54 protein-coding genes and 3 pseudogenes (1 of these 57 running past the window's edge) are annotated in these 55,354 nt (G+C 69.4%); 28 read left to right on the plus strand and 29 right to left on the minus strand.

Going from position 1 to position 55,354, the window contains the following annotated elements; all coding sequences use genetic code 11:
- The first annotated feature begins 323 nt into the window (after positions 1–323).
- Positions 324–3,104 (plus strand): ATP-binding protein, encoded by a 2,781-nt coding sequence (locus QTI68_RS36990; RefSeq protein ID WP_286529207.1) that lies wholly within the window; start codon positions 324–326, stop codon positions 3,102–3,104.
- Positions 3,105–3,235: 131 nt separating this feature from the next.
- Here the strand turns inward: QTI68_RS36990 and QTI68_RS40270 are convergent.
- Positions 3,236–3,589 (minus strand): annotated as a pseudogene (locus QTI68_RS40270) (methyltransferase family protein); the annotation flags it as partial.
- Here QTI68_RS40270 and QTI68_RS37000 point away from each other — a divergent pair.
- Complete coding sequence (locus QTI68_RS37000; protein WP_286529208.1) at positions 3,580–4,611, plus strand: aldo/keto reductase; 1,032 nt, start codon at positions 3,580–3,582, stop codon at positions 4,609–4,611. The pseudogene QTI68_RS40270 and the gene QTI68_RS37000 overlap by 10 nt on opposite strands.
- Positions 4,612–4,641: 30 nt before the next feature.
- On the opposite strand, the gene QTI68_RS37005 is transcribed toward QTI68_RS37000, so the two are convergent.
- The 4 genes from QTI68_RS37005 to QTI68_RS37020 all read right to left on the minus strand — a co-directional run bounded on the left by QTI68_RS37005 (position 4,642) and on the right by QTI68_RS37020 (position 7,818).
- Positions 4,642–5,667, minus strand: a complete 1,026-nt coding sequence (locus QTI68_RS37005) for an ABC transporter permease (RefSeq protein ID WP_286529209.1) — start codon at positions 5,665–5,667, stop codon at positions 4,642–4,644.
- Positions 5,668–5,699: 32 nt separating this feature from the next.
- A complete protein-coding gene (locus tag QTI68_RS37010; protein ID WP_286529210.1) occupies positions 5,700–6,440 on the minus strand; it encodes an ATP-binding cassette domain-containing protein in 741 nt (246 codons plus the stop codon).
- A 4-nt stretch (positions 6,441–6,444) separates the two neighbouring features.
- Positions 6,445–7,437 (minus strand): substrate-binding domain-containing protein, encoded by a 993-nt coding sequence (locus QTI68_RS37015; protein WP_286529211.1) that lies wholly within the window; start codon positions 7,435–7,437, stop codon positions 6,445–6,447.
- 174 nt (positions 7,438–7,611) lie between these two features.
- Complete coding sequence (locus QTI68_RS37020; protein ID WP_286529212.1) at positions 7,612–7,818, minus strand: hypothetical protein; 207 nt, start codon at positions 7,816–7,818, stop codon at positions 7,612–7,614.
- Between the two features lie 256 nt (positions 7,819–8,074).
- On the opposite strand from QTI68_RS37020, the gene QTI68_RS37025 reads away from it, so the two are divergent.
- The 3 genes from QTI68_RS37025 to QTI68_RS37035 all read left to right on the plus strand — a co-directional run bounded on the left by QTI68_RS37025 (position 8,075) and on the right by QTI68_RS37035 (position 9,428).
- Positions 8,075–8,482, plus strand: a complete 408-nt coding sequence (locus QTI68_RS37025; protein ID WP_286529213.1) for a hypothetical protein — start codon at positions 8,075–8,077, stop codon at positions 8,480–8,482.
- A 137-nt stretch (positions 8,483–8,619) separates the two neighbouring features.
- Positions 8,620–9,150: an adenylate/guanylate cyclase domain-containing protein gene (locus QTI68_RS37030; protein ID WP_286529214.1), complete on the plus strand. Its 531-nt coding sequence runs from the start codon at positions 8,620–8,622 to the stop codon at positions 9,148–9,150.
- 20 nt (positions 9,151–9,170) lie between these two features.
- Positions 9,171–9,428 (plus strand): hypothetical protein, encoded by a 258-nt coding sequence (locus QTI68_RS37035; RefSeq protein ID WP_286529215.1) that lies wholly within the window; start codon positions 9,171–9,173, stop codon positions 9,426–9,428.
- Positions 9,429–9,434: 6 nt separating this feature from the next.
- Here the strand turns inward: QTI68_RS37035 and QTI68_RS37040 are convergent, their stop codons facing one another.
- Entirely contained in the window at positions 9,435–9,974 is a 540-nt protein-coding gene (locus QTI68_RS37040) for a hypothetical protein (RefSeq protein WP_286529216.1), read from the minus strand.
- 1,389 nt (positions 9,975–11,363) lie between these two features.
- Here QTI68_RS37040 and QTI68_RS37045 point away from each other — a divergent pair.
- The 3 genes from QTI68_RS37045 to QTI68_RS37055 are packed head-to-tail and all read left to right on the plus strand — an operon-like array spanning position 11,364 to position 13,894.
- Entirely contained in the window at positions 11,364–11,897 is a 534-nt protein-coding gene (locus QTI68_RS37045) for a hypothetical protein (protein ID WP_286529217.1), read from the plus strand.
- Entirely contained in the window at positions 11,894–13,186 is a 1,293-nt protein-coding gene (locus QTI68_RS37050; RefSeq protein ID WP_286529218.1) for an aromatic ring-hydroxylating oxygenase subunit alpha, read from the plus strand. The genes QTI68_RS37045 and QTI68_RS37050 overlap by 4 nt, the downstream gene beginning before the upstream one ends.
- 15 nt (positions 13,187–13,201) lie before the next feature.
- A complete protein-coding gene (locus tag QTI68_RS37055; RefSeq protein ID WP_286529219.1) occupies positions 13,202–13,894 on the plus strand; it encodes an aromatic-ring-hydroxylating dioxygenase subunit beta in 693 nt (230 codons plus the stop codon).
- A gap of 81 nt (positions 13,895–13,975) precedes the next feature.
- On the opposite strand, the gene aptA is transcribed toward QTI68_RS37055, so the two are convergent.
- On the minus strand, positions 13,976–15,334 hold the full coding sequence (aptA, locus tag QTI68_RS37060; protein WP_286529220.1) for an omega-aminotransferase AptA: 1,359 nt from the start codon (positions 15,332–15,334) through the stop codon (positions 13,976–13,978).
- A gap of 104 nt (positions 15,335–15,438) precedes the next feature.
- On the opposite strand from aptA, the gene QTI68_RS37065 reads away from it, so the two are divergent.
- The gene (locus QTI68_RS37065) at positions 15,439–16,395 is read left to right on the plus strand and encodes a LysR family transcriptional regulator (protein ID WP_286529221.1); all 957 of its coding nucleotides are present in this window, start codon (positions 15,439–15,441) and stop codon (positions 16,393–16,395) included.
- 25 nt (positions 16,396–16,420) lie between these two features.
- Here the strand turns inward: QTI68_RS37065 and QTI68_RS37070 are convergent, their stop codons facing one another.
- Positions 16,421–16,819, minus strand: a complete 399-nt coding sequence (locus tag QTI68_RS37070) for a VOC family protein (protein ID WP_286529222.1) — start codon at positions 16,817–16,819, stop codon at positions 16,421–16,423.
- Between the two features lie 277 nt (positions 16,820–17,096).
- Here QTI68_RS37070 and QTI68_RS37075 point away from each other — a divergent pair, with 277 nt between their 5' ends.
- The 9 genes and pseudogenes from QTI68_RS37075 (at position 17,097) to QTI68_RS37115 (ending at position 27,717) form a co-directional block, all read left to right on the plus strand.
- Positions 17,097–18,086 (plus strand): LysR family transcriptional regulator, encoded by a 990-nt coding sequence (locus tag QTI68_RS37075; RefSeq protein WP_286529223.1) that lies wholly within the window; start codon positions 17,097–17,099, stop codon positions 18,084–18,086.
- 11 nt (positions 18,087–18,097) lie between these two features.
- Positions 18,098–19,603 carry a flavin-containing monooxygenase gene (locus QTI68_RS37080; protein ID WP_286529224.1) on the plus strand — a complete coding sequence of 502 codons (1,506 nt, stop codon included), beginning with the start codon at positions 18,098–18,100 and terminating at the stop codon, positions 19,601–19,603.
- Between the two features lie 82 nt (positions 19,604–19,685).
- On the plus strand, positions 19,686–20,660 hold the full coding sequence (locus tag QTI68_RS37085) for an ABC transporter permease (RefSeq protein WP_286529266.1): 975 nt from the start codon (positions 19,686–19,688) through the stop codon (positions 20,658–20,660).
- Positions 20,657–21,565, plus strand: coding sequence for an ABC transporter permease (locus QTI68_RS37090; RefSeq protein ID WP_286529225.1), 909 nt, complete (start codon positions 20,657–20,659; stop codon positions 21,563–21,565). Before QTI68_RS37085 ends, QTI68_RS37090 begins: the two co-directional genes overlap by 4 nt.
- Positions 21,562–22,557 (plus strand): annotated as a pseudogene (locus QTI68_RS37095) (ABC transporter ATP-binding protein); the annotation flags it as partial. The gene QTI68_RS37090 and the pseudogene QTI68_RS37095, both read left to right, overlap by 4 nt.
- Positions 22,558–22,587: 30 nt before the next feature.
- A complete protein-coding gene (locus tag QTI68_RS37100; protein ID WP_286529267.1) occupies positions 22,588–23,628 on the plus strand; it encodes an ABC transporter ATP-binding protein in 1,041 nt (346 codons plus the stop codon).
- Between the two features lie 36 nt (positions 23,629–23,664).
- Positions 23,665–25,230, plus strand: coding sequence for an ABC transporter substrate-binding protein (locus QTI68_RS37105; RefSeq protein WP_286529226.1), 1,566 nt, complete (start codon positions 23,665–23,667; stop codon positions 25,228–25,230).
- A 10-nt stretch (positions 25,231–25,240) separates the two neighbouring features.
- Positions 25,241–26,557, plus strand: a complete 1,317-nt coding sequence (locus QTI68_RS37110; RefSeq protein ID WP_286529227.1) for an acyl-CoA thioesterase/bile acid-CoA:amino acid N-acyltransferase family protein — start codon at positions 25,241–25,243, stop codon at positions 26,555–26,557.
- The gene (locus tag QTI68_RS37115) at positions 26,554–27,717 is read left to right on the plus strand and encodes a CMD domain protein (RefSeq protein WP_286529228.1); all 1,164 of its coding nucleotides are present in this window, start codon (positions 26,554–26,556) and stop codon (positions 27,715–27,717) included. The genes QTI68_RS37110 and QTI68_RS37115 overlap by 4 nt, the downstream gene beginning before the upstream one ends.
- 15 nt (positions 27,718–27,732) lie before the next feature.
- Here the strand turns inward: QTI68_RS37115 and QTI68_RS37120 are convergent, their stop codons facing one another.
- Positions 27,733–28,260, minus strand: a complete 528-nt coding sequence (locus QTI68_RS37120; protein ID WP_286529229.1) for a septal ring lytic transglycosylase RlpA family protein — start codon at positions 28,258–28,260, stop codon at positions 27,733–27,735.
- A 23-nt stretch (positions 28,261–28,283) separates the two neighbouring features.
- The gene (locus QTI68_RS37125) at positions 28,284–28,565 is read right to left on the minus strand and encodes a hypothetical protein (protein ID WP_286529230.1); all 282 of its coding nucleotides are present in this window, start codon (positions 28,563–28,565) and stop codon (positions 28,284–28,286) included.
- A gap of 220 nt (positions 28,566–28,785) precedes the next feature.
- On the opposite strand from QTI68_RS37125, the gene QTI68_RS37130 reads away from it, so the two are divergent.
- On the plus strand, positions 28,786–30,129 hold the full coding sequence (locus QTI68_RS37130; RefSeq protein ID WP_286529231.1) for a CHASE2 domain-containing protein: 1,344 nt from the start codon (positions 28,786–28,788) through the stop codon (positions 30,127–30,129).
- Positions 30,119–30,472, plus strand: coding sequence for a hypothetical protein (locus QTI68_RS37135; protein WP_286529232.1), 354 nt, complete (start codon positions 30,119–30,121; stop codon positions 30,470–30,472). Before QTI68_RS37130 ends, QTI68_RS37135 begins: the two co-directional genes overlap by 11 nt.
- Positions 30,473–30,659: 187 nt before the next feature.
- Here QTI68_RS37135 and QTI68_RS37140 read toward each other — a convergent pair whose 3' ends face one another.
- From QTI68_RS37140 to kdpF, 7 genes are all read right to left on the minus strand, one after another.
- On the minus strand, positions 30,660–31,763 hold the full coding sequence (locus QTI68_RS37140; protein ID WP_286529233.1) for a site-specific integrase: 1,104 nt from the start codon (positions 31,761–31,763) through the stop codon (positions 30,660–30,662).
- A gap of 105 nt (positions 31,764–31,868) precedes the next feature.
- Positions 31,869–32,561: a two-component system response regulator KdpE gene (gene kdpE, locus QTI68_RS37145; protein WP_286529234.1), complete on the minus strand. Its 693-nt coding sequence runs from the start codon at positions 32,559–32,561 to the stop codon at positions 31,869–31,871.
- Positions 32,562–32,564: 3 nt separating this feature from the next.
- Positions 32,565–35,306, minus strand: coding sequence for a DUF4118 domain-containing protein (locus tag QTI68_RS37150; protein ID WP_286529235.1), 2,742 nt, complete (start codon positions 35,304–35,306; stop codon positions 32,565–32,567).
- A 49-nt stretch (positions 35,307–35,355) separates the two neighbouring features.
- Positions 35,356–35,934, minus strand: a complete 579-nt coding sequence (gene kdpC, locus QTI68_RS37155) for a potassium-transporting ATPase subunit KdpC (protein WP_286529236.1) — start codon at positions 35,932–35,934, stop codon at positions 35,356–35,358.
- A gap of 10 nt (positions 35,935–35,944) precedes the next feature.
- Complete coding sequence (gene kdpB / locus QTI68_RS37160; protein WP_286529237.1) at positions 35,945–38,041, minus strand: potassium-transporting ATPase subunit KdpB; 2,097 nt, start codon at positions 38,039–38,041, stop codon at positions 35,945–35,947.
- Positions 38,042–38,051: 10 nt separating this feature from the next.
- On the minus strand, positions 38,052–39,857 hold the full coding sequence (gene kdpA, locus QTI68_RS37165; RefSeq protein ID WP_286529238.1) for a potassium-transporting ATPase subunit KdpA: 1,806 nt from the start codon (positions 39,855–39,857) through the stop codon (positions 38,052–38,054).
- The gene (kdpF, locus tag QTI68_RS37170) at positions 39,857–39,955 is read right to left on the minus strand and encodes a K(+)-transporting ATPase subunit F (protein WP_286508843.1); all 99 of its coding nucleotides are present in this window, start codon (positions 39,953–39,955) and stop codon (positions 39,857–39,859) included. Before kdpF ends, kdpA begins: the two co-directional genes overlap by 1 nt.
- A gap of 303 nt (positions 39,956–40,258) precedes the next feature.
- Here kdpF and QTI68_RS37175 point away from each other — a divergent pair, with 303 nt between their 5' ends.
- The gene (locus tag QTI68_RS37175; protein ID WP_286529239.1) at positions 40,259–40,447 is read left to right on the plus strand and encodes a DUF2970 domain-containing protein; all 189 of its coding nucleotides are present in this window, start codon (positions 40,259–40,261) and stop codon (positions 40,445–40,447) included.
- Positions 40,448–40,480: 33 nt separating this feature from the next.
- Here QTI68_RS37175 and QTI68_RS37180 read toward each other — a convergent pair whose 3' ends face one another.
- Positions 40,481–41,008 (minus strand): Rrf2 family transcriptional regulator, encoded by a 528-nt coding sequence (locus tag QTI68_RS37180; RefSeq protein WP_286529240.1) that lies wholly within the window; start codon positions 41,006–41,008, stop codon positions 40,481–40,483.
- A gap of 139 nt (positions 41,009–41,147) precedes the next feature.
- Positions 41,148–41,495 carry a hypothetical protein gene (locus QTI68_RS37185; protein WP_286529241.1) on the minus strand — a complete coding sequence of 116 codons (348 nt, stop codon included), beginning with the start codon at positions 41,493–41,495 and terminating at the stop codon, positions 41,148–41,150.
- A gap of 164 nt (positions 41,496–41,659) precedes the next feature.
- Here QTI68_RS37185 and QTI68_RS37190 point away from each other — a divergent pair, with 164 nt between their 5' ends.
- The 6 genes from QTI68_RS37190 (at position 41,660) to QTI68_RS37215 (ending at position 45,629) form a co-directional block, all read left to right on the plus strand.
- A complete protein-coding gene (locus QTI68_RS37190) occupies positions 41,660–42,613 on the plus strand; it encodes a M23 family metallopeptidase (protein WP_286529242.1) in 954 nt (317 codons plus the stop codon).
- A gap of 205 nt (positions 42,614–42,818) precedes the next feature.
- Positions 42,819–42,974 carry a hypothetical protein gene (locus tag QTI68_RS37195; RefSeq protein ID WP_286529243.1) on the plus strand — a complete coding sequence of 52 codons (156 nt, stop codon included), beginning with the start codon at positions 42,819–42,821 and terminating at the stop codon, positions 42,972–42,974.
- 72 nt (positions 42,975–43,046) lie between these two features.
- A complete protein-coding gene (locus QTI68_RS37200) occupies positions 43,047–43,469 on the plus strand; it encodes a bactofilin family protein (protein ID WP_286529244.1) in 423 nt (140 codons plus the stop codon).
- 51 nt (positions 43,470–43,520) lie between these two features.
- Entirely contained in the window at positions 43,521–44,414 is an 894-nt protein-coding gene (locus QTI68_RS37205; RefSeq protein WP_286529245.1) for an SPFH domain-containing protein, read from the plus strand.
- A gap of 22 nt (positions 44,415–44,436) precedes the next feature.
- Positions 44,437–44,628, plus strand: a complete 192-nt coding sequence (locus QTI68_RS37210; protein ID WP_286529246.1) for a type II toxin-antitoxin system antitoxin — start codon at positions 44,437–44,439, stop codon at positions 44,626–44,628.
- Positions 44,625–45,629, plus strand: coding sequence for a serine hydrolase domain-containing protein (locus QTI68_RS37215; RefSeq protein WP_286529247.1), 1,005 nt, complete (start codon positions 44,625–44,627; stop codon positions 45,627–45,629). Before QTI68_RS37210 ends, QTI68_RS37215 begins: the two co-directional genes overlap by 4 nt.
- Here QTI68_RS37215 and QTI68_RS37220 read toward each other — a convergent pair.
- Together QTI68_RS37220 and QTI68_RS37225 are read right to left on the minus strand one after the other, a co-directional pair.
- The gene (locus tag QTI68_RS37220) at positions 45,626–46,135 is read right to left on the minus strand and encodes a hypothetical protein (RefSeq protein ID WP_286529248.1); all 510 of its coding nucleotides are present in this window, start codon (positions 46,133–46,135) and stop codon (positions 45,626–45,628) included. The genes QTI68_RS37215 and QTI68_RS37220 overlap by 4 nt on opposite strands.
- A gap of 97 nt (positions 46,136–46,232) precedes the next feature.
- Positions 46,233–46,439, minus strand: a complete 207-nt coding sequence (locus QTI68_RS37225; protein ID WP_286529249.1) for a hypothetical protein — start codon at positions 46,437–46,439, stop codon at positions 46,233–46,235.
- 145 nt (positions 46,440–46,584) lie between these two features.
- On the opposite strand from QTI68_RS37225, the gene QTI68_RS37230 reads away from it, so the two are divergent.
- Positions 46,585–47,442: an SDR family NAD(P)-dependent oxidoreductase gene (locus QTI68_RS37230; protein ID WP_286529250.1), complete on the plus strand. Its 858-nt coding sequence runs from the start codon at positions 46,585–46,587 to the stop codon at positions 47,440–47,442.
- A 4-nt stretch (positions 47,443–47,446) separates the two neighbouring features.
- Here QTI68_RS37230 and QTI68_RS37235 read toward each other — a convergent pair whose 3' ends face one another.
- The 8 genes and pseudogenes from QTI68_RS37235 to QTI68_RS37270 form a co-directional block, all read right to left on the minus strand.
- Complete coding sequence (locus tag QTI68_RS37235) at positions 47,447–47,824, minus strand: VOC family protein (protein ID WP_286529251.1); 378 nt, start codon at positions 47,822–47,824, stop codon at positions 47,447–47,449.
- A gap of 25 nt (positions 47,825–47,849) precedes the next feature.
- Complete coding sequence (locus QTI68_RS37240; protein WP_286529252.1) at positions 47,850–49,325, minus strand: SRPBCC family protein; 1,476 nt, start codon at positions 49,323–49,325, stop codon at positions 47,850–47,852.
- An 8-nt stretch (positions 49,326–49,333) separates the two neighbouring features.
- Positions 49,334–49,771 (minus strand): SRPBCC family protein, encoded by a 438-nt coding sequence (locus QTI68_RS37245; RefSeq protein WP_286529253.1) that lies wholly within the window; start codon positions 49,769–49,771, stop codon positions 49,334–49,336.
- Between the two features lie 3 nt (positions 49,772–49,774).
- Positions 49,775–51,463 carry a flotillin family protein gene (locus QTI68_RS37250; protein WP_286529254.1) on the minus strand — a complete coding sequence of 563 codons (1,689 nt, stop codon included), beginning with the start codon at positions 51,461–51,463 and terminating at the stop codon, positions 49,775–49,777.
- 74 nt (positions 51,464–51,537) lie between these two features.
- Entirely contained in the window at positions 51,538–52,368 is an 831-nt protein-coding gene (locus tag QTI68_RS37255; protein WP_286529255.1) for a phosphoenolpyruvate hydrolase family protein, read from the minus strand.
- Positions 52,369–52,391: 23 nt separating this feature from the next.
- Positions 52,392–53,639, minus strand: a complete 1,248-nt coding sequence (locus QTI68_RS37260) for a Tm-1-like ATP-binding domain-containing protein (RefSeq protein ID WP_286529268.1) — start codon at positions 53,637–53,639, stop codon at positions 52,392–52,394.
- Between the two features lie 492 nt (positions 53,640–54,131).
- A pseudogene (locus tag QTI68_RS37265) lies at positions 54,132–54,629 on the minus strand (ABC transporter ATP-binding protein); the annotation flags it as partial.
- Positions 54,629–55,354, minus strand: the 3' portion of a protein-coding gene (locus QTI68_RS37270) for an ABC transporter ATP-binding protein (RefSeq protein ID WP_286529256.1). Its footprint extends 93 nt past the window's final position; only the last 726 of its 819 coding nucleotides appear in the window; the start codon falls outside the window, past its right edge — the gene reads right to left on this strand; its stop codon occupies positions 54,629–54,631. The pseudogene QTI68_RS37265 and the gene QTI68_RS37270, both read right to left, overlap by 1 nt.

The following is a 55,354-nucleotide window of genomic DNA, read 5'->3' on the forward strand; positions in this document are numbered from 1 at the left end:
TGTGCCCGCGGGTCAGGACGAGGCACTGGGTTGCCAATGGGCGTCCTCTTGACAGGCGGCCGTTTCCGGGAGGACCAAAGCCTCGACGCCGCGGAAGCCATAGAGATGCGCTTGCTGCTTGCAACACCGATCGACCCCTAGCATCCAGAGCCGTCGTTCGCGAGCAGCCGATTCTGGCCGACAGGTCGAGTCGAAAGATCAGGCTGGAGCGTCTGCTCCAGGTTGCTGCCGGTCAGAATTTTCTCCTGAACGACGGCGCTTGCGCTGAAAGCGGTCAGTCGGGGCTGTCGACGTTGCACCCGCGACAGCTTAGTATCAAGACCATGAGCTCGCTTCCGCAGGGCACCGTCACTTTCCTGTTCTCCGACATCGAAGGGTCGACTCGTCTTGCCAAGCTTTTCGGCGATCGACAATGGGCTGAGTTGCTTGACGAGCATCGTGCCTTGCTGCGCGTGGCATTCGCGGCGCACGCGGGCATGGAGGTGGACACGCAGGGGGACGGCTTCTTCGTGGTATTCATGCGTGCAACTGACGCACTTGCCGCCGCGGTGGCCGGGCAGCGGGCACTGCTGGCACATGACTGGCCCGACGACGGAATCGTCAGGGTGCGAATAGGCCTCCACACAGGAGAAGCTGTCCTGCGTGACAGCCACTACATCGGCCAAGAGGTGCACCGCGCCAGCCGTATCTGTGACGCCGGCCATGGTGGGCAGACCGTGCTGTCTCAGGCCGCCGCTGAACTTGTGCGTACCAGTCTTTCAGGCGGCGTGGCGCTCAAGGATCTGGGCGAGCACCAACTGAATGGCTTGGGCCGGCCGCAGCGCCTGTTCCAGCTATCGGCACCTGGTTTGGCCGCGGATTTTCCGCGGTTGCGCAGCTTGGATGCGGCCACCAACTTGCCCGTTGAGCGCACCAGCTTCGTCGGGCGCGAACAGGAGATCGCCGACGTACGGGCTGAGCTTGACGAGCATCGGCTAGTGACGCTCACCGGCATTGGCGGTGCGGGTAAGACGCGCCTGGCACTGCGCGTGGGCGCGCTGGAACTCGGCAACTTCCCCGACGGCGTCTTCTTCGTCGACCTGGCACCTGTGACTGACCTCGACTTGGTGGCGCAGACCGTGGCCGCCGCTTGCGGGTTGTCGCTCGGCGACTCGCCGGGCGGGGACACACGCGCGTTTGTTGATCGCTTGACGATGACCCTGGCGCCGCGCCGCTGCCTGCTGCTGATCGACAACTGCGAGCATCTACTGAGCGCGGTTGCCGAATTGGTCGACCAGCTCATGGCACGGTGCCCGCGGGTCGAGTTGCTCGCCACCAGCCGCGAAGCCTTGGGCATCGAAGGCGAGCAGATGATGCAGGTGCCGTCCCTAGCCGTCCCCGACGAGTTCGCGAGCGGGTTGGTGACCGATGCCATGCGTCTTTTTGCCGATCGCGCTCGAGCTGTCCAGTCTTCGTTCCAACTCGACGCGCATACGTTGGCGCCGGTGGCCGAGATCTGCCGGCGATTGGACGGGATTCCGTTGGCGATCGAATTCGCGGCGCCGCGGATCGCTCATCTGTCTGTACAACAGATTGCCGAGCGATTGGAAGGACGCTTGCGCCTTCTCAACGGGGGGCGCCGACGCATCCGGCGGCAGCAGACGATGTCAGCGTCACTCGAATGGAGCCATGATCTACTCGCTGAAGAGGAGCGCATTGTCTTCCGTCGCATTGCAGTCTTTGCTGGCGGCTTCACGCTGGAATCGGCAGAGGCCGTGTGCGTCGACGAGGGCATCGCCAGCCACGCGGTGCTTGACCTGCTCGGCTCCCTGGCAGACAAGTCGCTCATCACGGTCGGGCAAGGAAAACGCGGCGCAACTCGCTATGGCCTGCTGGAGACTGTGCGGCTGTATGCCCTGGAAAAGCTCGAGGCCGCAGGCGAAACGCGCACCTTCCGTTCGCGACACCGCGATCACTATCTGGCCTGGTTGGAGGCCATGCCTCTGGACAGCCTGGTTTTCGGGTCGGAGTCGGCCGATGCGATGGGTTGCGAAATAGACAACCTGCGGGTAGCCGCAAAACGGTGCGTGGACGAAGATCGACCCGACCTGGTCGCGCGGCTGGTCAAACTTATGACCGGCTTTTGGATCATGGGCAATTCCTACCGCGCTCCCAAAGACCTGCTCGACTGGGCGTTGTGCCGGGAGGATCGTCTTTCCATTGAAGATCGAGTGAGCAGCCACGCTATTCTTGGGTGGCTGTTGCTGTCGCTCGGAGACCCTTCACGAGCACTGAGTCACACTACTCGGGCTATCGACCTTGCAAACGGCCGGGTCGAGCCCTTTGCCATGACCGCCATGGCTTTCCGTGCCGTTGGGTATGCCGGGTTGGCTTCCATGCCGGGCTCTGATCCAAGCCTTCGCGCCGAGGCGCGGCACGATGCTGAGCGTGCCGTCGCTTCAGCACGGAAGGACTTCCCAAGTGCATGGCAAGCCTGTGCCGAGACAGCTTTCGCCTACGTTGAGTTGCATCTCGGCGACATCGAGGCTGCAGCATACTGGTTCGCTTCCAGTGCCAAAAGCTGCCGTGGAGTAGCGTTCAAGGGATGGCAGATTGCCAACGCGATGTCCGGCTTGGCAGCGTCGCTGCACCTGCTCGGCCAAACTGAAGAAGCTCTTGAGGCCAGCTTGAGTTTCCTGGCACGACAGGACCTCAATGACTTGCCCTGGCTTGATAGTCTCGTCATCGAGGTGATACCGGCGCTGTTCGCCGGCGGCCAGCAGCGAAGGGCTGACCATGAGTTGCTCCGACGTGCCACCGCAATACGTCGCAACGGCGTCGATCTCGCTCCAAGTTCCTTTTTGATTGTGGCTGCAGTGATTGAATTCTTGCGCGGCCGACCTGAGCGTGCCGGCCGACTTTTGGGTGCGGGACGCAGCGTGGGCGGCGCCGCCAAGCAGGTGCTGCAGTTTCCCACACCGATTTGCCTTGCGTACTACATGCGCTACCTGCCCCTCGTGCGTGCGGCTCTGGGGCCCGACGCCGCCCGGCGCGCACGCGACGAGGGACGCGCGATGACGCTCGACGAGGCCTTCAACTTCGCGCTCGAGGAACAGGGGCCATGACACCCGCTGACGCTGGACGGTGGGTGATGATTTTCGCGTGCGCCGTTGGATCCCTCGGCGGTAGCCGGCTGCGTAGGCGCCAACGAACAAGAAGAATCCGGCCCACACGGTCGCGCCGTACGCCAGCACAGGAGGCCCTGGCCGGCGATCAACCCCGTGACGGCGACGTACATCGGATTGCGGAAGTAGCGATAGAGCCCGGTGACGACGAGGCGCTTGAGAGGCATCACGGGCGCCGGTGTGCCGAGGCCCTGCAACGCGAAGCGAGCGAACGAATCGAGCAGGATGGGCAACCCGGCCACGATCAGGGCGGCGCCGAGCACGCGCGCGATCGGGAACAGCGCAGGCGCGAGCTGCGCGCGGATTGGGCGAGCGCTGGCTTCGGCGACGTCCTGCGCGATTTCCGAAATCTCCCTGGCGCGCGCGCTATGCTTTGCGCGGGCCTTCCACTCACAATCCGACGAGGAGAAACGCAATGAGGTCACGCCGCTTCACGACTCGCAATGGAACCGAACTCGCCTTCTCGGCCCTCGGTCTGGGCACGGCACCCCTGGGCGACCTGTACGAACTGCTGGACGAGAAAACCTGCATCGTCACCATCGAACAGGCATACGCCAGCGGGGTGCGCGTGTTCGACACCTCGCCGCACTACGGCAACGGTTTGGCCGAAGCGCGCGTGGGTGCAGGCCTGCGCCACCTGCCGCGCAAGGACGTGATCGTCTCGACCAAGATCGGGCGAGTCATGGATGCCTTTGCCAAGCCACCGCCGAAGAACCCCGATGTCTTTTCGCCGGGCTTTGCCGGCGGCCATCCGCATGCGCCGCGCTTTGACTATTCCTACGACGGCACGATGCGTTCGGTCGAACAGTCTTTGCTGCGCACCGGCCTGGATCGCCTGGACATCCTCCTGATCCACGATTGCGATGTGTGGACGCACGGTCCGGTCGATGCGCCCGTGCGCTTCAAGGAGGTGATGGAGGGCGCCTACAAGGCGCTCGAGAGGTTGCGCAGCGAGAGGATCGTCGCGGCCATTGGGGTCGGCATCAACGAGTCCGACATCGCGGTGAAGTTCGCGAAGGCCGGCGATTTCGACGTGGCGATACTGGCGGGCCGCTACTCGCTGCTGATCCAGAACGCGTTGGACGAATTTCTGCCGCTGGCGCTCGAGAAGAATATCGGCGTGATGCTGGCCGGTGTGTTCAATTCCGGCATCCTCGCAACCGGCGCCGTGCCGGGCGCCAAGTTCGAGTACGGGCCGGCGCCCGAGAACATCATGGAGCGCGTGCGCAAGATCGAGGCGATCTGTGCAGCGCATGCCACACCGTTGCGCCGCGCGGCGCTGCAGTTCGCGATGGCGCATCCCGCGGTCGTGACGGTGCTGCTCGGCGGCGTGACGCCACAGGAGGTCCAGGCCAACTCCACCGATGCCGATCAGCCCGTGCCGGCCGCACTGTGGCGCGACCTTCAGTCCGCCGGCCTGCTGAGTCCGGCCGCACCGATCGGCTGAGCGCTTTGCCGGCGCGCGTGGCCCGACGTGTCACTCGTTCGCGCTGCGCGCCCGTAGTCTGTCGAATAGCACCGCCACGATGATGAATCCTCCGACGAAGGTGCCCTGCCAGAAGGTACTGATGCCCAGAAGGATCAGGCTGTTGCGAATCACCTCGATCAAGGCCGCGCCCACCACGGCGCCGAAGGCCGTGCCGATGCCGCCCGCCAGGTTGGTTCCGCCGATGACGGACGCCGCGATCACCGACAACTCCATGCCCTGTCCCAGGCTGGTCGTCACAGTGCCGAGCCAGCCGACTTCGAGCACGCCCGCAATGCCCGCGCACAGCGCGCAGAACATGTAGACGCTCACCTTCACCAATTTCACCGGCACACCCGTCATCGTTGCCGCACGTTCATTGCCGCCGATGGCATACAGGTGCCGGCCCCAGCGCGTCCAGCGAAACAGAAAGCTCGCGATCAGGAGCAGAACGATCAGGAAGAGCACCGGGCTCGGCACCCGGATGGGGTCGACGAAGGGCAGTGACACGCTGACGAAGCCGCCACCCAGCGCGAGCAGTTTCGGCTGGTCCGGCCCGAACTCGTAGACCATGCGGTTGTTCGACAGCACCATCGCGAGGCTGCGCACGATGGAAAGCATGCCCAGCGTGACCACGAACGGCGGCACGCCGATGTAGGCGATCATGAAGCCATTGATCGCACCCGCCAGCAACGATGCGCCCAGTGCCAGCGGAATCGCCACCCAGATCGATGTGCCCGTGTGCATCGTCATCCCGACCACCATGCCCGACAGCACGAGCACCGCGCCCACCGACAAGTCGATGCCCCCGGTGACGATGACGGCCGTCATTCCGATCGCAATGATCGCGACGAAGGCGAAGTTGCGAGTGACGTTGAAGAGGTTCTGCTGCGTCGCAAAGACATCGCTCGCGAAGGTAAGCACCACGAACGCGACAACGGCCGCCACCGAAACCCAGAAGGTCTGCTGGCTGACGAGCCAGCTCAGCCAGTTGCCATGCACGCGCCGGTCGATGCTGTCCTCGAGGCTTGCGGCCATGTCGGACTGCCTTGTCGTTGGGTCGGGTGTGATCATGCGGTTTCGATGGCGCCGGTGATGAGGCCGGTGACCTCCTCCGGGGAACTGTGGGCGATGGGCTTGTCGGCCACCTTCACGCCGCGGCGCAGCACGACGATGCGGTCTGCCACCGCAAACACGTCCGGCATGCGATGGCTGATGAGCACCACCGCGATGCCGTGCTCTCGCAGGCGCCGAATCAGGTTCAGCACCTCGGCGATCTGGCGCACGCTGATGGCGGCCGTGGGCTCGTCCATCAGCACGATCTTCGGATCGGCCAGGCGTGTGCGCGCGATGGCCACCGCCTGCCGCTGGCCGCCGGACATCCGGCGCACCAGGTCGCGCGGCCGTGTCTCCGACTTCAACTCGGCAAAGAGTTCGGCCGCGCGCTTGAACATGGCGCGATAGTCCAGCACCTTGACGGGGCCGAAGCCGCGCGTGAGTTCGCGCCCGAGGTAGACGTTCTCGGCCGCCGTCAGGTTGTCGCACAGGGCGAGGTCCTGGTAGACGATCTCGATGCCTTCGCCGCGCGCGTCGGCCGGCTTGTGAAAGGCCACCGTGCGGCCTTCCATCATCACCGTGCCGTCGCTGGGCGGGTAGTTGCCCGCGACGATCTTCACCAGCGTCGACTTGCCGGCGCCGTTGTCGCCCATCAGGCCGACGACCTCGCCGGGCTCGATGCGCAGCGAGACGTCGATGAGCGCCTGGATGGCGCCGAAATGCTTGGAGACCCGGGCGAGCTCCAGAACAGCCATGCGACTACTTCGCCGGGCACTTGTCCAGATTGGTCGGCACGCATTCGTCCAGCCCGGTGTAGAGCGGGTCGGCGACCTTCTTGCCACCAATGAGGTCGATCAGCACGGCGGGCGCGCGATGCCCCATTTCGAAGGGGCGTTGGCCGATCTGCGCATGGCTGCGGCCATTCTTCAGCGCGTCGAGCTGCGGCGGCAACGTGTCACCGGCGATGATGATCAGCTCCTTGGACTTCAGCTTGGCCATCACCTGGTCCGTCACCTGTGCATACGCGGACGGACCGAACTGCGCCCAGCCCCCCACGAGGATGAAGGCATTGAGCTTCGGATTCTTGGTGAACACGTCCGACATCTGCTGGTTGGCCAGGTCGATCTGGTCATTGGTGAAGAGCGGACAGCCGTCGATCTCGGTCCAGCCGCCGTCACCCTTCAGCCGATCGACGCCCTTCTTGCCGGCAATGGTGTCGCGGAAGCCGGCTGCACGGGCATTGATGTTGTCGGCGGCCACGTTGCCCAGTTGCATGCAAACCGTGCCGCCCTTGGGATTGAGCTGCTTGAGGTGCTTGGCCATCAGCACGCCCATGTCGTAGTTGTTGGTGCCCAGGTAGGTCTTGCGCAGCGACCGGTCGGCCGCGGCAAGATCGGCGTCGATGGTCATGATCGGCATCTTCGGTGCCTTGGCCTTGAGCATGGTGGCCATGGCCGGCGCGTTGGAGGGCGAAATGGCGATGCCCGCCACGCCCTTGTTGATGAGGTCTTCGACGATCTGCACTTCGCCGGCCTCGTCCGCGCTCGATGCCGGCCCGGTGTAGAGGCAGGTGTATTCGGAGCTTGGGTTTTCCTTGTTCCAGAGCGCGCAGCCGTCGCCGAGCACGGTGAAGAAGGGGTTGTCCAGACCCTTGACCACGACCGCCAGGGTCTTCTTCTGGGCCATCGCCGGTGCGGCGACGAGAAGCGCCGCCAATGCTGCGCCGACAAACTTGAGAAGCGACTTGTTCATTGCGTCTCCTGGATTATTGGATATGCACAACTGTCGAAATCTCTTGCACCGCCGGCAAGCCGCGGATCTCTCCTGCGGCTGTTCGTGACCCAAGAGAAGTCGGACTATAGGACCGGGGCTGGGCGCTGTCGAGCGTGTAGACCCGAACCGTGAGCAGGTGGCGGGCCTTTTGGACTAGTCCGCGCCGCTGGCGGTGACGCGCCAGATGACGTCGCCCACGTCGTCAGCCACCAGCAGCGCGCCGTCGGGCCCGATCGCGACGCCGACCGGACGCCCGTACGGCTCGCTTTCGTCGGGCGACAGGAAGCCGCCCAGGATGTCGCGCGGAAGGCCTGCCGGGCAGTGCGGCCCCAGTCGCAGTGCCCGCGGCAGGGCAGCCACAGGCCATCTCCTCAAATGTGGGGAGATGCCGGCAACTCGGAGAACGCAACTGCACGCCGAGTTCGCCTAGTGTTCTCGCTGCCAGGCGCTCGTCGTGCACGCATATGGACAGAGCGAAGAGCAGTTGCCACAATCCACCGTAGCAAATTCGAGATCCGCCCCCCAATGTGAAAGTGCCTGTCGCCAGTCACCAACTCAAATGAAGTCTCAGATGCATTGGGCAAGACCTGTTCTGTGGCTTGCAATGATTGCTGCCATGGCATGGACCACGCACGTCCACGCGCAAATTGCTTTCATCGCTCGGCACGTCATCGGTCGGGTGGAGCAGATGTCGCAACAGCAAGGCAACGGCGGCGTTGCGTACGACACCGCCGCCGTGGTGGTTGAGGTTCCTGCCGAGAAAGTCTACGCCGTCGCACTCCGCAACCTCAGTGCCCAGCCTCAGTTGCGGATCACTGGCCAAGACCAGCAAGGGCGCTCCATCCAGTTCACGAACAACGTCCAGATCGCGGGGCTGCAGGTCAACGCACTATCGGACAAGCTTTCTCAAATCCTGATCACGTCTGCCCACACGGGCGACCAGAACGTCTCATCGCTCATCCTCGAACGCATCCTTTTGTTCTGCTCGGAGATGAAGGTGAAGTGTTCGAAGGGTTCGAACTAGCCCCCTTTGCCGACTTTCGCGTGGGCGAACGCCGGACATTCATGCATCGGCGGCGGCATCCATCACAGCGAGACTTCGAACCGGCCTGGCTGCGGCAGCATTGGCCCACGAGCGAGGCGATCCGCCACAATGTCCCCATGCAAACGCCGGACCTGCGCAGTCGCCTTCTGGCCATCCTGGCCGCGGACGCCGCAGGCTATTCGCGCCTGATGTCGCTTGATGAGCGCGGCACCGTCGCGGCGCTCCGCGCCGCGCGCGCGGTTTTCCGCGAGCATGTCGTCTTGCACGGCGGACGCGTGATCGATACGGCAGGCGACTCGGTGCTGGCGGTGTTCGATAGCGCCGCGGGTGCCGTCACGGCGGCACTCGCAGCGCAGCGAGACCTGGCGGGGCTCGCGACCGGCTTGCCCGAAGACCGTTGCATGCACTTTCGCATCGGCGTGCACCTGGGCGACGTGATCGAAAAGGCCGACGGTACGGTGTACGGCGATGGAGTGAACATCGCGGCGCGGCTGCAGGTTCTTGCCGAACCGGGCGGCGTCACACTTCTACCTGCACGATTTGTTTTCCGGTTTACCGGGAGCGCTGGAGCGGGCCTTCGAATTGGCGGAGTTGGCCAAGAGCCTCGATCCGAGCCTGCCCCTACATTGGCCACGCCTGTTTCTTGATGCGTCGTTTCCAGGATGCCGTGCAGTTCATCAAGCGAAGCGTCGCCCACAATCCCGAATCGTTACCCGCGCATTTCTTTCTCGCCGCGTGCCATGGCCAGCTGGGTGAGGACACCCTTGCGCACGAGGCCTTGGCGGAGGTTTGGCGCATCAGTCCCGGATTCTCGATGGCATCGGTGCGGGCCATCGCAGCCTACTGGCGCGCAGCGGATCTGGACTTGCTGACCGAAGGTCTTCGCAAGGCAGGGATGCCGGAAGAAGCGCGGTTGGTGGACTGATCTCGACTATCGCTTCGGAGCACGCGTGATCCGCAGAATGTGGTGATCCCTGACTTCGAAGTCCGGAATATCCAGGTCGGCCATCTGCAGCAGCCGCGCGTCCTGGTCCGCGTACTGCTTGATCGCGCGGCCAGCGTAGTCCCATTCGGCAAAACGGCACGGATCGTGATAGCCGCCTTGCCACGGGCGCACCGGCGCGTAGCGGTCCGCGCCCTTGGGCAGGTGTTCCACCTCGCATCCGTCGGCCGGGCTCAGCAGGGAGTAGATGAAGAACGATGGACGCCCGGCCGCGATCGGACGATGGTTCCAGGTGTGGGCGGTTTGCGCCTCAAGGTCATCGAGCATCGCATCGGTGGTTCGCACGAGGGCCAGGGGTGTACGTTGGAAGGTGTAGAACTTCGGGCTGCCCGTCGGAATCTCCGCGAGGTCGATGTCCAGGTAGGCCGCCTCCTTGCGTTCCATCCCCGTCATCCAATAGACGACGGCAATCCAGGCACCCGTGGCGACCAGGAAGGCGATCACAAGCAGAACGCGACGTAGGGTCACTTCGTATCGAGGAAGCCTTGGAGTCTTTAGGACCGGATCGGCTCCACGTCCATGAAATGGATCATCCCACGCTGCTGGGAATTCCGTAACGCTTGGTTACCAAATGTCCAAGGCCCCTGCTCGCGAGAACGGCCCCTCCTTTTGCGAGAAAGGGGTTCAATGTGAGCTGATCACAATTCACTGGGGGAGCGCGATGTCCAGGGTAACTGCGGCGCCAACAGCCAACTTTGTGACTCGGGATTCAAGCCCATCGCCGTTCCGTGCGCGGCATGGCGGGGCGCGAACGCGAAGGTCGCGATGCTTCGACGCCCCGACTGCCTGTAGAGCGCATGGGATGCCGGTCTCGGCGGCGCTCCTCTTGTCGGCGCCGTGACTGCGCACGAAGTACCGCAGGAGCCCCGGAAATGACGAAGTACTGCGACTCGTGCCACACGGCCAACAAGGACCGCGCCAGATATTGCCGTGGCTGCGCGGGCAAGTTCTCAGGCCTGCGCTTCGACGCTGGGGCCTTCCTTCCGACGTTGCCGGATGCGCGCGCGGCGGGGGCCATGCCACCGTCCAGACCGCTGGACCGCGTGGTTGCGCGCGCATCGCTTCGAAAGACGGTGCCAGTGCCAAAGCGAGGCCCATGGCTCGCGCTGGCTCCGCGGGCCGCCATCCCGCTGCTGTCGCTGTTGTTCGTCCTCTTGGTGTCGTCCGCGGGTGTCGTGTATTGGCATTCGACCCGGGCGGTCCGGGAGGCGCCGGTCCCGAGTTCGCCACAGCGCCTCATTCAGACGGCGCCTGAGACTCGAGACGCGGTCGCGGTCGCGATCCCGGACCCGGTGTCGACAGTCTCGAACTCGCCGCCCGTGTCGTTGCAGATGCCGCCTGCATCCGCGCCCGAGGAGGCGCCGCAGAGCCCCGTCGCTGCGACGATGACCGACGTGTCACTGCCGGGCCCGGAGCCCCGAGCCGATGCTCACGCAGACCCACCGGTGGAGGCCGCGAGTCAGGAGACGACCGGGGCCGAAGTGTCCGCCAGCCCGGATCGCCCTGTCGCCAAGCCGTTGTCGAGCCCCCGGCGCCGCGTCCAGGTCGTCGCCTCGGCGCCGAAGCGACGCGAGGCGGCGACCACGTTCGAGAGCGCTCCCCGGGCGCCGCTCGCGCCTCTCCCATCAGCTGCCGCCGAGGCTGCACCGGTGCGAGCGGGGCCGCCCGAGACCTCGCAGGCGGTTCGCTCGGGAATCGCGTCCAGGGCCGTAGGCAATCTGCCCTGTGATCGCTACAACCCCTTCGGCGAGGCCGTTTGCGCCAGCACGACCCAGTCGGCTGGCCCGGGGACGCAGCCATCGGCGGCCACCGGAACATCGCTCGCCAGCACCCGAGGAACGGGCTGGACTGCGCTGCGTGGCATGGCCGTGGCGAGCGGTGGTGGGCCTGCGAGCCAGGCTGATGGTGGCGGAGCAGGCGGCGGCGGCTCGGGCGGTGGAGGCGCAGGTGGAGGTGGAGGTGGAGGTGCCGGTGCAGGCGCTGGTGCTGGTGGTGGTGCTGGTGGTGGTGCGGGAGGTGGTGGGGGCGCCGGTGGTGGTGGTGGCGGGGCAGGTGGAGGGGCCGGTGCTGGAGCGGGTGGCGGAGCGGGAGCGGGTGGTGGCGCTGGCGGGGGAGCCGGAGCGGGTGCTGGCGCTGGTGCCGGAGCAGGAGCAGGAGCAGGAGCAGGAGCAGGAGCAGGAGCAGGAGCAGGAGCAGGAGCAGGAGGCGGACCTGGGGCCGGAGCCGGTCCTGGAGGTGGCCCCGGTGGCCCCGGCGGCGCCGGCGGGGGTGGCGGAGCAGGGGCTGGCCCCGGGGGCGGCGCCGGTGGTGGCGCGGGCGGGGCCGGTGGTGCGGGCGGCGGACCCGGTGGTGGTGCCGCCGGGCGTTAGGCAACAAGGGGGCAGTCGATGATGAACCTCGATGCGCTGGTCGAGCCCGACCGCGTTCACAAGACCGTCTACACCGATGCCGCGATCTTCGATGCCGAGATGGAGAAGATCTGGGAGCGCATATGGGTCTACTGCGGCCACCTGTCGCAGGTGCCGAATCCCGGCGACTACCACGCCGTCACCATCGGCCGCCAGCCGATGTTCATGGTGCGGCAGGCCGACGGCTCGGTGCAGGTTCTGCACAACCGCTGCCCGCATCGTGGCGTGCAACTCGTGGGCAACCTGAAGGGCAACACGGGGCACAGCATCGTCTGCTCCTACCACGCGTGGAGCTTCCACCTGGACGGCAGCGTGCGTGCAATCCCGCTGGCCCAGGGCTATGAAGGCACGCGCATGACGCGCGACAACCCCGACTGCGGCGTGAAGCGCGCAGCGCGCGTGGAGAGCTATCGGGGCTTCGTCTTCGCCAGCCTCTCGCACGACGGCCCTTCGTTGAAGGAATTCCTCGGCGAGGCGCGCGTCGCCTTCGACGACATGTGCGACCGCTCGCCGGTCGGCGAGGTGGAGGTGGTGCCGATCTGCCATCGCGTGATCCAGCATTCGAACTGGAAGTTCTTCATGGAGAACCAGCTTGACGCGCTGCATCCCTCGGTCACGCACCAGTCGACCGGCATCGCGGCCGGGCGGGTCGAGAAGCGGCTGAAGGCGCAGCAGGAGAAGGTGCCGCTGTACTACCACTACCTCTCGGCCTTCGCGTCGAGCTTCGAGCAGTGGGACTCGGTGCAGACGATCAATTTCCCGCGCGGACACGGCATCCTGAAGGCCTACATGGGCCTGCGCCCGCAGGACCCCGACACGCTCGCGCACGAGGCACTGCTGAAGCAGGCCTACGGCGAGCAACGCGCCGAGGAATACCTGTCGCGCAGCATTCATCACGTGCTGATCTATCCCTACCTGTCGGTGCAGTCGCCCTTGCAGCAGCTGCGCTGCCTGCGGCCGATCGCGCCCGACAAGACGCTGTCGGAGATCTGGCACTTCCGCCTCAAGGGTGCGCCCGAGGCCATCTATCGCCGCAGCCTCTGGTACTACAACCTCGTGAATTCTCCAGCCACGATGATCAATGCCGACGACCTCGAGAACTGGACCAAGGGGCAGTGGGGTCTGCAGTCGAATGGCGGCGACTGGGTCAGCTTCCATCGCTACTTCGGCGACGACCGCGAGGAGGGCGGCGTGACCTATTCCAGCCACGGAACTTCCGAGGCGGTGATGCGAAGCCAGTTTCGCGCCTGGTCGACCTACATGGCTTCGTAGTGCAGGAGCCACGTCATGAGCCAGCCATCTTCCGACAGCCCGAGCGCCGCCATCCCGAACGCCGGACCCGACTTCGAGCACCTGCTCGCGCAGGACGTGGTGATCGAGGCCGCGAGCGGCGATGCGCCCACCGGCGCGCAGGTGCTCGCACCCGACCACTCGCCGCGCGCACCGCAGCTCGGCGCCGCGCCTGCCGCGCAGGCCGTGCCGCGTGCCGGCCTGGTCGTGGACAGCGACCTGCAGCGCGAGGTCGAGCAGCTGCTCTACCTGCAGGCCGAGCTGCTCGACCGCAAGCTGTGGCAGGCGTGGATGGACCTGTTCGACGACCGCGGCGTCTACTGGATGCCGGTCACGCTCGAGCAGACCGAGTGGGAGGGTTCGCCCTCGATCTTCGCCGAGGACAAGCTGATGATGGAGATCCGCAAGGGCCGCGTCTCGCACCCCAACGCATGGTCGCAGGCACCGATGTGGGAGACCAATCACATCGTCGGCAATGTCGCGATCGAGTCGGTGGACGGCGCGACTTTCCATGTGCGCTCGCGCTTCCATCTGATGGAGCTGCGCCGCGACACGGTACGGCATTTCGGCGGCACCTACCGGCACACGCTGGCGCGCGACGCGGGCGGCGCGCTGCGCATCGTGCTGCAGCGGGTCGACCTCTTCAACGGGCAGGCGCCGTTCGACTACGTGCTGCAGATCTGGGTTTAGCTGCCAAGGTGCCTGTCAGTTCGGCGGCGGCGCGATGTTCTCGTCCTTCACCACCTGGGTCCAGCGCGCGACCTTCGAGGCTCAGGCGGTCTCGGCCAATGCCTCGCCCAGCGCGCTGACCAGCCGCTCGATCTCGGCCTTCTCGACGATGAAGGGCGGGGCGAGCTGGATCGTGTCGCCGCCGTAGCGCACGTAGAAGCCCTTGCGCCAGCACGCCATGGCCACCTCGTAGGGGCGGCGCGCCGGCTCGCCCGGCAGCGCCGCCAGCGTGATGCCTGCGGCCAGGCCGTAGTTGCGGATGTCGACGACGTGCCGGCTTCCCTTCAGGCTGTGGACCGCCGCCTCGAAGAAAGGCGCCAGCGCCGCGACCCGTTCGACCAGCCTTTCCTTTTGCAGGACCTCGAGGGCAGCGATGCCCGCGGCGCAAGCCACCGGGTGGGCGGAATAGGTGTAGCCATGCGGGAACTCGAGCAGGTAGTCGGCCCCGCCGACCGCCATGAAGGTGTCGTAGATGGCCTTGCTGGCGATCACGGCGCCGAGCGGCTGGGCCCCGTTGGTGACCTGCTTGGCCACGTTCATGATGTCGGGCACGACCCCGAAGGCGTCGGCGCCGGTCATCGCGCCACAGCGGCCGAAGCCCGTGATGACCTCATCGAAGATCAGCAGGATGTCGTGGGCCGTGCAGATCTCGCGCAGGCGCTGCAGATAGCCCTGCGGCGGCACCACGACGCCGGCGGAGCCAGAGAAGGGCTCGACGATCACCGCCGCGATGTTCGACGCGTCATGCAGCGCAATCAGGTCGAGCAGGCGCTCGGCCAGTGCCGCGCCGTGGTCCGGCATGCCGCGGCTGAACGCGTTGTCGGCGAGCTGCGTGTGCGGCAGGTGGTCGGCTTCGATGCTTTGCCCGAACAGCTTGCGGTTGGCACCGATGCCGCCGACCGAGATGCCGCCGTAGTTGACGCCGTGGTAGCCCTTCTCGCGGCCGATCAGGCGCGTCTTGCTCGCCTGGCCCCGGGCCCGCCAGTAGGCGCGCGCCATCTTGAGCGAGGTGTCGGCGGCCTCCGAGCCCGAGCCGGTGAAGAAGACGTAGTCGAGGCCTTCGGGCGTCAGTTCCTTGAGCTTGTTGGCCAGTTCGAAGGACAGCGGATGCCCGTGCTGGAAGGCCGGCGCGTAGTCGAGCCTGGCGATCTGCCGGCTCACGGCTTCGGTGATCTCGGGGCGGCCGTGGCCCAGCCCCGAGCACCAGAGGCCCGACAGGCCGTCGAAGATCTTGCGGCCGTCGGCGTCGGTGAAGTAGGCGCCGCGGGCTTCCACGATCATCCGCGGATCGGCCTTGAACTGCCGGTTGGCGGTGAAGGGCATCCAGTGGGCGTCGAGCCAGGCGGCGTCGGTGCGCACCACGGGCGTCAGCGCAGGCGAAGGGGGTGTCAGGACGGTCATGGGATCTTCCCGCGGGGCAGGCGGCGTCGAGTGGTTGGGCGATCATTCTTGGCAGCCTTCATACTTCGTCAAAGGCACCAATATCAATGTTCACTTGACGAATCATGAAAGTAACGAAGGCTTCCAGATCGAAGGCCGTGCTGGGCCATCTCAGCGACATGGACCTGCGCCTGCTGCGGGTCTTCAAGAGCGTCGTGGAGTGCGGCGGCATGGCCGCCGCCGAGCTCGAGCTCAACATCGGAACCTCGACGGTCAGCCGCCACGTCAAGGATCTCGAAACGCGGCTGGGCGTCGTGCTGTGCCGGCGTGGGCGCGGCGGTTTCGCGGTGTCGCCCGAAGGCGAGCGCGTCTATCGCGAGACGCTGCGCCTGCTGGCGTCGGTCGATGTCTTTCGCGAAAGCATCGATGACATCCACCAGCGCATGGGCGGCCGGCTCGAGGTCGCGGTGTTCGACAAGACCGCCACCAACCCCGAGGCGCGCATCGGCGATGCCATCGCGCGCTTCAACGACCGCGCGCCGGACGTGAGCCTGAGCATGCACGTGGCGACCATCAATGCGATCGAGCGCGGCATCATCGACGGCGGCTTCCACGTCGGCGTGATCCCGGCGCACCGCAGCTCGGCCAGCCTGGCCTACACCGACCTGTTCGGCGAGAAGATGCTGCTCTACTGCGGCGCCGGGCATCCGCTGTTCGACGGTCCCCACGGCGGGCTCACCTGGGCGCGCCTCAAGGGTCATGCCTTCGCCGGACTCGGCTACCACTCGCCCAACATGGAACTGAGCCACCAGGCGCGGCTGGTCCGTACGGCGACCGGATTCGACCAGGAGGCGATCGCCACGCTGATCCTCTCGGGGCGCTTCCTGGGCTTCCTGCCCGACCACTACGCCGAGGCTTTCGAGCGCCGCGGCCAGCTGCGGGCCGTGCGGCCGGACCGCTTCCACTACGACTGCAGGTTCGTGGCGATCGTGCGCCGCGCACCGCAGCCTTCGCGCGCCGCGCAGCTGTTCGCGCAGTGCCTGGCCGAATCGCATGCGCGGGGGCGCGCAGGCGTCGGCTGAGGACGGTCCCGGCGTGGCGCGGTCGCTACGCCGGATGGATCTTCGCTGCCACTTCCCAACTGTGGCCCGCGGGATCGACGAAGCTCGCGCAGCGCATGCCCCAGGGCTTGTCGACAGGGCCGGCCAGCAAGGTCACGCCGCGTTGCTGCAACGCGCGGCAGACCGCATCGACGTCAGGGACCCAGATGCTGAGCTGGAAGCGGGAGCCGGCATCTGCCGCGGCCACGCGGCCAGGCTGGACGAGCTCGCGGGCGCTGTCGACCTTCAGCAGGTTGACGATCAGGTTTTCGAAACCGACCGCCACCGAGTTCTGGTCCTCGAAGATCACCTGAACGCCGAATACGGCCTGGTAGAAGGTCTTGGCGGCCTGCAGGTCTTCGACGAACAGGCTCATGGCACTGATGCGCTGCAGTGAGTTTGTCATTGGGAGGCCCTCCTGCGTGGGGTTGAGACGACCATCGGACAGGGGTGCCGGCCCGGATCTTGTCGAGACATGCTGCGAACGACATCTTCACTCCTGGTTGCATCACCCGCCAGCCCGCCCCTCGGCCTTCGACGCCTCCCTTCTGTTTTGGCGGATCATCGACATTTTTTCGATTTTCGCGGTAACTAAGACAGTTCCCCTCTAAGCTTATGGAAAGGAAGTATTTGTAAATGGCATGATAAATGCCTGATGATTATCAATATGGATAGTCAAACCCATGGAACTGCGCCAGCTTGAGGCCTTCGCCGCCGTCATGTCGACCGGAAGCGTCACTGGCGCCGCCCGGCTGCTGGCGCGTTCGCAGCCGGCGGTGTCCAGGCTGGTGCAGGAACTCGAAGCCGAGATCGGCTATGCGCTGTTCACCCGCCATGGTCCCCGCGTGACGCCCAGCGAGCAGGGCTTCCTGCTCTATGAAGACGTGGAGCGCGCCCTGGGCGGCCTCCAGCAGATCCATCTGCGCGCGGCCGAGATCGCGCGCGGCAACGCGCAGCCCCTGGTGCTGGCCGCCACCTCCGCGCTGGCGGTCGGACTGCTGCCGCAGGCCTTGCAGCGCTTGGAAGCGCAGGCCGGCGCCGCGCCGATCCAGCTGCGCAGCGCCTCGCCCGAACAGGTCGTCCATGCGGTGCTCAGCGGCGCAGTCCAGCTCGGCGCCAGCAGCCTGCCACTGGAGCATCGCGGCCTCGACGTGCACTGGATCGGCGAGATGCCCTGCGTGGCCGTGCTGCCGCACGACGATCCGCTGGCCGCCCACGCGGTGGTGCCTCTGGCGGCGCTGGCGCAGCGCCGGCTCATCACGATGAGCAATCCCTTTCGCCTGCGCCGCCGGCTCGACGCCACCCTGGCGCGCGCCGGCCACCCGCCGACGCAACAGGCCGCGCTGATCGAGACCAACTCCTCGGTCAACGCTCAAGCGCTCGCGCGGGCCGGCCTCGGCGTGGCGGTGCTGGAGCCGCTGACCGCCCGCGGCGCCCCGATGGAGGGCCTGGCGGTGCGGCCGCTGGACACCGACATCCCTTTCATCTTCGGCGTGGTCACGCCCCAGGCCCGGCCGGTCACGCCGCCCGTGCGCGCGTTGATCGACGCGCTGCTCGAAGCCGCCAGCGCCCTGCCGCATTTCGTGCGCCACGATCCCTCCGCCCATGCGGCCCTGTTGCAGAGCGTCTATGGCGACGCTGCGCGGCCGTCCGGCGACGACACTTCTTTCTGAAAGCATCCGCGATGAAGGCCAAGCTCCCACCACCGATCGCCGAAGCGCCCGCCGGGCTGGCGGCGCTCGAGGCACGCCTGCGCCAGGACCTGGCCTGGCTCGGCCTGCCCGCCAAGCCCTGGGTGCCCTTGAAGGACGGGCCGGGCGAGGCGCCGCTGGACGTGGCCATCGTCGGCGGCGGCATGGCGGGCCTGGCCCTGCTGGCGACGCTCACGCACCTGGGCCTGCGCGCCCGCATCTACGACCGTTCGCCGGCCGGCTTCGAAGGGCCCTGGGCCACGACCGCGCGGATGGAGACGCTGCGCTCGCCCAAGGAACTCACCGGCCCTGCGCTGGGCCTGCCGGCGCTGACCTTCCGCGCCTGGTTCGAGGCCCAGTTCGGGCTGGCGGCCTGGGACGCGCTCGACAAGATCCCGCGCCTGCAGTGGGCCGAATACCTGCGTTGGTATCGCAGCGTGCTGGGCCTCGACGTGCGCAACGAACAGCAGGTGCGGGCGGTGCTGCCGCGCGTCGACGGCGTGGTGCAGCTCGACCTGGTGGACGGCACGGCCGATGGCAGGGCCTACAGCGTCCAGGCGCGCCACGTGGTGCTCGCCACTGGCCGCGACGGCCTGGGCGGCGCCTGGGTGCCCGACTGGGCGGCCGCGCTGCCACGCGATCGATGGGCCCATTCGTCCGATCTCTGGGACGCCGAAAGCTTGCGGGGCCGGCGCGTCGCGGTGGTCGGCGGCGGGGCCTCGGCGATGGACGCCGCCGCCTCGGCGCTCGAAGCCGGTGCCGGGCGGGTCGACCTGCTGATCCGGCGCGCCGACCTGCCGCGCGTCAACAAGGGCAAGGGCGCGGGCAGCCCGGGGATGGTGCATGGCTTCTGGCAGCTGCCGGACGAGTGGAAATGGCGCATGCGCCACTACATCAACGTCCAGCAGGTGCCGCCGCCGCACGGCAGCACGCTGCGCGTGTCGCGCCATGCCGCGGCCCATTTCCAGCTCGGCACCTCGGTGCTCGGCGCCGTCCGGCGGGCCGACGGCGTGCTGCGGCTCGACACCAGCCGGGGCCCGCTGGCGGTCGACTTCGTGGTCTTCAGCACCGGCTTCCGCACCGACTGGGCGCTGCGTCCCGAGTTCGCCGCCTTCGCGCCGCAGGTGCGGGTCTGGCAGGACCGCTTCGCACCGCCCGAGGGCACGGCCGACACCGAACTGGCCGAGTCGCCCGACCTCGGCCCGCTGTTCGAGTTCCAGCCGAAGACGCCGGGCGCCTGCCCGGGGCTGGAGCGCGTGCACTGCTTCAACTACGCCGCCTCGCTCTCGCACGGCGCCGCGGCCGGCGACATCCCGCAGATCACCGACGGTGCCCAGCGGCTGGCGCGCGGCCTCGCGGCCAAGTTGCTGAGCGAGGACGCCGAGCTGCACTTCGCCGCCATGCAACGCTATGCGGAGCCTGAGCTCGATGGCGACGAATGGACGCCCTCGGTGCTGCCGCCGTACGTCGAGGCGGCCGACCGCGAGGTCGCCCGGTGAGCGCCGCGCCGGGCCGCCCCAAGCAAGCTCGCGCCCCCTCGGGGGGCAGCGAGGACACGCAGTGCCGAGCGTGGGGGCCGAAGTGACCGGCTGGCTGCTGCGCCGCCTGCTGCAGGCGCTGCTCGTGGTGGTGGCGATGACGCTGATCGTCTTCATCGGCCTGCACGCCATCGGCAACCCGATCGACATCCTGATCGGCGAGGACATGAACCAGCAGGAACGGCTCGCCGCCATCGCGCGGCTCGGGCTCGACCAGCCGCTGTGGCGCCAGTACCTGGCCTTCGTCGACGGCGCGCTGCACGGCAGCCTGGGCCGCAGCTTCGTCTACCAGGAGGACGCGGTGCGCCTGATCCTGCAGCGCCTGCCCGCGACCATGGAGCTGGCCTTCGCGGCGCTGCTGATGGCGATCGTGGTCGGCGTGCCGCTGGGGCTGTTCGCGGGCATGAAGCCGGAGCACCCGGTGTCGCGCACGCTGATGGCCACCAGCATCGTCGGCTTCTCGCTGCCGGCCTTCTGGGTGGCGCTGATGCTGATCATGGTGTTCAGCGTGCAGCTGGGCTGGCTGCCCGCCAGCGGCCGCGGCGAGACCCGTGCGCTGTTCGGCGTGCAGTGGTCCTGGCTGACGCTCGACGGGCTGCAGCACCTGCTGCTGCCGGCCTTCAATCTCGCGCTGTTCAAGATATCGCTGGTGCTGCGGCTCACGCGCGCCGGCGTGCGCGAGGTGCTGCCGCAGGATTTCGTGAAGTTCGCGCGCGCCAAGGGCCTCTCGCCGACCCGCGTGATGCTGATGCACGTCATGCGCAACACCATGATCCCGCTGGTCACGGTGCTCGGGCTGGAGCTGGGCGCGACCATCGCCTACGCGGTGGTCACCGAGACCATCTTCGCCTGGCCGGGGGCCGGCAAGCTGATCCTCGACAGCATCAACTCGCTCGACCGGCCGGTGGTGGTGGCCTACCTGATGGTGGTGGTCGTGATCTTCGTGACGCTGAACCTGATCGTGGACTTGCTCTACAAGCTGCTGGACCCGCGGGTGCGGCTGGAAGGTGCCCGATGAGCGGCGTGAGCGTGGCGAAGACCTACGACGAGCGCTCGATCTGGTGGCGGGTCGCCGCCGACTTCCTGCATTCGCGCATCGCGGTGGGCGGCCTGGTGGTGCTGGGCATCGTGGTGCTGGCTGCGCTGCTGGCGCCCTGGATCACGCCGCAGAACCCCTACGACCTGCTGCAGCTGGACGTGCTCGACGCCCGCCTGCCGCCCGGTTCGCACAGCAGCGAAGGCGGCTACACCTACTGGCTCGGCACCGACGGGCAGGGCAGGGACCTGTACTCGGCCATCATCTACGGGCTGCGCATCAGCCTGACGGTCGGCGTCGGCTCGGCACTGATCGCCGCGGTGGTCGGCACGCTGGTCGGACTCGTGGCCGCCTACGCGGGCGGCAAGGTCGACGCGCTGCTGATGCGGCTGGTCGACCTGCTGCTGTCGTTCCCGACCATCCTGATGGCGCTGATGATCCTGGCCTACGTCGGCAAGGGCGTGGGCAACGTCATGCTGACGCTGGTGCTGCTCGAATGGGCCTACTACGCGCGCACCGCGCGGGGCCAGGCCCTGGTCGAGGCGCGCCGCGAGTACGTCGATGCGGCGCAGGGGCAGGGCATTCCGCGCTGGCGCATCCTCACCGGCCACATCCTGCCGAACTGCCTGCCGCCGCTGCTGGTCATCGGCGCGCTGCAGATCGCGCGCGCCATCACGCTGGAGGCGACGCTGTCGTTCCTGGGGCTGGGCGTGCCGATCACCGAGCCCTCGCTCGGCCTGCTGATCTCCAACGGCTACCAGTACCTGTTGTCGAACGAGTACTGGATCAGCTTCTTTCCCGGCGTCGCCCTGTTGGCCGCCATCGTCGCGATCAACCTGGTCGGCGACCAGCTGCGCGACGTGCTCAACCCGAGGTTGCAGAAATGAGCGCCGTTCTCGCGCCCGAACTCGAACTGCCGACGCTGGAAGTGCGCAATCTGCAGACGCGCTTCCACACGCGCGCCGGCGTGCTGCCGGTGGTCGACGGCGTGTCGTTCACGCTGGGCCGCGGCAAGGTGCTGGGGCTGGTGGGCGAGTCGGGCTCCGGCAAGTCGGTGACCGGCTTCTCGATCATGGGCCTGGTCGATCCGCCGGGCCGGGTGGAGGGCGGCCAGGTGCTGTTCCAGGGCCGCGACCTGACGCAGCTGGCGGCCGGCGAACGGCGCGCGCTGCGCGGCAACCGCATCGCGATGATCTTCCAGGACCCGATGGCCACGCTCAACCCGGTGCTGCGGGTCGATGCGCAGATGATCGAGGCGGTGCAGGCGCACCGGCGGGTCTCGGCGGAGGAGGCGCGCCGCCATGCCCGCGACACGCTGGGGCGGATGGGCATCCCGAGCCCGGACGAGCGGCTGCGCGCCTACCCGCACCAGCTCTCGGGCGGCATGCGCCAGCGGGTGGCGATCGCCATCGCGATGCTGCACGGCCCCGACCTGATCATCGCGGACGAGCCGACCACGGCGCTGGACGTGACGATCCAGGCGCAGATCCTCTCCGAAGTGCAGAAGCTGGTGCGCGAGACCGGCACGTCGCTGATCTGGATCAGCCACGACCTGTCGGTGGTGGCCGGCCTGGCCGACGAGATCGCCGTGATGTACGCGGGGCGCATCGTCGAACACGGCACGGTGGACGACGTGCTCGACCATCCCCGCCATCCTTACACCCGCGGCCTGATCGACAGCCTGCCCGGCGCCAACGAGCGCGGCGCGCGGCTGCGGCAGATCCAGGGCATGACGCCCAGCCTGCTGAAGATGCCGGCCGGCTGCGCCTTCGCGCCGCGCTGCCCCCATGCGGACGCGGCCTGCGAAACGCGCCCGGAGATCTCGCGGCCGCGCCACGAGGCACCCTGGCACCAGGTGCGCTGCTTCCATCCGCAGCAGGGCAGGCCGGCGCAGCCGGCAGCGGTGCGCCTGCCGGTTGCGCCGCGGGCGCCGGCGGCCAACGACCAGGCGCCGCCGCTGATCGCATTGCGGCAGGTCGCGCAGCGCTTCGGCGCCACGCCGCCGCCCGGTGTGGTGGGGCGCGCGCTGCGCAGCGTCGGCTGGAGCCGGCCGCCGGTCGTCACGCATGCGGTCGACGGCGTCGACCTGTCGGTGCGGCCCGGCGAAGTGGTCGGGCTGGTCGGCGAATCCGGCTGCGGCAAGTCGACCCTGGGCCGCATCGCGGCCGGCCTGCTCAGGCCCACCGAAGGCGAAGTGATCGTGGGCGGCACGCCGGCCGCGGACTTCACGCCGGCCGAGCAGCTGGCCGCGCGGCTGCGCATCCAGATGGTGTTCCAGGATCCGTATGCGAGCCTGAACCCGCGGCTGCGCGTCTCGCGCATCGTCGGCGAGGCCGCCTTGCTGCATGGCCTGACCGACGCCGCCGGGCTGGACGACTACGTCTGCGCCCAGCTGCAGCGCGCCGGGCTCGACCCCGCGCTGCGCCACCGCTACCCGCACCAGTTCAGCGGCGGCCAGCGCCAGCGCATCGGCATCGCCCGCGCGCTGGCGGTGCAGCCGTCGATGCTGGTGAGCGACGAGGCGGTGGCGGCGCTGGACGTGTCGATCCAGGCCCAGATCCTGAACCTCTTCATGGACCTGCGCGACCAGCTGGGCCTGGCCTATCTGTTCATCAGCCATGACCTCGGCGTGATCGAGCACCTGTGCGACCGCGTGGCCGTGATGTACCTCGGCCGGGTGGTCGAGAGCGCGCCGGTGGCCGAGCTGTTCGCGCGGCCCGCGCATCCCTATACCCAGGCGCTGCTGGCCGAGATCCCGAGCATCGAGGCGCGCGGCGCGCGCTTCAGCGCGATCCGCGGCGAGATCCCGAGCCCGATCGCGCCGCCGTCCGGCTGCCACTTCCATCCGCGCTGTCCGCAGGCGATGCCGCGCTGCCGCACCGAGACGCCGCGGCTGCGCGGCATCGCCATCCATCACGCGAGCGCGTGCCATCTGCACGACGCCCACTGAGTCCCTGCTTCACTTGTCCTTCCTGAGGGTATCCACATGAACCGCCTGCTTCCCATCGTTGCCGCCGCGCTGCTCGTCAGCGGCGTCGCCGCGTCCGCCCAGACGCTGTCCATCGGCTTCGCCGACCCGATCTCCTCGGTCGACCCGGAGCTCAACAACCATGCGGGCGACCGTTCGCTGGCGCTGCACTTCTGGGACTCGATCATCAATTCGCGGGACGGCGGCAAGCTGGAGCCCGCGCTGGCATCGAGCTGGAAGGCGCTCGACGACAAGACCTGGGAATTCAAGCTGCGCACCGACATCAAGTGGCAGGACGGCTCGCCCTTCACGGCCGACGACATCGTGTTCTCGTTCCAGCGCGCACGCAGCGTGCCGGGCAGCGTGGCCTCGTATTCGGGCGCGCTGCGCACGGTCGAGTCGGCCACCGCCAAGGACCCGGCCACGCTGATCGTCAAGACCAGCACGCCCAACCCGATGCTGCCGCTGGACATCGCATCGATCTACGTCGTGAGCAAGCATGTCGGCGAGAAGTCCAAGACCGAGGACTACAACGCCGGCCGTGCCGTCGTCGGCTCGGGCCCCTACAAGTTCATCTCCTACGTGCCCGGCGACCGCACGGTGTTCGAGCGCAATCCCGGCTACTACGGTCCGAAGCCGCTGTGGGAGAAGGTCAACTACCGCTTCATCAGCAACGGCGCGGCCCGCACGGCGGCACTGCTGGCCGGCGACGTCGACGTGATCGACAAGGTCGCGGTGACCGACGTGGAGAAGCTGCGCAAGGACCCGAAGGTCAGCGTCTACACCTACCCGGGCCTGCGCGTGCTGCTGCTGCAGCCGAACTTCAAGGCCGGGCCGAACGAGTTCATCACCGACAACGCGGGCAAGCCGCTCGAGAAGAATCCGCTGCTCGATGTCAGGGTCCGCCAGGCGCTGTCGCTCGCCATCAACCGCAAGGCGATCGTCGACCGCATCCTGCAGGGCACCGTGACCGAGGCCAACCAGTGGATGCCCAAGGGCAGCTTCGGCTACAACCCCGAGGTGCCCGCCATTCCCTACAACATCGAGCAGGCCAAGAAGCTGCTGGCCGAGGCGGGCTTCCCGCAGGGCTTCCAGATCGCGATCCACGTGCCGGGCGACCGCTATCCGCAGGCGCCCGAGACGGTGCAGGCGGTGGCGCAGTTCTGGAGCCGCATCGGCGTGAAGACCAAGGTCGAGGTGGTGCCCTGGTCGGTGTATTCGAGCCGGGCCACCAAGAACGACTACGCGGTCAGCGTGATCGCCTGGGGCAACGGCACCGGCGAGGCCGGCTACGGCCTGCTGCAGACCCTGGCCACGCCCGACGCCAAGCGCGGACGCGGTTCGAACAACTGGGGCGGCTACAGCAACGAGGCGGTCGACAAGGCGCTGGATGCGGCCACCGTCGAGTTCGACGCCAAGCGCCGCGAAGCCATCTTCCGCCATGCCGCCAAGCTGGTGACCGACGACGTCGGCCAGATCCCGCTCTACCACTACCAGAACATCTGGGCCGCGAAGAAGGGCCTGAAGGTCGTGCCGCTGCTGAGCGACCGCACGACCGCGATGCAGGTCACGCAAGTCAAGTGAAGGCCGGCGCATGAGGCTCAGCATCACGCCCGAGGACGCGCTGATCGACGTGCCGCGGCGGATCGCGCTCGATGGCCTGGCGCCGGGCGAGCAGGTCGAGATCGCCAGCCGCACGCTGCGCGGGGCGGGCGTGCCTTGGCGCGCGGCGGCGCGTTTCGTCGCCGATGCCGAAGGCACGGTCGACCTCTTGCGCGACGCGCCGGTGGCGGGCAGCTACCAGGGCGTGTCGGCGATGGGCCTGGTCTGGTCGCAGGTGCCGGACACGCCCGGTGCGCGCGAGCTGTTCGGCGGCGAGCCGGCGGCGGCGCTCGCAACCGACATCCTCGTGCGGCGCGACGGCGACGCCCGACCGGTGCGCGGCGGCTTCGTGCAGCGCCTGGCCGCGGCAGGCGTGACGCGCCGCGAAGTGCGCGAGGAGGGCCTGGTCGGCACGCTGTTCCTGCCCGCCGGGCCCGGTCCGCATCCCGCCGTGATGATCCTCAACGGCTCGGGCGGCGGCATCAACGAGCCGCGTGCCGCGCTGTATGCCTCGCATGGCTACGCGGCATTCGCGCTCGGCTACTTCAAGGCGCCGGGCCTGTCGGACTACATCTCTGCCACCCGGCTCGAATACTTCGAGACGGCGCTGGCCTGGATGCATCGCACGCTGAAGCCGCTGCACGGCTTCGTCGCCCTCAGCGGCCAGTCGCGCGGCGGCGAGCTGGTGCTGCTGCTCGGCACGCTGTTCCCGGCGTCGGTGTCGGCCGTGATCGGCTATGTGCCCGGCGCCGTGGTGCACTGCGCGCAGAACGCCTGCGATCCGGCGCTCGGCCGCGAAGGCCCGGCCTGGATCTTCCGCGGCCGCCCTCTGCCGCATGTGTGGGAGAACAACCGCACCGCGACCTGGGCGCCCTGGGACGAAGGCCCCGAGCCGCGCCGCCATGCCGATGCGCTGCTGACGGCGCTGCAGGATCCGGACGCGGTAGAACGCGCGCGCATCCCGGTGGAAAAGATCCGTGGCCCGGTGATTGTGCTGTCGGCCACGGACGACGGCTCCTGGCCGTCGAGCCTCTACGGCCGCATGGTGACCGAGCGGCTGGCGCAGTTCGGACACCCGCATGTGGTGGCGCACCTGGACTTCGAGGGCGCGGGCCACTCGATCCTGTTCCCCTGCGTGCCGACCACGCAACTCGGCTATGCCCACCCGGTGTCGGGCCGTCGCAGCACTTCGGGCGGCACGCCCGCCCACAACGCGCATGCGGACGAGGCTTCCTGGCAGGGCGTGCTGCGCTTCCTGCAGCAGGCCGTGGCCGCGCGCATCGCATCCCCTGGAGACACAAGCCCATGACCGATTCGAATCCTTCCGTCGACCTGGTCGACGCCTCCGTGCCGCTCGCGGCAGGCAGCGCCACGCATGCGGTGCGCCATCAGCGCCACAAGGTGGTGGCCGCAACGCAAGGCAGCTACGAGGCCCTGTTCGAACCCGACCTCTCGGGCTCGCCGCTGGTGGAGCGGCTGCTCGTCGCCGACGCCATTGCACGCAGTGCGGGCAGCGACGCGCTGCACGCGCACTACCGCGCGCGGCTCGACGCCCTGGCGCCGCTGAGCCCGGCGCAGCAGGCCGCGGCGGACGGTGCGGCGCCCGAAGCGCTGGGCCAGGACCCTCGCCTGCAGGCCGTGCTGAGCTTCGCCCGCACGCTGACCGATCGTCCGGTCGAAGGCGACCGCGAGGCGCTGCTGAAGCTGCCGGCGGCCGGACTGTCGACGCCGGAGGTCGTGGCGCTGGCGCAGCTGATCGCCTTCGTGGCCTACCAGGTGCGGGTGGTCGCGGGCCTGCGGGCGCTGGCCGAACTCGGCGGCGACGGCGCGGCGCCGGCCGCGGACGAAGACACGGTGCCGTTCGTGCATCCGGCGAACCTGCCGCCGCCCGGCGCGCCGCTGCGCATCAACGGCTACACCAGCGAGACGCTGGGCTGGAAGGCCTGGCTGCCGACCCTCGACCTCACGCAGGCATCGCCCGAGCAGGTGCGCGTCCTCGACAGCAGCCATCCGAAGGCGCGCAGCTCCGACTACTACCTGCTGCTGGTGCTGCAGCCGCGCATCCTGCAGGAGCGGGCCACGGTGTTCAACGCGATCATGTACGCGCCCGGCGGGCTGTCGCGCGCCGAGCGCGAGCTGGCGAGCGCGGTGGTCTCGCGCATCAACGGTTGCGTGTACTGCGCCTCGGTGCACGCGCAGCGCTTCGAGCAGCTGGCGCGGCGCAACGACGTCATCGCGCAGGTCTTCGAAGCGCCGGAGACCGCCGGCACCACGGCGCGCGAGCGCGCGATCGTCCGGCTGGCGATCGCGCTCACCCGCGATCCGGCGGGATTCGGCGCGGCCCAGCTGCAGGCGGTTCGCGCCGCCGGGCTCACGAACCTCGAGATCCTCGACACCCTGCACGCGGTCGCGATCTTTGCCTGGGCCAACCGGCTGATGCTCAACCTGGGCGAGCCGGTGTACGGCTGATCGGCGCGGCGGCGGTCATCGGCCGGCGTCGCTGGCGGGCTTTTTCCCGTCGGGCTGCGGAATCGACAGCGGCGTGACTTCGACCTGCGCCACGCCGTTTTCCCGCGAGATGCCGATCTCGCGCGCCGTGGCCGGAGAGAGGTCGACGATGCGGCCTTTCACATAGGGGCCGCGATCCTGGATGGTGATCACCGCGCTGCGCCCGGTCTCCAGGTTGGTCACCCGGGCGGTGGTGCCGAGCGGCAGGGTCTTGCTGGCGGCGTTGTCGTCGTGCGGGTCCATCCGGCTGCCGTCCGCCATCTTCCGGCCGCTGAACTTGTCGGCATAGAACGACGCCTTGCCGACTTGCTTGCTGCCGCTGCGGTCGAGGCCCGGTTTCGTTTCGGCGGGGCCTGGTTTCGGCGCCGGCTGGGTCGCTTGCGCGGCGGGCGCCGCGGGCTGTGCAGGCCGCTCTTGCGAGGTCGGAGCGGTTGCGCAGCCTGCGACCAGGCATCCGATGCAGGCCGCGGCCGCGAGTCGCTGCGATGGAGTGCGCGTCGACATGGTGGCAGGCCCGATGGTCGACGCTACAGGTACTTGGCGCTGCCCACGTCTTCGGGCCCGCTGGGCGCCAGCAGGTCCGCGTCGTCGAGCTGCCCCTGCAGGGCCGCGATGCCCTTGGCCGTGATCGCCAGCACCTGGGCCGCCTTCTGCATTTCCGCGCCGGAGCGCATCTCCTCGGCCGGTGGAATGAAAGCGGTGACCAGGCCAGCGGCGCGAAGCACGCGCAGCTTGTCGATGTCCGAGGGTGCGAAGACAGTAAACGGCAGTTTCTCTTCAGCGACCTGGCGAAGAAACTCCATCGGCATGGTGTCTCCCTTCTGAAATCCTTGAAATTGGAAAGTGGACAGCGAAGTTTGGCACCGCCGCCGCAGCAGCAAGGGCAGGAGGAGTCCGCCAACCTGGCGCCGCGCTGTCCGACTCCCGTCGGCGGCTGCCTACCGCACGCCGGCGCCTCGGCTCGCGCCGCGGCCTTGGCCATGCGGCGAGTTGCCCCGCCGAGGTGCTTCAGCCTATGCTGCAGCCACCATGCGCAGCCAGCAATCGCCGTATTTCGTCGGGCCGCCCGACCGGCGTCCGCCCTGGAAGAAAGTCGCAGGGCGGCGGGTCCGATGGCTGGGCAAGATCGTGCTGTTCGTGGTCGCCTGCATCGCGACCTACGGGCTGGAGCACACGGTGATCCACTACCTGGCGCATTCGGAAGGCGCGGCGACGACGCTGTCGCAGTCGCTGTTCGGCGGACGGGAGCTCTACCGCAGCGCGGTGGCGGCCTGGCCGCGCCGGCTGGTGCCGCGCTACACGGCCCTGGTCTACATCGATCCCCAGGCCGACCCGACGGCGGACGGTCTGGCCGGCAACATCTGCGAGCAGCGCGACTACCTGGCGCAACTGCTGCCCGCGATCGTCGAGCGGCAGCCGGCCCTGATCGTGATCGACCGCAGCTTCTCGCGCGCGCCTTGCCGCACCAACGACCCGACGCCGCGCCTGCAGGCGGCCATCGCCCAGGCCAGCGCCCGCCTGCCCGTGGTGCTGGGCCTCTACATCGACAAGGAAGAGTCGGCCGGCGGCGAGTCGGCCACGCCGGTTCGTTCGGTCCTCAAGACGATGGCGCTGCCGGTGGCCCCGCTGCTGCGCGAAGGCATCATGAACCTCGACACCGACACCACGCGCATCGCGCTGGGCTGGACGGTCCGGCGCGAGGAGGGCGCCGCGCCGGCCTGGGTCGACGGCCTGGCGCTGGCCGCCGCCGGCGCCTACGACCCGCTGCTGTTCGAGAAGTACCCGCGCCTGCGGGCGCTCGTCGCTGCGCGCAGCAACCCCTACATGAGCCTGATCGAGCCCAGGGACCTGGTGGTCTTCCAGGGCGGCGACCTGCTCTGTGCGCTGGCGGCGCCGACGGCGCGGATGCAGCCGCCCTGCGCCGAGCGCCGGGTGGCAGCGGTCGACGTCGACTACCTGCGCGGCCGCATCGTCATCGTCGGCGAACGCAGTCCGACCCTGGACCGCCATCGATCGGTGATCGGCGATGGCGGCGACGTCCAGGGGATGGACCTGCAGGCCAATGCGCTCGAGGCCCTGCTGGACCAGCGCTATTTCGCGCCGGTGCCGACATGGATCAACTACCTGGTGGGCTTCCTGTTCTTCGTCGCCATCGAGGCGGCGCTGGTGAGCGCGGGCGGCGTCGTCCGGACCTTGCTGTGGATCGCGGCGGCGGCCGCGGTCACTTTCTTGCTGATGTCGCTCACGGTGCGCTATCTTGGCTTCTATGTGAATCCGGTGACGGTCAGCCTGCCGGTGCTGATCGTCAAGCTGCTCGGCTGGATCAGCGAACTGACCTATAGCTTTGTTGGAGGCCGCCACCATGAAGCCTGACAGACACCGCATGTGGATGGGCCTCGGAGCGACCGGACGGTCGATGCTGGCCGGCGCCGTGCTGGCCAGCGGCGCGTGCTGGGCGGCCGATCCGGCGACGCCGCCGCCCACGCCGTCCGCGCCGGCGCCGCCGCCCGAACCGAAGGTCGGACCTGCCGGCGGGACCATCGGCCGGTCGATGTCCGACGGCTTCGGCGGCTTGCTGCGCTCCGACACGATGCGCTCCGGCGCGATCGCCGACATCGAGAGACCCGCAGCGCCGGCGGCCAAGGCCAAGGCGGCGAAGCCGACCGAGCCGGCCGACGAGACACCCCGCGGCGACCCGCCGCGGGTCAAGCCTTGAATGAACGCGCTGGTTTGCAAGACGCGGCCGCGTCTGACAGAAAGGCACCGCGCGCTGGACCATATTTCACTCAGGTTCTCCGGTGCGCCTCTCACGTAGGCAATGCAGCCTCTCGCAGGCAAACGCAGCACCACGCGAGAACCCGGGCCCGGCGGGGTGACTCGCCGGGCTTCTTCGTTCCCGGCGCCTAGGACGCGGACTCCGGCACCGGCGCCACCTTGCCCCGGATGGCCCTGGCGGTGAAAGTCGTCTTCATTCCGAGCTGGTCGGAGACGTCGGCATCGCTCATGCCGCTCGCGATCAGCCGTGCGGCATAGGCGTTGCGCACGAACTGCGGCCCATGGAAGGCGGCCTGATGGCCCAGCGATTCGAGCGTGCGCTTGACACAACTCGTCACGACGCGCTCGGCCAGGTCGGGCGCCACCGGGCTGCAGGCGGCGCCGAGACCGCCGCCGACCAGTTCGGTCGATTGCACCATGTCGGCCTGCCCGAGGAACAGGCGGTTGGAGTTGCGCGCGTTTTCTTCACGCTCGCGCCGGGTGCGGACCACGCGCAGCGTGCTTCGGATGGCCAGCCAGCGTTGCAGCGCCTTCGCCAGCAGGGCGCGGCCGACCAGCACGCGGGCCTCGACCTGGCGGTGCCCGGGGGCGCGGACCACCACGCTGCCGTCGGGCCGGAGCGTGATGTTGCGCGGGATCAGCTTGCAGACTTCGGACAGCTTCAGGCCGCACTCCGCCACCACCAGGCGCAGGGCCAGGTTGCGCGCCGGGGTCCAGCCATCGGGAAGCTGTACCGATTCCTCCTCGAACAGCCGCGCGGCCGTCCGCTCGTAGGCCGCCAGGAAGCTCGGGCCGGGCGGTAGCGGGGGATCGGTGGTGAAGCGGGTCTCGGGCTGGCGCCGCTTGCGTTCGAGCACCACGGATGCGGGATTCGCCGCCACCACGCCGATGGCTTGCAGGTGCGTGAACACGCGATGGATCTCGGCCAGGTAGGTCCGCATGGTGCGCACGCTGGCTGGCGCATCGGCCCGGCCGCGCAAGCTGTCCAGGAAGGATTCGACATGGGCCTGCCTCACCTCGTCGAGGCGCAGCGAGCGGCCGGCCAGCCAGCGGCAGAACTTGCCCCAGAACGACTGGTAGAGCCTGTTGCTGTGCGCGGTGTAGAGCGGCGCGTCGTCGCTGCCGACGTCCTTTTTCCAGCTCAAGGTCGAGCGCCACTGCCGGTGGGCTTCGACCGGATTCTTCAGCCAGGGCAGGGGCGCTTCACGGGAGACGGCGATGGTGTGGGGCATGGATGAAGCGGCAGCATACCGAGTGCCGGGCGGCCTGTCCATGGCACGGTATATCATAAGAAAACGAACCGCTTCGCCCTCGCGCTCGTCAAATGCCTGCCCTCTTCACACCACGAGCCTGTACCCCACCGCGATCTCGGTGATCAGGTGCTTCGGCTGCGCGGGGTCCTGCTCCAGCTTCTGCCGCAGATGCCCCATGTAGATCCGCAGGTAGTGGCTCTGCTCGCCATGCGACGGCCCCCACACCTCGCGCAGCAGTTGGCGCTGGGTCAGCACCCGCCCGGCGTTGGCCACCAGTACCGACAGCAGCCGGTACTCCGTCGGTGTCAGGTGCACCTCCGAACCGGCCCGCCGCACCAGCCGCGCACTGCGATCGATCTCGATCTCGCCGAAGCGAAACACGGCCTCGGGCTCTTCGCCGCCCGCGGCCGCCCGTGGCCGGCGCAGGTTGGCGCGCACCCGGGCCAGCAGTTCGCCGGTGCCGAAGGGCTTGGTGAGGTAATCGTCGGCGCCGGCATCGAGCGCGGCGATCTTGTCGGCCTCGTCGGTGCGCGCCGAGAGCACGATGATCGGCACCGCCGACCAGCCGCGCACGTCGCGGATCAGCGAGACGCCGTCGCCGTCGGGCAGGCCGAGGTCCAGCACCAGCAGGTCGGGCTGCCGGGTGCCGGCCGCCGCCAGCCCGTCACGCAGCGTGCCGGCCTCGTGCACCTGCCAGCCCTCGGCCTCGAGCGCGCCGCGCACGAAGCGACGGATCTGCGGCTCGTCCTCGATCACGATGGCAACGGGCATGGGCATGGTTCAGGGTGGAAGTTCAATCGGATCGGGCGGCTCGCGGCGCGGCAGCGTGACCGTGAATTCTGCCCCGCCGCCGACCGCATTGGCCGCCTCGATCTCGCCGCCGTGGGCGTTGACCACCGCCTTGCAGATCGCCAGCCCGAGCCCGAATCCGGGCGTCGCCGATTCGGCCTGGCCGCGCGTGAACTTGTCGAACAGCGTCGCCTCCCGCCCCCGCAGCCCGGCGGGCAGCCCCGCCCCGTGGTCGCGCACCCGCAGCACCAGCGCCCGCTCGGTCGCCCGCGCGCCGATCACGATCGGCGGTGCGCCGTACTTGGCCGCGTTCTCGAGCAGGTTGACCAGCACGCGCTCGATCAGCACCGCGTCGAACTCGACCAGCGGCAGGTCCGCCGGGAGTTCGGTCTGGACCGGCATGTCGCCCAGCGCAGGCCGCGCCGAGCGGATCGCCGAACCGACCACCTCTTCGACCGACTGCCAGTCCCGGCGCAGGTTGACGGCACCTCCCGCGATGCCGCTTTCGAGCCGCGCCATGTCCAGCAGGTTGCTGACCAGCGCGTGCAGCTGATGCGCCTGGGCGACGATCGCACGCGCCGCCTGCCGTGCATCCGCGCCCTCGGGCAACGCCTGCAGGGATTCGGCCAACGCGATGAGGGCGGTCAGCGGGGTGCGGACGTCGTGCGAGATCGCGCCCAGCAGGGCATTGCGCAGGCGCTCGGACTCCATCTCGACCACCGCCTGCTGCGCCACCTCGACGTAGTGCACCCGTTCCAGCGCGATCGCGATCTGGCGTGCCAGCGTGTCGAGCTGCTGGGCCTGCTCGGGAATCAGCAGCCAGCGCGGCTGTGCCGGTGCCAGCGCGAGCACGCCACGCACCCGCATCGGCGCCTGCAGCGGCACGTAGTGCCAGGGCTGGGCGGCCAGCGTGGCGGTGCCCAGCCCGGCCGGCTGTCCGTGCCGAAAGCACCAGTCGGCCACGCTGGCATCGAAGCCCGGCGGAGCCGGCACGGGCATCAGCAGCCGATCGTTGGCATCGGTCACCAGCACCACCGCCCGGCCGCCGAAATGGCCTTGCACCGCCGCTGCGCCGAGCGAGACCACCTGCGCGCTCTCGAGCGCCGCCGACAGCTCGCGCGTGAGCTCGAACAGAGAGCGCGCGCGCCGCTCGCGGCTGGTCGACACACCGGCCGCGAAGCGCAGACCGGCGGTCAGCTGGCCGACCAGCAGGCCGACCACGAGCATCACGCCGAAGGTCACGAGGTACTGGACGTCGCTGACCGCCAGCGACAGGCGCGGCGAGACGAAGAAGAAGTCGAAGGCCGCCACGTTGAGCAGCGCCGACAACGCGGCCGGCCCGCGGCCGAAGCGCATCGCCACGCCCACCACGCCGAGCAGGAACAGCATGACGATGTTGGTCAGCTCCAGCACGTTGGCCAGCGGCGTGGCCAGCAGCGTGATGGCGGCGCCGACCGCCACCGTCCAGGCGTAGCCCGGCCACCGCGCCTGCGCCGAGCCGGCTTCCTCGTGCGGCTCGCCGTCGCCCCGCGGGACCGGACGGAGCTTGGCCAGTCGGCGCGAACTGTCGGCGGGCGCGACCTCGACGATGTCGACGGCCGGGGCGTGGCGCGCCAGCTCGCGCACCAGCAAAGTCCCGGGCCACCAGCGCGCCCAGCCCCGGGCCGGCTCGGCACGGCCGACCACCAGCGTGGCGCAGTTGAGCCGCTGTGCCTGGGCGGCCAGCGCCTGCGCGATGTCGACGCCGGTCAGTACCGCGGTCTGCGCGCCGAGCTCCTCGGCCAGCTTGAGCACGGCCAGGATGCGGTCGCGCTCGGCGGCGGCGAGCCGCTGGAGCCGGGGTGTCTCCACATAGGCCGCGTGCCAGCGTACGTTCAGTTGGCCCGCCAGGCGGGCGGCGGTGCGCACGGTCTGTCCAGCGCCTTCGTGCGGACCGACGCAGGCGAGGATGGCGCCCGAGGTGTTCCAGGCCGGCGGCCCGGCATCGCCCTGCGGGCCCGACTGCTCGACCCGCCAGCCGCGCACGTCGTCCTCCACATGCTCGGCGGTGCGCCGCAGGGCGATCTCGCGCAGCGCGATGAGGTTGCCCTTGCGGAAGAAGTTCTGCGCCGCGCGCTCGGCCTGTTGCGGCAGGTACACCTTGCCGGCCGCCAGCCGCGACGTCAGCTCGTCGGGCGTGACATCGACCAGCACCACCTCGTCGGCATCGTCGAGCACGCTGTCGGGCACGGTCTCTTGCACCCGCACGCCGGTGATGGCGCCGACGGTGCCGTTCAGGCTCTCCAGGTGCTGCACATTGAGCGCCGACCAGACCTCGATGCCGGCGGCGAGCAGCTCCTGCACGTTCTGCCAGCGCTTGGCATGGCGCGAGCCGGGCGCGTTGGTGTGCGCCAGTTCGTCGACCAGCAGCAGCGCCGGCTTGCGCGCCAGCGCGGCGTCGAGGTCGAACTCGCCGAGCGTGCGGCCGCGGTAGGCGACGTCCCGCAAGGGCAGCGATTCGAGCCCGGCCAGCAAGGCCGCGGTCTCGCTGCGGCCGTGGGTCTCGACGACGCCGATCAGCACGTCCCGCCCGGCGGCCCGTTCGCGCTGCGCGGCGCTCAGCATGGCCCAGGTCTTGCCGACACCGGCGCTGGCGCCGAAATAGATGCGCAGCCTGCCGCGCTGGGCGCGCTGCTCGTCCGCCCGCAACTGGGCGATCAGGGCATCGGGGTCGGGGCGGGTGTCGTCGATCATGGAACGGGCAGGGCGTCGAAGGTTATCCCATCGGCCGCTGCACCCGCCTTCACGGCGCAGGTTGCACGTCCAGCGCCAGGTTGAGCGCCAGCACGTTGACGCGCGGCTCGCCGAGCAGGCGCCACAGCGGGGCTTCGGTGTGGGCGTCGATCAGCCGCTCGACGACTTCGAGCGGCAGCTGCCTCTGCCTTGCCACGCGCGGCGCCTGGTAGTGCGCGGCGGCCGGGCTGATGTGTGGGTCGAGCCCGCTCGCCGAGGTCGTCACCAGGTCGACCGGCACCGGCACGGTGTTGCCCGGATCGGCAGCGCGCAGCGCTTCGACGCGCGCCTTGACCGCATCGACCAGCGCCGGATTCAGCGGCCCCTGGTTGGCGCCGCCCGAGGCGGCCGCGTTGTAGGGCATCGGCGCGGTGGCCGACGGCCGGCCCCAGAAGTGGGCCGGGTCGCTGAAGTTCTGGCCGATCAGCGTCGAGCCGATCGGCGCGCCGTCGCGCAGCACCAGGCTGCCGCCGGCCTGGGCCGGGAACACGGCCTGCGCGACGCCGGTCACGGCCAGCGGATAGACGATGCCGGTGAGCGCACTGAGCAGCGCGAAAAGGACCAGCGCGGGACGAAGGATGTGGGTCATGGTGATGCTTTCAGACCAGCCCGGCTGCAACCAGCAGCCAGTCGATGAGCTTGATGCCGATGAAGGGAACGACCAGGCCGCCGAGGCCGTAGATCGCGAGGTTGCGGCGCAGCAGGGCGGCCGCGCCGACCGGGCGGTAGCGCACGCCCTTGAGCGCCAGCGGGATCAGGAACACGATCACCAGCGCATTGAAGATCACCGCCGACAGGATCGCCGACGACGGGCTCGCCAGCCGCATCAGGTTCAGCGCCCCGAGCTGCGGGTAGGTCGAGACGAAGATCGCCGGGATGATCGCGAAGTACTTCGCCACGTCGTTGGCGATCGAGAAGGTGGTGAGCGAGCCGCGGGTCATCAGGAGCGCCTTGCCGGTCTCGACCACCTCCAGCAGCTTGGTCGGATTGGAGTCGAGGTCGACCATGTTGCCGGCCTCCTTGGCGGCCTGGGTGCCGCTGCCCATCGCGACAGCGACATCGGCCTGCGCCAGCGCCGGTGCGTCGTTGGTGCCGTCGCCGGTCATCGCGACCAGCCGGCCCTCGGCCTGGTAGCGGCGGATCAGCGCCAGCTTGTCCTCGGGCGTGGCCTCGGCCAGGAAGTCGTCGACCCCGGCCTCGGCCGCGATCGCCGCCGCCGTGAGCTTGTTGTCGCCGGTGATCATCACGGTCTTGATGCCCATGCGGCGCAGTTCGGCGAAGCGGTCCTTGATGCCGGTCTTGACGATGTCCTTGAGCTCGACGATGCCGAGCACGCGGGCGCCTTCGGCCACCGCCAGCGGCGTGCTGCCGCGCCGCGCCACCTGATCGGCGGCCTGCAACAGTGCGCCGGGCACCGTGCCGCCGAGGGCCTCGACATGCCGGCGCACCGCATCCACCGCGCCCTTGCGCAAGACGATCGCGTCGGCGTCCAGGCTGTTCGGCGCCGACGGCAGATTGGCCCCGCTCATGCGGGTCTGCGCGGTGAAGGGAACGAAAGTGGCACCCGCCACCCCCTTGTCGTCGACGCCGCCCCGACGGGCCAGCTCGACGATGCTGCGCCCTTCGGGCGTCTCGTCGGCCAGCGACGCGAGGACTGCGGCACGCGCCAGCTTCGCTTGCGAGACGCCCGGCGCCGTCAGGAAGGCGCTGGCCTGGCGGTTGCCGTGCGTGATGGTGCCGGTCTTGTCGAGCAGCAGCACGTCGACGTCGCCCGCGGCCTCGACCGCGCGGCCCGAGGTGGCGATCACGTTGGCCTGCATCATGCGGCTCATGCCGGCCACGCCGACGGCCGACAGCAGGCCGCCGATGGTGGTCGGGATCAGGCACACCAGCAGCGCCACCAGTGCCGTCAGCGACACCACCGTGCCGGCACCCGCCGCCGAGACGCTGAACTGCGAAAAAGGCAGCAGGGTGGCAGTGACCACCAGGAACACCAGCGTCAGCGCCACCAGCAGGATCGTGAGCGCGATCTCGTTCGGCGTCTTCTGGCGCTTCGCCGCCTCGACCATGCCGATCATGCGATCGAGGAAGGACTCGCCCGGGTTCACCGCGATGCGCACCACCAGCCAGTCCGACAGCACCCGCGTGCCGCCGGTGACCGCCGAGAAGTCGCCGCCCGACTCGCGCACCACCGGCGCCGATTCGCCGGTGATCGCGCTCTCGTCGACCGAGGCCACGCCTTCGATCACCTCGCCGTCGAGCGGGATCACGTCGCCGGTCTCGACCAGCACCACGTCGCCGCGGCGCAGGTTGGGCGCCTGCTCGGGCAGGAAGGTGGCGCCGTGGAAGGGCTGGGTCAGCTTCTTGGCCCAGGTGTCCTTGCGCAGGCCGCGCAGAGAGGCGGCCTGGGCCTTGCTGCGGCCCTCGGCCAGCGCCTCGGCGAAGTTGGCGAACAGCACGGTGAACCAGAGCCAGACCGACACCGCGAGCACGAAGCCCGGCGGCATGCCGCCGTCGCCCTCGAAGCCGAGTGCGTGCAGCCACAGCAGCGTGGTCAGGATGCTGCCGATGTAGACGATGAACATCACCGGATTGCGCCACTGCACCCGCGGGCTGAGCTTGGTGATGGCGGCCCACAGGGCGGGGCGGACCAGCGAGGCGTCGAAGATCGACGCGGGGATGGATGTCTTGATCATGGTCGGGGCCTCACTTCGCCCACAGCATCAGGTGCTCGACCACCGGCCCGAGGGCCAGCGCCGGCACATAGTTCAGGAGTCCCACCAGCAGCACGGTGCCCACCAGCAGGGTGACGAACAGCGGGCCGTGCGTGGGCATCGTTCCGGCCGTGACCGGCAGCCGCTTCTTGGCCGCCAGGGCGCCTGCGATCGCCAGCACCGGCACGATCACCGCGAAGCGGCCGAACCACATCGCCACCGCCAGCAGCGCGTTGTAGAAGGGTGTGTTGGCCGACAGGCCCGCGAAGGCGCTGCCGTTGTTGTTCCCGGCCGAGGTCAGCGCATAGAGGATCTCGGAGAAGCCATGGGCGCCCGGATTCGCGATGCCGGCCTTGCCGGCGTCGGCGATCACCGCCACCGCGGTGCCCGCCAGCACCAGGATCGGCGTCACCAGGATCGCGATCGAGGTCAGCTTCATCTCGTGCACCTCGATCTTCTTGCCGAGGTACTCCGGCGTGCGGCCGATCATCAGGCCGGCGATGAAGACCGCCAGGATCGCGAACACCAGCATGCTGTAGAGCCCGGTGCCGACACCGCCGAAGACCACCTCGCCGAGCTGCATCAGCACCATCGGCACCATGCCGCCGAGCGGCGTGAAAGCATCGTGCATGGCGTTCACCGCGCCGCACGAGGCCGCCGTGGTGACGGCCGCGAAAAGGGCCGAGGCCGTGACGCCGAAGCGCAGTTCCTTGCCCTCCATGTTGCCGCCGGCCTGCAGCGCGCTGGCGGCCTGGTCGACGCCGAGGGCGCCGAAGAGCGGGTTGCCTGCCTGCTCGGCCGGAATCACCAGGACCACCGCCGCGACGAACAGCACGGTCATCGCCGCCAGCACCGCCCAGCCCTGGCGCAGGTCGCCCACCACCCGCCCGAAGGCGAAGCACAACGCGGCCGGGATCAGGAAGATCGCCAGCATCTGGGCGAAGTTGGCGAGCGCCGTCGGGTTCTCGTAGGGATGCGCCGAATTGGCGTTGAAGAAGCCGCCGCCGTTGGTGCCGAGCATCTTGATCGCCTCCTGGGAGGCGACCGGGCCCATCGCCAGCGTCTGGGTCGTCGTGCGGGCGTCCTCCAGCAGCGGCTGGCCCGCGGCGTCCTTGAGCGGCTGGCCGCCGGCGTCGAGCTTCGGTGCCTGGTAGGCGGTGGCCTCGACCGTGGCGACGGTCTTGTAGGCGTCGAAGTTCTGGATCACGCCCTGGGCCGAGAAGAAGACCGCCAGCACGAACGAGAGCGGCAGCAGCAGCCACAGGGTGATGCGCGTGAGGTCGACCCAGAAGTTGCCGACCACGCCACGGCCGTCGGTGCTGCGCGCCGCGAAGCCGCGGGCCAGCGCGAAGGCCACCGCGATGCCGGTGGCGGCCGAGAAGAAGTTCTGCACCGTGAGGCCGAGCATCTGCGTCAGGTAGCTCATCGTCGATTCGCCGGCATAGCCTTGCCAGTTGGTGTTAGAGACGAAGCTGACCGCGGTGTTGAACGAAGAATCCGGCGACACCGCCGCCATGCCCGCGGGATCCAGCGGCAGCACGGCCTGCAGCCGCTGCAGGCCGTAGAGCGCCAGCGCGCCGATGGCGTTGAAGGCCAGCAGCGCCAGCGCATAGGGGCGCCAGTGCATCGGTTGGCCGGGCGAGGTGCCGGCCAGCCGGTACAGCGGCGTTTCGACGCGCTGCATCCAGCGCGGCAGCGCACCGTCGCACAGCAGTGCCAGGTAGCGGCCGAGCGGCCAGGCCAGCAGGCCCAGCACGGTCAGGAAGAGGGCCAGCAGGCCCCAGGCCGAGGTGTCCATCAGAACTCCTCGGCGCAGATGAGCGCGAAGACCAGGTAGGCGAACAGCGCGATCGCGATCAGCCCGGCAAAGCCGTAGAGCACTTCGAGGCCGATCATGAGCGCTCTCCCCTGGGCGCCTCGAGCCGTCCCAGCCCCCACACCATGGCCGCGGTCGCGGCCCACATCGCCGCCAGGGCGGCTATCCAAACGATGTCCATCGATCACTCTCCTGCATACGAAACAGGCAGTCAGTGTCGGGAGACGGGCGTAAAGACGGGGAACAGAGTGGGCGAGGGGGCGTAAAGAAAGCGTAAATGGAAAGCGCCGATGCCCCGATAAGGCGGCGCCGCCGGATCTGCCACGGTCGAATCGGCGCGATCTGCTTCTTTACCCGGGCGCGGCGATGGGCCACAGTGACCCATGTCCAAGTTTCTTCGCTACCTGCGCGCCGTCCTGTGGGGTTTCATCGGCCTGGGCGGCCGGCGGGCCGACGCCGACGAGCGGGTCGACCAGGCCGGCGCGATACCGACCATCGCCATTGCGCTGGTGCTGGTGCTGCTGCTGGTGGCCGGCCTGATCGCGCTGGCCAAGTTCGCCGCCGGGGCCTGATTTTTCAAGCCTCGGCCCCGGGCGGCGAAGGGATCAGCGCTTGGCCAGCAGTGCGCCCATCGCGAACACCGAGTTCGGCGCATTCACCGGCGGCGGCTTGACCCGGCCCGGGAGCACCGGCACGCTGGTCTTGCGGGCCGCCCGCACCCCTTTGCTGATCTGCTCGTCGACCAGGCTCTGCAGCGTGATCGACTCCAGGAACTCGACCGCGCGGCGGTTGACCGATTCCCACAGCTCGTCGGTGGTGCAGCGGTGCACGGCGCCCGGCGCGTCCGGGCGCTGGGCGCGGTTCTTGAGTTCGGTCTCGTCTTCGATCGACAGGATGATTTCGGCCACGCTGATGGCCGACGCCTGGCGCCTGAGCGAATAGCCGCCGCCCGGCCCGCGGGTCGATTCGACCAGCCCCTGGCGGCGCAGCTTGCCGAACAGCTGCTCGAGGTAGGACAGCGAGATCCGCTGGCGCTGGTGGATGGAGGACAGGTTGACCGGGCCAGTGCGGCCGTTGAGCGCCACGTCGATCATGGCGGTGACTGCGAAGCGGCCTTTGGTGGTGAGACGCATCGGTGATTCTTTCTGAGTTGGGGCGCCATGGCGCCGCCGGGGGGTGCAGGCCGACGTGCGAAACGTCTTGCTGCGGAGTGCTGGCGTGCGAGGGAACGAGGCGCTTCCCCGCGCGCAGCGGGCCTGGGACGAGAAAGGCCTAGGCGCGGGGTGGCCGCTTGGGGTGCTCGAGGAAGGCCGAGGCACCGAGCGCCGGTGGCGGTGGTGCCGCGGGCTCCGACATCGTCACCGGGACGAAGAGACCGGGGAGACCGATCAGGATCTCGCTGCAATCGTGGCGCTGCTCGTCGTTGCCGGGGGATTCGTCACCCGGCTGGCTCGGCGCGCCGGCATCGAAGGCCTTCGAGAGCACCTGTTCGAAAGCCTGGGCCGAGGCCGTGGCGTCGCAGCCGTGCTGGCGCGCTCCCGCGTACCCCTGGGCCGCGGCCGAGAAGCCGAGGCAGCAGAGCACGAATGCGAGGACAGCGGAGACGAGCCAACGGGGCATGGGAACGGATTTTAGCAATCCGCAGGCGGGGGGCGGTGCCTTGCCTGGGCGCAGCGGACTTTCTCCTGATCGCCCCGGGTTTTCAGACGCATTGCCATCACTTCGAGACCATTCCCCTGTGCCGAACACGGGCGCGCCCGGAAAATCCCTCGAACCTGATCCCAATGCCCGTACGCCCTTCATTTTTTTTCGGTGCCCGCCACCACTTCAGCAACGGATCGTTCCGTTTCGTCACGCGCCGAACGGCCGCCGTGATGGCGATCGCATGCACCGCGGCCGCGTCGGCCATCGCGCTCGCGACGGGCACCGCGATCGGCATGCACTGGGCGGAGCGCGAGGCGGCCAACCGCCACACCGCCATCGATGCCGAACGCGCGTACGTGGTCGACGAGCTTGGCAGGCTGAACGCGTCGGTGGCCCAGATCGAGCCACGCATCGCGCGGCTGGCCGAGCACGTGAGCGAGCTGCGCCGTCTGCAGTCACGCCTCCAGGCGTCGAAGGCCGCCCAGCACGCGCCCCCGGATGCCGGCGCCGACCCCGGCTCCGCCGCGGGCGGCCCCGCGTTGCCGCCGCGGCCTTGCGCCGGCGCCAGGGCCGAGCGGGTGCCGGCGCAAATCGAAAGCACGCGCCGCGAGCTCGACTGCATGGTCCAGACACTGACGCGGCTCGAGCAGGAAGCCGTCACGCAGGCGGTCGCCTGGGCCGTGCTGCCGGGGCGCTCGCCGGTCGATGGCGCCCGCCCCGGCTCGCCCTTCGGCAACCGCCTCGACCCATTCGACCATCGCCTGAGCTTTCACTCGGGCATCGACCTCGCCGCTCCGACGGGCACGCCGATCCTGGCCACCGCTGGCGGACGCGTGAGCTTTTCCGGACAGAAGGCCGGCTACGGCAACATGATCGAGATCGCGCATGGCAACCACCTGGTGACCCGCTACGGCCATGCCTCGCGCCTGATCGCCAGCGAGGGCGACCTGGTGCTGCCGCGGCAGCATATCGCCGACGTCGGTTCGACCGGCCGCTCGACCGGGCCGCACCTGCACTTCGAGGTGCTCGAGGGCGGCGAGCAGATCGACCCCGCGTACTACCTGAGCCTGTTTGCAGCGAAATCCCATGACTGAGCGGCGCGGTGGCGCCCGGACGGACCGACTCGCGACACGCGGCTATGCACCACGCCCGGTGCGCTCGCTTTCGGCCCGTGCGGCCCCATGGGCCCTTGCCTGCGCGTCCTGCCTGGCGGTCGGCGCAGCGGCCGCGACCTGGCAGGCACGGCAGGGTGCCGCGTCGCCCCCGCCCTGCGTGGCGCCGCCGCCCTCCGAAGACCGCGTGCAGGCCGAACTGGCACGCACCCGCCTCGCGCTGGCACAGGAAGAATCCGCGCGCCTCGCCCTGCAAAAGACAGCCGACGAGGCCGCCGCCGAAGTCACCCGCCTCCGCACCGAACTGAGTTTCCTGCGCGGGCAGGGCGCGAAGCGGCGCTGAGCCGCCACCCGACCGGTCGCCGCCCGCCGCGACGCCGGATCCTCCATCCCCTCTCCCAGTGAAGAATCGTCCATGTTCGGCAAGAAGAAATCGGCAGGCATCCGCCAAGCGAAATTCGCGACCCTGATCGCGCACGATGTCCAACTCTCCGGCAACCTCGAGTTCAGCGAGGGCCTGCGCCTCGACGGCCACGTGCAGGGCAACATCAGCGGCAAGGCCGGCAGCGAGACGCTCCTGGTGCTGAGCGATCGCGCCTCGGTCACAGGCAACGTCCACGGACACGACATCGTGATCAACGGAAAGATCATCGGCGACGTGGTGGCGGACCACTTCGTCGAACTGCAGGCGAACGCGCATGTCACGGGCAACATCGACTACCTGCAACTGCGCATGGACGCCGGCGCGACCGTCGACGGCAAGCTGACCCGGCGCGATTCACCCACGGCCGCGCCGGCGCTCCCGCCGCCCGGAACGACGGCCGAGCAGGGCCGTTGACTTCATCTCAGACCGATATTAAAGTGATATCACGTTTCTGGAGGAGACCGAATGACCGAAGCCCCCGTCCATGCGCGCGTCGTCCGCAGCGAACGCCGCTATCAGTCCATCAGCGGCTATGCCATGGCATTGGCCGCGCTGCTGCTGTTCGGCTTCGGCGCACTGGTGTTCGTCCGCCACCTGGCCCATCCGGTGGTGGGCGTGGCGCTGGTGCTGGCCGGCGCGGCGCTGGTGCCGGGCTTCTACATGCTCAAGCCGAACGAGGGCATCATCTTCACGCTGTTCGGCGAATACAAGGGCACCGACCGCTCCGAGGGATTGCGCTGGACCAACCCGCTGCTGAGCGGCCAGAAGATCTCGCTGCGCGCGCGCAACCTCAACACGCCGCCGCTGAAGGTCAACGACAAGCGCGGCAACCCGGTGGAGATCGGCGCCGCGGTGGTCTGGCGCGTGCACGACACGGCCCAGGCGGTGTTCGAGATCGACGACTACACGAAGTTCGTGAGCATCCAGGCCGAGGCCGCGATCCGCCACCTGGCCACGCTCTATGCCTACGACAGCGGCGAGGACCTCGAAGGCGACGAGACCACGCTGCGGGCCGGACTCGACGTGGTGGCGGATGCCCTGAAGGCCGAACTCAACCAGCGCTTCGCCAGCGCCGGGGTCGAGGTGCTCGACGCCAAGCTCACGCACCTGGCCTACGCGCCCGAGATCGCCCAGGTGATGCTGCGGCGCCAGCAGGCGACGGCCATCGTCAGCGCACGGCACCAGATCGTGGCGGGCGCGGTGGGCATGGTCGAGGCGGCGCTGAAGGGCCTCTCCGAACGCAACCTCGTGACCCTGGACGACGAGCGCAAGGCGGCGATGGTGTCGAACCTGCTGGTCGTGCTGTGCTCGGACAACGACGCCCAACCCGTGATCAACACCGGCACGCTCTACACCTGAGCCGCAGCGGCGCGTTCGTCCGATGGCCAGCCCAGGCAAGAAGTCCTTTCCGTTGCGCATCGATCCGGTGCTGTGGGCCGAGATCGAGCGGCTCGCCGCGCAAGAGCTGCGCAGCGCGAATGCGCAGGTCGAGTTCATGCTGCGCGAGGGACTGGAGCGAAGAGGGCGGCTGCCGGCCCGCGCTGCGGCCCCCAGAAAGAAGGAGACCCCATGAAGCGCCTCGCAAGCCTGATCATTCCGATGCTGGCCCTGCTCGCGCCGGCCTTGGGCGCCGCCCAATTGCGCGATTCCTCGCCCGCCGAGCAGGCGTTGGACGCCGAAGCCTTCCAGGGCATGGACCAGGCCATCTCGGAGCGCCTTCCGGACGTGCAGGCGGCGGTCGTGCTGCTGAAGGGGCGCGTCGTCTATGCCTATCACCGCGACGGCCGCCCCGACACCCTGCACGACGTGCAGTCGGTGGCCAAGAGCGCATTGTCGGCACTGGTCGGGATCGCGCTGGCGCAGGGCCATCTCGCGAGCCTGGACCAGCCGGTGGTGGCGCTGATGCCCGAGTGGGGGCCGCTGAACGCCGACCCGCGCGCCGCCGCGATCACGCTGCGCCACCTGCTGACCATGACGGCGGGCTTCGCCATCGACGACCCGACGGGCACGGCGGCACCCGGCCGGCCGCAGGACGCCTGGGCCCGCCCGCTCGGCAGCGCCCCCGGTCAGCGCTTCGCCTACGACAACGCCCTGGTCCCGGTGCTGGCGGCGCTGCTCGAAAAAGCGACCGGCATGCCGCTGGCCGACTATGCCAGGCGCGAACTCGTGACGCCGCTCGCGATGCAGGAGCCTTCGTACCGGCGCGGCCTGCACCTGCGCACCGAAGACATGGCCAGGCTCGGCCAGCTGTTCCTGCAGAAGGGCGCCTGGAATGGCAGAGCGCTGGTGCCCGAGTCCTACGTCATGGCCGCCACCGAGCCGCAGAACGCGGGCGGCCCGCCGGTGTCGATGCCCTATGGCTACCTGTGGTGGGTGCTGCCGACCGAGGCGCCGCGGCGCACATTCATGGCCACCGGCTACGGCGGCCAGACGATCTGGGTCCATCCGCCGCTGGATCTGGTGATTGCGACCAGCGCGACGGCATCGGTCGAGAGCCAGCGCCGGGGCCAGGCGGTGCAGCTGCTGCGAACCCGGCTGTTCGCCGCCGCGCAGAAGCGCTATGCGACGCCTTAGCCGCCGACGCTACCGGGCAGCCCCGCCGGCGCCCGCTTCGCCAGGCCACGCAGCTGCAGCACGCAGCCGATCACCAGCAGCACGAAGCACACGCCCACCGCCTTCTGCAGGCTCGGGTCGTCCGGCCCGCTGAACCAGGGCGCGCCCTGCGGCAGCCGGGTGAAGGTCTCGGTGAGCCCGGGAATCATGTGGAAGAACAGCGTGGTCGAGTAGGCGATGATCTCGATCGCGCGCGAAGCGCGGCCGAACTTGCCACCACCGGCCAGCGCCGCCACCGCCAGTACGAGCAGCGTGAGGATGCCCAGCGCATGCGGGGCGCCGAAGCCGCCGTGCCTGAAGATGCCGAAGCCCGTGAGGCAGGTCAGCACCGTGGCCCAGACATAGGTGCGGCCGAGCGGATGCCGGGCCGCGATCTCGCCGAAGCGCAGCAGCGAAGCGAGGCCGGCCGCCAGGGCCACCAGGCTGATGGCGGTGTGGACGAGGCCGAGCGGGGTCAAGCCGAACATGGAAACTCCTTCGTTCGATGAGGTGACGATTGGGCCGCCCGCATCATCCCGGTTTTGAGGTCCCTTGTCTCGCCCCCGCGTGCGGGCGCGGCCGCGCTCAGCGGTCGCAGACGAAGAGCACGCCGCTTTCGGCCGGCGCCTTGCCGACCACCCGCAAGGTCGTGCGGTCCTTCTGGCAGTACGCGGCCGCCTCGACGGTGGTGGTGGCACGCAGGACGCCGTCCCTGGTACGGATGACTTCGTTGGACGGTGCGCCGCAGCCTGCGAGCGCGATGGCCAAGGTCAGGAATGAGAGCCGGTTCATGAGGCGCACTGTAGCGCGCCCGGACGCGCAATGGCCCGATGCAGGCAGGCGGTTGGCGATCGGCGACACACGCCATAGACTCGCGGGATTCGCCCTTCCTGCGCCAGGCGTCGGGGCGCCCGCCACCTTCGACGGAGCGTGCAAAATGAGATTCGACGGCAAGACAGCGGTTGTCACGGGCGCGGCCTCGGGCATCGGCAGGGCGAGCGCGCTTCGCCTGGCCGCCGAGGGCGCGCAGGTCATCGCCGCCGACATCGACGCCGCCGGCGGCGAGGCGCTTTCGGCACAGTCCGAAGGTCGCATCGTCTTCAAGCGGACCGACGTGTGCATCGACGACCAGATCCGCGAATTGATGGACTTCGCGGCGCAGCGAACCGGCGGCATCGACATCCTGTTCAACAACGCGGGTGCCGGCGGCGCCAGGGAAAGGATCGACGAGATCGACGCCAGTGGCTGGGACCGCACGATGAACCTGCTGCTGCGCTCCGTGGCCATGGGCATCCGCCATGCCGTGCCGCACATGGTCGCCCGCGGCGGCGGCTCGATCGTGAACACCGCCAGCGTCGCCGCCCTCTCGACCGGCATGGCGCCGACCGCCTATTCGGTCGCCAAGGCAGGGGTGCTCCACCTGTCGAAGCTGGCGGCGGCGGACCTCGCCCGGTATCGCATCCGCGTGAACGCGATCTGCCCCGGCTTGATCAAGACCAACATCTTCGCCGCGTCGATGGAGGTGCCGGACGCGCTGAAGGAACAGGTCAATGGCATGCTCGCCGGCATCGCCGACCGGGCCCAGCCGGTGGCACGGGGCGGGACGCCCGAGGACATTGCCGGCGCCGTGGCCTTTCTGGCCAGCGAGGATGCCGCCTTCGTCACCGGAACCCACCTGGTGGTGGACGGCGGCATCCTGGTCGGGCCCCGCCACAGCTGGGACCCCGCGACCCCGGGGGTGTCCGAGGCCATCCGCCAGTCCATCGCGGCGTCCGCGGGCGGCAGCAAGGCCTGAGGCCCTACGGCGTCTCCGACGGATCGAAATCCAGTTCGACCTTGGCCCCGTTCGGGTCGTGGCAGAACAGCTGCCAGGTGCCCGCGCCGGCCTGCTGGCGCAGCTCGTAGGCGACGCCACTCTGGTCGAAGCGCGCCTTGACCGCGCGCAGGTCCTGCGCCGTGAACGCCATGTGGTCGATGACGCCGGTGCGCTGCGCCGGCACCGGCCTGCCGAAATACAGGTGCAGCACCGCCTGCGGCCCGCTGCCATAGAGCCAGGCGCCCGGAAAGCCCAGGTCCGGCCGGTGGCCGACGCGCAGCCCGAGCAGGCCGGTGTAGAAGGCCAGCGTCTGCTGCTCGTCCTCCGCGGTCACGGTGAAGTGGTTCATGCCGACGATCATGTCGCGTACTCCTTCGTTCGAGTGTTCAGGGCAGCAGCACCAGCGCGCCGATGCTGGCACGCGATTCGAGCCGGGCGTGCGCCTCGGCCGCCGCGTCGAGCGCAAAGCGTTCGATCGGCGGCAGGCGGATCGCGCCGTCGGCGAGCGCCTGCCAGACCCGCTGCGCGCGCTCGGCGAGCTGGGCCTGGGTCGCGACATAGTCGAACACCACCGGACGCGAGAAGCTCAGCGACTTGGCCACCAGCGCGTCCGGCGCGAGCGGCGCCAGCGGCCCGCTGGCCTGGCCGAGGCTGATCCAGTGGCCGCGGCGCGCCAGGGCCGCCAGGTTCTCGTCGCGGGCCGCGTCGCCCAGGCCGTCGATCACCACGTCGGCGCCGCCGCAGACGCGCTGCACCGCCTCCGCGAAGCGGTAGTCGCGGGTCACGATCACATGCTCGCAGCCATGCTCGCGCGCCACCCGGGCCTTGTCATCGCTCGACACCGTGCCGATCACCACGGCACCGAGACGGCGCGCCCAGGCGCAGACCAGCAGACCGACGCCACCGGCCGCGGCGTGCACCAGCAGCCGGGTGCCGCGCTGCACATGGCCCAGGTCGTGCAGCAGGTAGTCCGCCGTGATGCCCTTGAGCAGCAGCGCGGCGGCCGTCTCGTCCTCGATCTCTGGCGGCAGCCGCACCACCCACTCGGCCGGCACGCTGCGCACGCCGCAGTAGGCGCCCGGCACCGGGCCGAGGTAGGCGACGCGGTCGCCGGGCAGGAAGCCCGAGACCTGCGGGCCGACGTCGAGCACGCCGCCCGCGGCCTCCATGCCCGGCACGCCCGGCGCGCCCTCGGACACCGGGAACATCGAAGGCACCCAGCCGCGCCGCAGGTAGACGTCGATGAAATTGACGCCGACCGCCCGCTGCCGGATGCGCACTTCGCCGGCGCCGGGCGCCGCGGCCTCGGCGTTCTGCGGCCACATCACGTCCGGGCCGCCATGGCGCGCGACCGCGATGCGGCGGGTCGGCACCGGCAGCGCCGTCGGCATCGGGCCGGCGCCGGGCGAGCGCCGGTCCGCGCCGCCGCGCAGGTAGCGCCGCAGGTCCTCGAAGCCGGTCTCGTAGACGCCTTGCGCCACGGTGTCGCTCAGTTCGCGCTCCATGCCCGGCGGCGTGGCGAAGCTCGACGTCCAGTGCCAGAAGGTCCGGTCGCCATCGGTCACCGGCTTCAGCGTCACGGTCGCGACATAGCGCTGCAGCGGCAGGCTGGCCTCGACGATGCAGTAGGTGCTCTGGTGCTCGCGGTCGGACAGGGTCAGCAACTGCTCGCGGATGTGGTGGCCGTCCTTCAGGGTGAAGTTGCGCACGCAGCCGACCTGGTCGCTGCGCTCGCCGCCCTCGATGTGGCTCGATTCGATCGCGCTGTGCCACTGGTCATGGCTGTTGAAGTCGCGCAGCACGGCCCAGACGCGCTCGATCGGCGCATCGATGATCGCGGAGCGGACGACCTTCTGCAGCATGGCGCGTGTCAGCGCAGCGAGCGCCGCTTCAGGGCGTCGAAGCCGGCCTGGAACACGCCCTCGCCGATCGAACGAACCAGCTCGCCTTCGCGGCCGGGGTCGCAGTCGAACTCGGCGCTCCACTCGGCAAAGCAGCGCCCGCCATCGGTCACCGGCGTGAGCTTGAGGGTGGCGGTGTAGTTGGCGACGCCCATCGGGCTTTCGAGGATCTCGTAGGTGCAGCTGTAGTCGTAGTCCGAGAGCGCCAGCAGCCGCTCGCGGATCATGCCGCCGTCCTTCAGGTGGAAGTGCCGGATGCAGCCGACGCGGTCGGCCGGCTGGCCGTTCTCGATCCGGCTGTCGGCGATGGCCGGATGCCATTGCGGCAGGCCGTTGAAGTCGCGCACCCGCGTCCAGACGCTGTCGGCGCTGGCATCGATCACGCTGGACACGTAGACGTTGACCATGCGCTATTCCTTCGGCGCGGCCGAGGGCAGGGCGGCGTGGGCGCCGCTGGCATCGCCGACCAGGCGCTGGATGTCGCCGCCCTCGATGCCGATCTCGCGCAGCAGCTGGTCGACCAGCGGCGCCTGGGCCCGGAAGCGCAGCGCCGAGTTGACCAGGCCGTCGGCGAAGCCGCCGCCTTCGCCATTGCGCCCGCCATCGCCGCCCGAGCCGCCGAGCCCGTCGACATGCAGGATCTTGATGCCCTCGATGCGCTCCAGCGGCCGCACCGATTCGCGGATGATCGCCTCGGCCTTCTCGACCAGCTTCATGCGCAGCGCCGACATCCGCGCCTCGGGCGACAGCATGTTGTGCGACTCGTTCATCATGCGCGCCGCCTCGGCCTCGATCTCGGCGCGCACGCGCATCGCCATCGAGCGGATCTTGTCGGCGTCGGCATCGGCCTCGGCCTGGGCCCGCACCGCGGCGCCGCGGGCGGTGCTGGCATCGCTCTCGGCCTGCGCCGCCGAGGTCAGGCGCAGGGCATCGCGTTCGGCCACCTGCTGGGCGCCGATCAGGTCGATCGCCTTCTTGCGCTCGGCCATCTCGACCTCGCGCGCGGTGAACACCTTTTCTTCGGCCGACACCGCCAGCGCACGGGCGATCTCGGCCTCGGCCTGGGCCTCGCTCTGGGCCTTGCTCTCGCGCGCGACCGAGATCGCGCGCTGCTGCTCGGCCAGTTCGAGCGACATGCGGCGTTCGATCTCGGCGCCCTGGATCGCGCGCTCCTTGCCGATACGGTCTTCCTCCAGCGTCTGCTCGGAGCGGATGCGGGCCTGGTCGATGCTCTGCTTGGCCGCGATCTGCGCCGCTTCGGCGTCCTGCTCGCGCTGGGCCCGCTCGGCCGACACCTCGGCGCGCTGGCGGGCGCGCGCGATCTCCAGCTCGCGCTGCTGCGCCAGGCGCGCATGCTCGCCCTCGCGGTCGATGTCGAGCGACAGCTTCTCGGCCTCGAGGTTCTTGTTGCGGATCGCGATCAGCGTGTCTTGTTCGACATCGTTGCGCTGCTTCTTGCGGTGCTCGATCTGCTCGGTGAGGCGGGTCAGGCCCTCGGCGTCGAAGGCGTTGCTCGGGTTGAAGAACTCCATGCCGGTCTGGTCGAGCTGGGTCAGCGAGGCGGCCTCGAGTTCGAGGCCGTTCTTGGTCAGATCTTCGGCGACCGCGTCGCGCACGCGCTTGACGTAGGCGCCGCGCCGCTCGTGCAGTTCCTCCATCGTCATCTCGGCGGCCGCGGTCCGCAGGGCGTCGACGAACTTGCCTTCGACCAACTCGCGCAGCTGGTCGGGCTCCAGCGTGCGCAGGCCGAGCGTCTGCGCCGCCGCCGCCACCGCCTCCTCGCTGGTCGCCACGCGGACGTAGAACTCGGCAATCACGTCGACCCGCATGCGGTCCTTGGTGATCAGCGCCTTGTCGCGGCCGCGGCTGACCTCCAGCCGCAGCGTGTTCATGTTGACTGGGATCACGTCGTGCACGATCGGCAGCACGAAGGCGCCGCCGCCCAGCACGACCTTCTGGCCGCCGAGGCCGGTGCGCACGAAGGACCGCTCCTTGGAGCTGCGCAGGTAGAGCCAGTGCAGCAGCCAGACCGCGATCGCGACAACGATCGCGACCACGATCAGCGCGAGGATGAAACTTCCGAATTGAGCGCCTGACATGGATCTGGTCTCCTAAAAATCAGTTGAGGACAGAGCAAAAACTGCTACGCAGTTTCTTGGTCTGTCCCGCAAGGTCATCTGGCTATCGCAACAAAGCGTCGCGTGGTCTCGGTGAGCGCCACCTCGGTCGGCAGCCGCTCCATCGAGCTCGCGCCATAGAAGCCGTGGCACGCGGGGCAGCGCGCGAGCACATACTGCGCGTCCTCGGGGGTGGCGATCGGGCCGCCGTGGCACAGCACGATCACATCGGGGTTGACCGCCTGCGCCGCCGCCGCCCAGGCATTGATCCGCGGCACGCAGTCGGCCAGCGTGAGCGCAGTGCCGGCGCCGATCGCGCCACCGGTCGTGAGGCCGAGATGGCACACCACGATGTCTGCTCCGGCCGCCGCCATGGCCTCCGCATCGGCCTCGCAGAACACGTAGGGGGTGGTCAGGAGGTCGAGCGCCCGGGCGCGGGCGATCAGCTCGACCTCGAGCCCGTAGCCCATGCCGGTCTCCTCGAGGTTGGCCCGGAAGACGCCATCGATCAGCCCGACAGTCGGGAAGTTCTGCACGCCCGAGAAGCCCAGCGACACCAGCCGGGCCAGGAACTCGTCGGGAATCATGAACGGGTCGGTGCCGTTCACACCGGCCAGCACCGGCGTGTGCCGGACCACCGGCAGTACTTCGCGCGCCATCTCGCAGACGATCTCGTTGGCGTTGCCGTAGGCCAGCAGGCCGGCCAGCGAGCCGCGCCCGGCCATGCGGTAGCGGCCCGAGTTGTAGATCACGATCAGGTCGATGCCGCCGGCTTCCTCGCACTTGGCCGACAGGCCGGTGCCGGCGCCGCCGCCGATGATCAGCCGGCCGGCCTCGATCTTGGCGCGCAGGCCGGCCAGCAGGGTCGAGCGGGAGATGCGGGGCATGGGCGGTTCCTCCTAGTGGCCGTTCAGGCGCGCCGGGCGCCGGCCGGCGTACGCGACACCGCGTGCCAGGCCGCCACCAGGGCCTCGGCGAAGGCCTCGTCGTTGATGTGCAGCGGCAGGCGCTGCAGCTGGCGGTCGGGGCCGCTGCGGAACGCCCGCTCGATGCTCGCGAACAGCTGTTGGTCGGCCTCGGGGTCGTGGAAGGGCTGGCCGGGCCGGTCGATCGCCGACACGCCGCCTTCGGGGATCAGGAAGCGCACCGGTCCGCGCATCGCATTGAGCTTGGCGGCGATGAACTCGCCGATCGCGCGGCATTCGTCGGCCGAGGTCCGCATCAGGGTCACGGTCGGGTTGTGGCGGTAGAGCCGGCGGCCCTTGAAGCGCTCCGGCACCGTGTCCCAGGCGCCGAAGTTGACCATGTCGAGCGCGCCGCAGGAGCCGACGTAGGGCAGGGCATGGCGGGCGAAGACGTCGAGCCGGGTGGGGCCGGCCGACAGCACGCCGCCGACGATCTCGTCGGCGATCTCGGTGGTCGAGACATCGATCACGCCGGCGATCAGGCCCGACTCGGCCAGCTTCTCCATCGACTGCCCGCCGACCCCGGTGGCGTGGAACACCAGGCAGTCATAGGCTTCTTCGAGGCGGTGGGTCACGGCCTGCACGCAGGGCGTGGTGACGCCGAACATCGTCAGCCCGATCGCCGCCTTGGTCACGGTCGACTCGACCGGGGGGTGCGCGATCATGCCGGCCAGCGCATGGGCCGCATTGGCCAGCACCCGCTCGCTGATGCGGTGGATGCCCTGCACGTCGGTGACCGAATACATCATGCAGATGTCGCTCGGGCCGACATAGGGACGGGTGTCGCCGCTGGCCATGGTCGAGACCATCATCTTCGGCACGCCGATCGGCAGTGCGCGCATGCCCTGGGTCGCCATCGAGGTGCCGCCGGAACCGCCGGCCGAGATGATGCCCCCCAGGTCGCGGCGGCTGGCGAGGAAAGCCTCGAAGGCCAGCGCCATCGCCGCGGTGGCGCTGCCCCGGTCGTTGCTGAACACCGCCGATTCGCCCTCCGGATGGTGTCGCGCGACCTCGCGCGGATGCACGCTGGCGGGCGAGGGCTTGCCGGAGGTCGACAGGTCGACCGTGACCACGCGCAGGCCCAGCTTCTCGATGCACTGGCGCAGGAAGGACAGCTCGCGGCCCTTGGTGTCGAAGGTGCCCGCGACATAGGCCGAGCGCTCGCTGCTGGCCGCGACCGGGAACTCGAACACGCGCGGCGAGGTGGCCGCCGGCTGCGGCGAGGCGGGTTCCGGCGCGGGCGCCACCAGGCGCACGATGTCGGCCACCGGCGCGGCGGTGCCGCCGGCGTTCCAGCGCGTGAAGCCGCGCACCGTGCTCGGCGCCAGGTCGTCGAGCGACGGGGCGCCGTCACCGTGGGCGCGGCGGACGGTGAAGACCTGGGTCGGCGGGGGACTGTCGTCCGCCGGGACGGCCAGCGGATCTTCGAACTCGTCGCCCTCGCCGCCGGAACGCACGCCGAGCAGCCGCTCCTGCAGTTCGCGGTCGGCCGCCAGCTCGGCCGCCGGCATCTCCCTGGTGATGCGGCCATTGACCATCAGGCCGATGCGATCGGCCACCGAGATGGCGACGCCGAGGTTCTGCTCGATCAGCAGCACCGCGATGCGGCCTTCGGCCGCCAGCTCGCGCAGGGCCTGCGCCACCTGCTCGACGATCACCGGCGCCAGCCCTTCGGTCGGCTCGTCCATCACCAGCAGCTTCGGGTTCAGCAGCAGCGCGCGCCCGATCGCCAGCATCTGCTGCTCGCCGCCCGACAGCTGGGCGCCGCCATGGCCGCGCCGTTCGGCCAGCCGCGGGAACATGGCATAGACGCGGTCGACCTCGCGCCGGCGGCCGGCCACCAGGCGCAAGGTCTCGTCGACCGACAGCGACGGCCACACCCGGCGCCCCTGCGGCACGTAGGCGATGCCGCGCTTCGTGATCTCGTTCGGCGCCAGGCCGAGGATCTGCTCGCCGGCCAGGCGGATGCTGCCGTGTGCCGGCACCAGCCCGGTGATCGCGTTGCACAGCGTGGTCTTGCCCATCCCGTTGCGCCCGACGATGCCCAGCACGCCGCGCTCCAGCGTCAAGGCGACACCCTGCAGCGCATGGGCGCGGCCGTAGTACACGTCGAGGCCGTCGATCACCAGGGTCGGCCCGGTGCTGGCCGGGCCGGGATCCCGGCCGCTGCGAAACCATGCCATCAGTGCCTGCTCCCCATGTAGATCGCCTGCACCTGCGCATCGTTCTCGATCTCGGCCGGCGTCCCGGTGCGCAGCACCCGGCCGTTGTGCATCACGGTGACCCGGTCGACCACGCGCAGCGCGATGTCGAGGTCGTGCTCGATCAGCACGAAGCTCATGTGGGGCGGCAGCGAAGCCAGCAGGGCGACCAGTTCGCGCCGCTCGACCGGCGACAGCCCGGCCGCCGGCTCGTCGAACAGGATCAGGCGCGGCGCGCCGGCCAGTGCCATGCCGATCTCGAGTTGGCGCTGCTGCCCGTGGGCCAGGTTGGCCACGCGCTCGTCGGCGATGTGGCTCAGGCGCGCACGGTCGAGCAGGTCGCGGGTGGCGCGGGTCGAGGCGTGGCCGCCACGCGCCCGCAGGAAGCTGAAGCGGCCGCTGGCCACGCCGCGCACCGCCAGGAACAGGTTGTCGCGGACCGTCAGGTCGCGAAACAGCAGCGAGGACTGGTAGGTGCGCCGCAACCCCTTGCGGATGCGGTCCTGCGGCGCCAGCTCGGTGATGTCCTCGCCGAAGAAATGGATGCGCCCCGCCGTCGGCGGGAAGTCGCCGGTGACGGCGTTGAAGAGCGTGGTCTTGCCGGCCCCGTTGGAGCCGAGGATCGCGTACTTCTGCCCGGCCGAGACGGTCAGCGACACGTCGTCGACCGCCCGCAGCGCACCGAAGGCGCGCGTCACCCCGTCCAG

Origin of the sequence: Variovorax sp. J31P207 (assembly GCF_030316965.1) — a bacterium.
GTDB lineage: Bacteria > Pseudomonadota > Gammaproteobacteria > Burkholderiales > Burkholderiaceae_C > Variovorax > Variovorax ginsengisoli_B.

Coding starts and splice junctions, on each gene's coding strand:
- QTI68_RS37050 (WP_286529218.1), top strand. CDS start 11,894: ATGATGAACCTCGATGCGCTGGTCGAGCCCGACCGCGTTCACAAGACC.
- QTI68_RS37010 (WP_286529210.1), bottom strand. CDS start 6,440: ATGGCTGTTCTGGAGCTCGCCCGGGTCTCCAAGCATTTCGGCGCCATC.
- QTI68_RS37090 (WP_286529225.1), top strand. CDS start 20,657: ATGAGCGGCGTGAGCGTGGCGAAGACCTACGACGAGCGCTCGATCTGG.
- QTI68_RS37225 (WP_286529249.1), bottom strand. CDS start 46,439: ATGAACCGGCTCTCATTCCTGACCTTGGCCATCGCGCTCGCAGGCTGC.
- kdpC (WP_286529236.1), bottom strand. CDS start 35,934: ATGACCCACATCCTTCGTCCCGCGCTGGTCCTTTTCGCGCTGCTCAGT.
- QTI68_RS37080 (WP_286529224.1), top strand. CDS start 18,098: ATGAAGGCCAAGCTCCCACCACCGATCGCCGAAGCGCCCGCCGGGCTG.
- QTI68_RS37055 (WP_286529219.1), top strand. CDS start 13,202: ATGAGCCAGCCATCTTCCGACAGCCCGAGCGCCGCCATCCCGAACGCC.
- QTI68_RS37240 (WP_286529252.1), bottom strand. CDS start 49,325: ATGCTGCAGAAGGTCGTCCGCTCCGCGATCATCGATGCGCCGATCGAG.
- QTI68_RS36990 (WP_286529207.1), top strand. CDS start 324: ATGAGCTCGCTTCCGCAGGGCACCGTCACTTTCCTGTTCTCCGACATC.
- QTI68_RS37075 (WP_286529223.1), top strand. CDS start 17,097: ATGGAACTGCGCCAGCTTGAGGCCTTCGCCGCCGTCATGTCGACCGGA.
- QTI68_RS37125 (WP_286529230.1), bottom strand. CDS start 28,565: ATGCCGATGGAGTTTCTTCGCCAGGTCGCTGAAGAGAAACTGCCGTTT.
- aptA (WP_286529220.1), bottom strand. CDS start 15,334: ATGACCGTCCTGACACCCCCTTCGCCTGCGCTGACGCCCGTGGTGCGC.
- QTI68_RS37115 (WP_286529228.1), top strand. CDS start 26,554: ATGACCGATTCGAATCCTTCCGTCGACCTGGTCGACGCCTCCGTGCCG.
- QTI68_RS37070 (WP_286529222.1), bottom strand. CDS start 16,819: ATGACAAACTCACTGCAGCGCATCAGTGCCATGAGCCTGTTCGTCGAA.
- QTI68_RS37185 (WP_286529241.1), bottom strand. CDS start 41,495: ATGCCCCGTTGGCTCGTCTCCGCTGTCCTCGCATTCGTGCTCTGCTGC.
- QTI68_RS37135 (WP_286529232.1), top strand. CDS start 30,119: ATGAAGCCTGACAGACACCGCATGTGGATGGGCCTCGGAGCGACCGGA.
- QTI68_RS37215 (WP_286529247.1), top strand. CDS start 44,625: ATGAAGCGCCTCGCAAGCCTGATCATTCCGATGCTGGCCCTGCTCGCG.
- QTI68_RS37025 (WP_286529213.1), top strand. CDS start 8,075: ATGGCATGGACCACGCACGTCCACGCGCAAATTGCTTTCATCGCTCGG.
- kdpA (WP_286529238.1), bottom strand. CDS start 39,857: ATGGACACCTCGGCCTGGGGCCTGCTGGCCCTCTTCCTGACCGTGCTG.
- QTI68_RS37150 (WP_286529235.1), bottom strand. CDS start 35,306: ATGATCGACGACACCCGCCCCGACCCCGATGCCCTGATCGCCCAGTTG.
- QTI68_RS37030 (WP_286529214.1), top strand. CDS start 8,620: ATGCAAACGCCGGACCTGCGCAGTCGCCTTCTGGCCATCCTGGCCGCG.
- QTI68_RS37220 (WP_286529248.1), bottom strand. CDS start 46,135: ATGTTCGGCTTGACCCCGCTCGGCCTCGTCCACACCGCCATCAGCCTG.
- QTI68_RS37065 (WP_286529221.1), top strand. CDS start 15,439: ATGAAAGTAACGAAGGCTTCCAGATCGAAGGCCGTGCTGGGCCATCTC.
- QTI68_RS37000 (WP_286529208.1), top strand. CDS start 3,580: ATGAGGTCACGCCGCTTCACGACTCGCAATGGAACCGAACTCGCCTTC.
- QTI68_RS37005 (WP_286529209.1), bottom strand. CDS start 5,667: ATGGCCGCAAGCCTCGAGGACAGCATCGACCGGCGCGTGCATGGCAAC.
- QTI68_RS37130 (WP_286529231.1), top strand. CDS start 28,786: ATGCGCAGCCAGCAATCGCCGTATTTCGTCGGGCCGCCCGACCGGCGT.
- QTI68_RS37190 (WP_286529242.1), top strand. CDS start 41,660: ATGCCCGTACGCCCTTCATTTTTTTTCGGTGCCCGCCACCACTTCAGC.
- QTI68_RS37175 (WP_286529239.1), top strand. CDS start 40,259: ATGTCCAAGTTTCTTCGCTACCTGCGCGCCGTCCTGTGGGGTTTCATC.
- QTI68_RS37180 (WP_286529240.1), bottom strand. CDS start 41,008: ATGCGTCTCACCACCAAAGGCCGCTTCGCAGTCACCGCCATGATCGAC.
- QTI68_RS37140 (WP_286529233.1), bottom strand. CDS start 31,763: ATGCCCCACACCATCGCCGTCTCCCGTGAAGCGCCCCTGCCCTGGCTG.
- QTI68_RS37200 (WP_286529244.1), top strand. CDS start 43,047: ATGTTCGGCAAGAAGAAATCGGCAGGCATCCGCCAAGCGAAATTCGCG.
- QTI68_RS37235 (WP_286529251.1), bottom strand. CDS start 47,824: ATGATCGTCGGCATGAACCACTTCACCGTGACCGCGGAGGACGAGCAG.
- QTI68_RS37110 (WP_286529227.1), top strand. CDS start 25,241: ATGAGGCTCAGCATCACGCCCGAGGACGCGCTGATCGACGTGCCGCGG.
- kdpB (WP_286529237.1), bottom strand. CDS start 38,041: ATGATCAAGACATCCATCCCCGCGTCGATCTTCGACGCCTCGCTGGTC.
- QTI68_RS37255 (WP_286529255.1), bottom strand. CDS start 52,368: ATGCCCCGCATCTCCCGCTCGACCCTGCTGGCCGGCCTGCGCGCCAAG.
- QTI68_RS37210 (WP_286529246.1), top strand. CDS start 44,437: ATGGCCAGCCCAGGCAAGAAGTCCTTTCCGTTGCGCATCGATCCGGTG.
- kdpE (WP_286529234.1), bottom strand. CDS start 32,561: ATGCCCATGCCCGTTGCCATCGTGATCGAGGACGAGCCGCAGATCCGT.
- QTI68_RS37230 (WP_286529250.1), top strand. CDS start 46,585: ATGAGATTCGACGGCAAGACAGCGGTTGTCACGGGCGCGGCCTCGGGC.
- QTI68_RS37120 (WP_286529229.1), bottom strand. CDS start 28,260: ATGTCGACGCGCACTCCATCGCAGCGACTCGCGGCCGCGGCCTGCATC.
- kdpF (WP_286508843.1), bottom strand. CDS start 39,955: ATGATCGGCCTCGAAGTGCTCTACGGCTTTGCCGGGCTGATCGCGATC.
- QTI68_RS37015 (WP_286529211.1), bottom strand. CDS start 7,437: ATGAACAAGTCGCTTCTCAAGTTTGTCGGCGCAGCATTGGCGGCGCTT.
- QTI68_RS37205 (WP_286529245.1), top strand. CDS start 43,521: ATGACCGAAGCCCCCGTCCATGCGCGCGTCGTCCGCAGCGAACGCCGC.
- QTI68_RS37245 (WP_286529253.1), bottom strand. CDS start 49,771: ATGGTCAACGTCTACGTGTCCAGCGTGATCGATGCCAGCGCCGACAGC.
- QTI68_RS37250 (WP_286529254.1), bottom strand. CDS start 51,463: ATGTCAGGCGCTCAATTCGGAAGTTTCATCCTCGCGCTGATCGTGGTC.
- QTI68_RS37105 (WP_286529226.1), top strand. CDS start 23,665: ATGAACCGCCTGCTTCCCATCGTTGCCGCCGCGCTGCTCGTCAGCGGC.